Raw genomic sequence first — 54,612 nt, 5'->3', positions numbered from 1 at the left:
GGCCCTCTAGGATCTCTGCCTCTGCAATACGTGGGTCTCCATATTTGAGATCAAGATCAAAATCAAGAATCTGGTGGTCCTCAGCAAGCGCTTTTTCGATGCCATCATACATCAGCGTTCGAAATAACTCATCCGTCGAGTGGTCTGTTGAGTCGGGAAGTCGTTGACAGAGTCGAAACGCGAACGCTATCAGGTCTTCTGTAGCGTCGAAGATTGCTTTGTCCTGCTCACCATTGTCAACCACAAGCTGTGTCACATCCCGGTCTTCAAGCTCCGTCGTGAGATATTCTAAATCGTACAGCGCGTTTCGAGTACGGTCTCGGATCCGTTGTCGGGTGTTCCGTTCACTGCCGTCTGTCAGATTTTTTCGGCCGGTCAGGTAGTCGCGGTCGTCTCGTGTCAGAATGCCCCGGTCACGATCTGGTGAAGTCCTCATCCGAATTAGAGTACACAAACAGATCTATATAAAATATCCCGCTTTTCGTAATCGGAATCAGATTACGATGTTCTCGGTACAAACACCACACTACCCCGTTGTAGCTAGTACGCATGACACCGCTACAACCTGTAGAAATCGACCCGCGAGTGAGTTGCCCGATAGTCCTTGGGAACTATATGAGAGCCACCGGCTTCTTTTTTGAAATGCACGAGACACATCTCATAACTGCTCGCCACAATGTAGCCCCGACGAGTGGGTCGCAACTGCGCGTCATCGGACGTCGCGTGTTTGCGGTGCGGACAGCGGTTAGCACGTGCTACCAATGACGCGACAACATACACCAACCGACGGCGGTAGTGACCAGAGCGATGAATATAGCGGCCGCTTCGAAACAATTGAAGCCAAAGCCAAAGAGGCGCTCAGACACGATGACCCGATAATGGATTGTAATATCTCGGTTAGTGCTCACAACCGAGATTATGATTCAGATCGGAACGTAGCTCATCACCTCATCAGAGCTGGTGAGGAGTGGATTGCGGTTCGAACGTGGTCTGAACCTAGTGACGAAGCTCGGCTCACAGTCACAGATTACGGTGAAACCCTTGAGACAGAAGTCTTGGAACTGGCAGGGGACGATGTTGCTGAACGGATCGCTAATGGAGCACTTGACGTGATCGACAGCCATGAAACGGTCGGGCGACCTGTAAAACCCTTCACTACCCTGGTTCGGTACGCTCCGGATGTTGCGGACGACCTCATCACGGCGTGGGAAACCGCAGCTGACCGCGTCGTCAGGGAACGGCTTTACCAGGGGCTTGCCGAGTGGACCGGACGCACTGCGTGGACCGCATATGAAGAGGAAGGCTTCTATTTTCAGGCAGAACAGGCAGCGACGCAATTCGTCGACGAGCACGTCCGCAAAGACGTAAATGAAGACGTGCAGACGACAATTCGGAACATCTGTAGGGAGGCATTGTATGTCGTGATCGTCCAACACCGCGACCCTCAAACCCCGAATATGCAATACGCAGCGGAGGTGACACTCACAGATTGACATCCTAGACGATTCGATTTGACAGCACCCTATGTTCTGATCGGGCACTGTGTGTCAGTATTACGCTGATTGATCTAGTAAGGTGGACGGTGCCCCGTGACGGAAAAATAGCGAGCTATCGACTACCTGAGTCTGTAATAGTACACCAGAACACCGAGAGCGACGCCCCCTGTTATCAACCGACGGGACCAGTACACGGAGAGGATGTCCCACATATGGAGATAGGGAACGGCGAGAGCGAAGGTTCCGATCAGAAAGGCGGCACCGATATCCCAAGCAGCGAAGCCGTTACCGCTCTGCTCCGGGGGTCTAATCGTATTGTGTACGAGGACTCCCGAGACCAATAACACCAGTAAGGAACTACTGATCACCAGCGGGAGGCCTGCCAGATTCCACCCGTCTGCGTGCCCCAGAGCCCCCGTTTGAAGAACATATGCTTCTCCCTCGTCTTCGACCACGGTATATAACTCGCTTTCATCGACATTGTGCCCCACGGCACCGTACTGAAATTCGTCGGGGACATCGGACTCGTAGTACTCATCGCACATAAGTGTCCACTCATGGCAGAGAACTATCGTAAATGAGTCGCCCGCAGCAGACCGTGTCTTGTCGAACACCTCCTTGGCAACGGGAGACAGTTCATTATATTGGTAAACGCTCGTTTCGTCCGTAACCGCAGAGTGTTCAATCGATTCAATATCGTTAGCTCGTTCGACTATCTGATTATCGTAGTATCCGGCAAGTCCCGTATCGCTGTACGGCGATGAAATGGCTCCTGGGTACGAGAAGATGAGACCGATGAGGGCCAACGCCATGGCGACCCGAATCAGACCGCGGACGGTCAAGCGATTCGATTCCTCAATGGAGGGCGGAATATTCATCGCCGTATGTCCTCCTCTCAGTCGGTGAATATCTTCTGGCGCTCCGCGTTACCAATACAAGACGCCATCTGAAACTGGCGGCAACAACAGCGATCAGTTCGCACCCTTCACCCAACAGCTGTTTAAGATGATAATATGTCTGAAGAATAGGAGTTCAACAAAGGCGCTTCAGACTACTCGTAGTAACTGACGCGCTCAACAACTTCCGCGAAGGCAACATTCTCGCGTACATCGGTAATCTCGATAGTAACACGCTCGGTCTGTTTAGTGTCGGGAACAATAACGACGAACCCGCGCTCAACACGGGTGATACCATCGCCTTGGTCGCCAATGTCTTCGATTTCGACGGTACGTTGTTCGCCCTCCTCAACAGGAGGCGTCTGTGGCGCTTGCTCGGGCTCCGGAGTAGCATCAGTGTTGTTTGCCTCGTTGGTCGCAGGTGCCGGGAGAACAGCCACACGGTACGTCTCGTCTACCTGTAGCCCCCCAAGACGGAGCTCTTGCTCCGGTAGCTCAACCACATATGACCCATCATGCTCTTCGACCTTGCCCGAGAACAGACACTGAAGTTCCTCTGAAATCTCCATTTGAATACCTTACACTGTAGACGCGATGAAGAGCACTTTATTCTGCTGTCTGCGACTACTCCGGGGCTACAACGTCCTCACATGTCGGACACTCGGTCCACACGCCCTCGGTGCCGTCGTTTTTCTCGTACTCAACAAGAATCCACGCTTCCGAGATCTCCGCACCACATTCCGGGCACCGACCGACCGAGGATTCGTCAGCGTTCATGGAAAGGGGGGAAGGAGCGTGTGACAGTGTTCCTTCCAAATGAATTTCATTCGGGAGAGAACCTAAGCCTTTGGCGGCTTTGCGGGTCGAACGCACAGAATTTCCGGAGAACACAGATCACCAGTAGTATTAACTCACAGCCACCAAAACGTTGGAACCTATGAGTGTCCGCACAGTACTTACTCGGCTACTGCCTGGTGACGAAACAGAGGTAGTCGTGGAGTGCCGCCAGTGCGGTGAGAATCTTGCGTCGGGCGTAGATGAGTGTCCCAACTGTGGATCAGATGAGATAGAGCGCTTTCAGATTTCAGAGTAGACTGCCGCGTTCGGGATACCTCAGTATTCTTCAGACAGATCATTGTCCGAACTGCTCGTCGCTGAAGAGTGCGAATTGGCCGTTGATATTTCTACCAATTTAGGGAAATGTTCTGGTAACGGTACAAGATACAGGGCGCGGGTCGGTCAAGAAAAGGCAACCTCATTCGAGGAGTCGGGTCGGGAACTACAGTAGCCAGCTTGATCGGGCGATCGATGACTACGACTCGAACGACGCCCCGACTCCGTCAGCGATCGCTTGGAGATCGGCCTTCCGGAAGGTGGAGTCGTCGGCCGCCTCGGGCGACTCTGCGATGCCGACGTGCGCCCGGATGAGTCGGCGCATCTGCGGTGTTGAAGATTGCCCCGCCTCGCTGCCATCGACTCCGAGTGCCTCACAAATAGCTTGTAGCTCCTCCTTCGTGAACGACGCCTTGATTTCCCGTTCGAAGCGGCCCGTCGCCACTCGAATCGCGTTTTGAAGTTCTTGGACGGTCGGACTCATGACTCTCCACTCTCCGCTTCTCCCCCTCAAAGTTCCTACTCAGTGGCAGCGTCGGGATGTCGTCGTCGTGGAGTTCTCGCAACCCACGAGCTGATTCGATATAGAACGAATAGTCTCAACCTATATTAAGATACAGTCCGAACGGTGTAGTATGACCGGAGACGAATCGAATTCGAAGGGTCTGATGGAACGCCAAACGACGGGTGAAGATCGTGTGCGGATGACCGCCAGACAGTTGTCGGAGCCGCGGACGGCCAACTGGGTCGCTTCCGAAGCGGACTGGTCACACGAGCCAACCAAACGCGTGCTTGAACGCCTCGTCGACGATGGCATCCTCCATCGTGACGAAAGCGGTACCCACACGACGTACTACCCTGATTATCGCCGCCAAGCGATACAGGAGGCGATGCGGCTTCGAGACAGCGGGCACACTGTCGAAGAACTCACCGACCGTCTCGCCGAGATGAAGACGCAGATCCGTGACTGGGAGGACGAATTCGGCGTTGAGTCACCGAACCAGCTTCGCGGAACGCTCGCTGACGAGTCCCTTGACGCTGACGAGGAAGACCATCACCGTGAGGTCGCCCGTGAGTGGGAGCACCTTCAGCGACGTATCCGGATCGTCGGCTTCGCTATCCGCGAATGGGACTTCCTCGCTCCGACGACCGAGCCTGCCGAGGCCAACAGCTAACGGATGTCTGTCCCGCATCCCGGTGGTGATCCGAACGCGAACCTCTATGCTCAGCTAAAACGGGATGTCCTCGATCGTGTGCCACAGGTTTCGACGGTCGAGTTCGTTCCGGATGATATCGAGGCCACGCAGCTGCGAGCAATTTTCGATCCGGCTCGTCTTGATCCCCCGACAGGCCTTAAGTCGCCGGAACTGACTGTCAAGTGGTATCGACAGGACCCAGACGATTGGTTCCGTGTCAACTATACTGACTCGAACACGGGCTTTCACGCCGGCTGGCACCAAGACGAGGACCATCCCGATCTCGGGCAGGCGCATTTTCAGTACTCAACCACCACAACTGAGGACCGATGGGGGATCACATTCGAACACGAAACTCCCTCTCTGATTCTCTGGGAAATCGTCGAGGAACTTCTCAAGGATGTCCGTCCCACCTACCAATACGCGAACGATGAATCATAACTCCCGGTGAGACCTCGAAACCGTCCCGATCAATACTCGTGAGATCCTTGGAGCGCTACCTATACGACAAGGAAAAGATCGTAAAGGCGAGTAGATCAGTTCAAAGAGCGACGAGTCTGTCCTTGCTGGCGACAGCCACTTTGCCACTATTCCCGGTGTCAGCGTCGAAACCTACCGGTGACCATCGTCGCTTCTGATCAAAGTTCATGAGGCCGCTGTAGGCATACGTACGGGTGATGCGTATGCGTTCCGAGTTGAGACGTTCCGCCATACCGAGTCACGCGACCTAATCACGTATGCTGAGCGACCGGAGTTTTCGTGACATGTCTGTCCAAACGACGTGGGAGAGAGTAATTCGATCTGTCGAGGTTAGGATTCGTCGCTGATGTCTCCTGTAAATTCAGTTTCGCCATTGAGCCGCCCCGCAACCCCGTTCATGGCATAGATGAGTGTCGCTGCGACGTCGAACGCGTCGGTCCGTGACAGCCCGGACATTGGTTTTGTGACGAATTCCTCACCATCTGCGTTCACCCCGGTGATTGGAGTTACGGAATACTGCCCGTCGCCCATCGTCCCGTCAAGGCGGACGAAAATTGTCTGATCGTCATCGAGAATCCACTCGATGTAGTATTCATCGTGAATCTCCTCGCTCCACCCTGAAGGATAGTAATCGAGGTCCTCAGTTTCGCTTTCAGGCATAAGATGTACCTGAGTATCGTATGTGGTAGCGATTAAAAATGTGTGTTCCACTTTTCGCTTGAATTCTCTCTGAAGGCCATTCCACAGAAATCGACCGAGTGCGCAGATCTATTGGTGGCTCTCGTAATCCACCAGTTCAGAGATACCACGCCGTTCACAGCAGGGCAAGCCGTATCGGAATCAGTAGGCTAGTCTGGTGTGCTATGCGACACTATGAAGATATTCCTCTGCGAATATGAGCGTATGCCGAAGGTCAGCGTCGAGATCCCCCAGGAACTGCTTGATGACCTCGACGAACACGTCGGTGACGAGGGAAAATTCGTCAACCGAAGCGACGCAGTTCGGGCATCGATCCGCAAAACACTCGACATGCTCGATGAGATCGATAGACGACACGGACGGGTTGAGACGGACGAAGCTGAATCTCATTAGTTTCCCTGCGAGAACAACTCTGCGTGCGCCTAGGCAGTCCCGCGAGCAACGCTCCTCTGAGAAGTACAGACACGTCAGAGGCAGGGAGTGAGCATGCTACCAGTTGCTAGTTCGTAGTCGACGCTGGCCAGTCGGGTGTAATGCCGACCAGTTCGGCACTTATCTGCCAGAGTCGCCGTCGAACCGCTTGGTTCGTTGCCTCGGGGGCGGGGTCTTCGGGACCATCGCTGCCGACGTATTGGCCACTTACGGAGCCATACCGAGGGTCCACGAGAAGTGTTTGGAGGCGTTCGGCGGCCACCTGTTTTGAGGTGGCGATACCCGGAACCAGCCCGGCAATCCGAACCAGCAGTCGCGTTCGGAGCGACGCCTCGCGGAACAGGTTCGTCGACGGAATGAACCCCGGATGAACACAGTTGACTGTGACTGCGGCGTCGTCCGGGAGCCGAGCATCAAGTTCGATCGTGAACGCAATGTTCGCCAGCTTCGAGCGGGCGTACGCGTCGAGTGAGTCGTACTCGTCCGTCAGTTGGAGGTCGTCGAAATCGAGTGTCGCTCGCCGATGGATGTCTGAGGCGGTAATGACAACACGGGGATCGGGTGCGTCGCGGAGATGGTCGAGCAATTCGTATGTCAGGAGGTAGGGAGCCAAGTGGTTCACCGCGAGCGTGAGTTCGATTCCATCCGGACTCTCACGCCGCGACCCGGCCGAGAGTCCGGCGTTGTGAGCGAGGACGTCGATCCGGTCGTACTCGCGTTTCACGGTTGCTGCGAGGGACCGAACGGTGGATTGAGACGCGAGATCGGCCTGATGGAACGCGATTGTTCCGGCAAAGTCTGTGGACCGTTCTACGAGAGTTGCCCCCTTCGACTCGTCGCGGCCGACGACTACGACGGTCGCACCTCGGTTTGCGAGGTCAACCGCTGCCACCCGTCCGAATCCGCTCGTTCCGCCTGTGAGAAGGATCGTGCGGTCAGAGAGATCGTCGGTCATGTCCTGTTTCGACGCCGACGGTCCAAGAGCGCGAGGAGCACATACACAGCGCCGATCACGCGGACACCGTCGGTGAGGTGTTCGTTCCACTTCACTGACTCAGGGTCTTCGTACACGAGCGGCCCCGCAATGCGCTCGTACAGTCGCGGGATGAAAAGCAAGACGGCACCAAAGATTCCGGTGACATTCAGCAGCCACGCGTAAAGTCGGCCGCCGCGGAGCGCGGCGAGCGTAATGACGATTCCTTCCGCCCGAATCAGGGGACTAAACCACGAATGGACGGTGATTTCCTCAGGGTTCTCGACCGCAATCGCCTCGAATACGTCCACGATCCGATCCGGAACGAGCGTTGTGAGAACGCCGAGCACACCGAGAAACTGCCGTAGCATACGCCGCTCTTCGATCTGACGTAGCTTAAGAGTCGGTGCCAGCAGAATAGACTCTTTACTTTATCATTGCGGCCGCTAAATAACCGCCAGCACCGTCGCAAACATGCAAAGAGATATCAGCGTCTTTCGACCGGTCGAAGCCTACGCGGAGGCCGCCTCTTCTAGAACGCATGGCGTTGTCGCAATCATCTCCTTCTGTATATTCGTCGGAACCATCATTTTCGGATTTGTCCCGGTCACGAGGGAAATTGAGACATCCGGTTATTCGACCGCAGACCTACAAGAGTCAACGACTCGAACGGACGTGGACACCATCTTACAGGCATTCGACCCGGTCATGGATTCGGTTGTTCTCCTCTCTGTGCTCGATTATCTCTTTATCATCGCTGGGTTCTTTCTCTTTTCTCGCTCCATTCACTCGTGATGCAGCGACTGTCGTTCGACGACCGTCTCGTGCTAATTCCGAAGGTCGGGATGGTGCTGACTGTTTGTTCACGGCTCCTCGATTCATTGGAGAATTTCTGGGTTATCCTGATCTACTCAAACCCGATAGCTATCCCACCGTTCTCATCAGCTTGATGAACACCACCCAATCGGCGAAATGGCTGGTGGTCACGGTCGAATACCCCACCCTCGGACTCGCAATCGTGTTGGTTCTTCTGGTCAGATACACATCTCTGTTCGATAGGAAGACGCCTCAGATGTAATCGGATGCCTACAGTCCCCATAGACAAACACAGTCTATCCCCGTCTCACGGAACTGTTCGGTGACTCTGGTTTCGACGGGATTGGCCTTGTTGAAAGCCTCACCCGGTGATATCTTCTTGGAGCCGTGCTGAACACAGAGCGCGAATGTGGTACGAACCGAGGCCGATCTACGGGAGAGAGTGATCGGTCAGTACAGGTTGAGCCTTGATCAGTCAGTACTGGCCGTGTAGCATTCGATGTCGAAATTATCCAGAAAAAGTTCTCACAAGATACTTACAAATTGATTATAATTCCACATCATGACTTCGTATTCCCGACGTACGGTGCTGGCAACGCTTACTGGCGTAAGCCTCACCGGCTGTATGACTCGCAGTGACACAGAGTCATCAAATGAAGGCGAACGTAGTGACTCGGGGTCACCGAGTGAAGACGGAGAACCAACACTGAGAGAAATTGAAGCCAGATTGCCAGACGAGTGTTCAAAATCGCTCAATCTCGACGTACAGTGGCCGCAAGAGCTTGATGCGGACACGGCCGGTGGATTCGTTATGGAACTACGAAGAGGAGTATCTGGTTGAAGAATACACGATACACGATTCCACTCTCTTGATTTCTCCGTAGAGCTGGAACAAACTCCAAATAAGCTTGCCGATGGATTTCACGTGACGGTCACATCTGGGGAGGAGGAAGTGTTGATGACCACCTAAATATACAAGCATCCGAGGTTGACTCTGATGGCCTCCCAGACGCTGAACAGAATATGCGTATCGATGAGAGCGCAGTGCCCGATGATCCTGAGTACATATCGATCGATGAGGTTGAAGATCAAATACTACAAGCCGTATTACAATTAGCCGCAGATACGGGCTATGAAAATCACAGAACCGCCTTTACACCTCGATACGAAGAATTGTTTGATAATCTTCCGCCGAATGCTTCACTCACTGATCGGCGGATGGGGGCCTATTTCGATGTCAACGGGACATCTGTTCTGCTCATTATAGATAGACAAGGTGGTAACTCAATAGATGGGATTACTGTGGGACCTATTCAGTATTATGTCACGGAGTACGTTATTCGGCGAACCGATGAGGAAAACGAATCACCAGAGGATGGTACCGTGGTTGACTGTCGCACGGAAATATTCTGATAAGGTTTGAAAGGTAAGACGGTGCGTTTTCAAAGCGGACTTATACCCCAAAAACGTCCGCTTTAGCGGCTGTCTAGACGAGATCAACTTAGATTTTGTGGGGGGCGAGAAGCAACACCGAAGCTGTTGATGAAGCTCAGTATTCAGCTTCATTTGTCAGGACTATCGCTTTCAAATACTGTTTATTTCTTAAAATATTTGAATGATAGAATTCGATCGACCGTTCGTAGCTGGGTTCACAAAGCCGATTTACAGCCAATAACTGATCGAAGCCCGGATCACTCGCGGTTGACGAGACCGTGATTCAACTCGACGATGAACAATACTGGCTGTACGCTGCTGTCGATACTGTCTCGAACGATTTGCTACATACACGGCTTGAGACGGCAAGAACGAACGTGATTGCGGATCAATTATTCGCGGGACTGCATGATAAAATCAATGTTGATGACGCGATCTTTCTCGTTGATGGTGCGGTTCCACTTCAGCGAGCCTGTCGCAAACACGGCCTCGATTTCAGATACGAACGACATGGAAATCGGAACAGCGTCGAACGTGTTTTTCGTGAGGTAAAACGTAGAACTGCCAGTTTTACAAACTATTTTAGCAACGCTAAAGCAGAAACTGCTGACGAGTGGCTCAGATCGTTCGCCTTCGCATGGAATCAGCTTCTCTGAGCACTACCCAAGACACTTACCAATTGCCGAGATTTTTTGGTAGTGAGTTCTCATCCCCGCCGTGCGGTACTGGCGACTCTCGCCAGTGTCGGCCTTGCTGGCTGTACAAGTTCTGATGACTCGGACCCACCGAGTGAAGACGAATTACCAGATCAGTGCCCTACATCTGCTAATCTTGATGTAACGTGGCCACGAGATATTTACACACGTTCGATAAAGGGGTTCGTTACAGGATACGAATCCGTAGCAGAGTTTGTCAAGACCTACGAAGAAGCATATCTGGTTGAAAGAAACACTGACCACCGGTTCGAATCATATAGTTTCAGCGCAGAACTGGATCAAACCCCAGATAAGCTTGCCGATGGATTTCACGTGACGGTTAGATCTGCTGGAGCAGGACATCTTGATGGCTACCTAACTATACAAGCATCCGAAGTTGACTCTGATGGCATCCCAGACGCTGAACAGAATATGCGTATCGATGAGAGTGTAGTGCCTGATGATCCTGAGTACATATCGATCGATGAGGTTGAAGATCAAATACTACAATCCGTATTACAATTAGCCGCAGATTCGGGCTATAAAGGATACAGAGCTGCTCATACAACTCAGTATGAAGAATTAATTGAAGAGCTCCCGCCAAATGCTTCACTCAATGATCGGCAGATAGGGGTGTATATAAATGTCGATGGGACACCAGTTCTGCTTACTATAGATGAAAACGGTGCAGCTGCAAAAGATTTTGGACAAATTTTCGCCCAATATTATGTCACAGAGTACGTTATTAGGCGAACCGGTGAAAAAGACAAATCACCCCAGGATGGAAGAGTGGTTGAATGTCGTCCCCCTAGATGAACTTAGAGACGACACCATACCTGATGAGAAAATAACGAACAGTCGTTACTAAGAGACCCACATCTTCGTGGTTATTATCAACATGATAATTTTGTTCTGAAATAGTCAATACGCAAGCGCATTCTATCGGCTGATTCAAGATTCAGATGGAGAAAGTAACGTTGCTCCTGTGCTGACTGCACGCTCTATATCTCGCACGCCGATCCCATCAGTTCTTAAGAATTTCAACAGAGCTGGGAGAGTCATACCCGTGCGCGCTGTATCATCGTACGCCTCGATGTTCAGTTCAGAGCAGGGTTTCGCGTCACCCACCGTCACTCTCCCTCGACGACTTCTACCGCCACTTCATTTCGTCGCATGAACGGTGGTGTCCACGGGTCGTTATACCGGAGGAGATAGGGATTTCCGTCTGGTTCGATGTCTTCATCTTCGAGCGTAGCAAGCAGCTTCTCCGTCCGCCGTTCGACCCGCCACTCCGGCGCATACCACGAAAACTGGTCCACAGCGACCGTCTTCTGTGGTTCAGTGACGAGTGTAACAGCTGGGTCGGTTGGTTCCGGTGCCGTTTCAGGCGTGAACTGTGATGGCAGATAGAACGCCATCCGGATCGTCTCAGCGTCGGTCTCGGTTGCCTCTGATCGAACAGGAGCCGTCATCGCAATTGAGTCCCCAGATTGGGTTTCGACAGGGGCCGTCATCGAGATCGACTCATCACCGTGGTTGGCTCCGGAGATGTACTCGAAGAGGCGTTGAAACGCAATCCGTTGCGTCGGCGCTGCCGTTTCAACAAGAACTGTCTGCGGATAACGCCGAATGTCTGCGCCGTTAATGCTTCGTAGCTGTTCGTACGGGACTGACTCTGCCTTCTTAGTCGAGTAGAGTCCCCATCCAACCCAGCCGGCAAGTACCACACCACCACCAACGAGTATCGTTTTCGTAATTGATCTCACACAGCACTATTGTCGTCTATCGTGATTAACGAACTGCCCAACAAGGTTGAGCTCTTTCGCTGTCCGACAAATAAACAGCTCTATGCGTGATGACGGAGGATTGCTGTGATCTCTTCGGGAGTCTGTGTGGGGTCAGTCCACTCATCAGTATCTGCGGATTCGATGTAGAGTTGGAGCATATGAGACCCTTCAAGGAGAAAGACGGATGCTCTCGTGTCCGGATCCGACTGATGTTCGAACGCCACCAGGAACCAGTCTTGCGTCCCGTCTTGTGCTATTTCGACGTCTGTCTCACCGACGTCCCATCCTGTCGGAATATCGACCTCAGAAAGAAGGGTATCACGCGTCTGCGCAGCCGCATCAGCGTCGGGATCCGTGAGACTCGATAGATGCTTCCGAAGTGCTGTCATACGATACCGCTGAGTAGACTATTATGACGTGTATAGCTTGTGCATCAGGTCGGGATTCTGAGAGTTTGAGTCGTACGACTTCACCACATTGCTGGTGACGTGTTCGGTAGGAAGGTGACCTTATTCAGAACGCGCCAGACGGTCATCACTCAAGGACGTAGGCTTTCGGTCTAGGACTTCTTGTCCTCGTATGACGATTGCTACTGGCGATTCTGTGACGCTTGAGTACACGGGCCGACTCGACGACGAAACAGTGTTCGACACCTCCCGGAAGTCTGTCGCCGAGGAGACGGGCCTTGCCGAGGCCCAGCCCGAGCGAGAGTACACGCCGTTGACGGTCGAAATCGGTGACGAGCAGGTCATCGACGGGATGGAAGAGGGACTGATCGGCCTCGAAGCTGGGGAGACGGAAACGCTGACGATCCCGCCGGAGAAGGCGTACGGTGAGCCCACTGACGAGAATATTCAGGAGTGTCAACGACCCCACCCTACTTCGCTCAGTCTACCGACTTCGCTCGTTGAGGGTGGGGCTTGTCCGTGAGCTCGGCCTCAAACCCGTCCGGGTGGGCGGTGAATCCGCCACTTGGCGTCACCGTTCCAGACTTTAGGGCGAGTTGACTGTCGCCCGTCCGCCGAGACGACTGTTGGCCTCGACGGACATACCGCATCCCGATGTTCTTCGCCGCGTTGTAATCCGCGTTCGCTTCCGACCCACATTTCACGCACCGGAAGTCCGTGCGAGTTCGGCGATTCTCGTCTGCCGTGAATCCACACTCGGCGCACCGTTGCGACGTGTACGCCGAACCCACTTGCTTCACAGAGATGCCGACTGCTTCGGCTTTGTACTCCACCTGTTCGTACAGCGTTCGGAACGCCCACTTGTGCCCCCACGACGCACCCGTGCGGTCGCGGATGTCAGTCAAGTCCTCGAAGGCGATCACGTCGCACTGGTATCGAAGTGCTTCATCCACAACCGCGTTCGACGCTTGGTGAACCACGTCACGAACGTATCGTAGTTCGCGTCCACTTAATTGCTCGAGCGTTCTGTGGGCGCTTCGCGTGCCTGTCTGTTGGAGTCCTGCACGGACTTTCTCGAACTCGCGGAGGTTATGTGAGAGTTCGCGCCCATTGATGAATCGTGCTGTGCTGGTGACGGCGAGGTTTTCAATACCGATCGACCCCGAGAACCGTTCCGTCCTCGGCGGTGTCTCGCTCCGTTTCAGTCTTCGGTCGGCGGAAGCCGATGTGTAAAAAGTAGTCGCCGTCACGAGCGGTGAGTGTGCTTTCCGTGACGCTCCAGTGGTCGGAGTCGGTACTGCCGTTGGTAGCCATCCTCGGCTTCAGGGAGAGCAAGGTCACATCGGACGCGACTCTCCGTCGTGGAGAGTGACACTGTATCGTCATCGAACAGCGTCATCGTTCGAGTGTCGTACGTTACCGTGGGTGCGGTAAACGTGGGTTTACTGACCTGCTTGCCGTTCGGCGGCGTTCGAGACAGCCGGTGATGGCTTGTGCGGATTGGGGGTTGCGAGGATCGCGTGCTGACTCCCGAGTCGGTTTCCTCGCGCACGTTGTCGTAGGCGAGGGGTTGTACGTCGCTCTTGGCGTTACACTTCCCCCACGCCATGTCTGTGGCGAGTTGGCACCCACGCTTCCACTCGGAGATGGTTTCCTCAAGCAACTCGCGTTGCTCATCATCTACCGAGAGGCGAGTGATTGCCGTCCGACGCACGTAGTCGTTCTGCCACGTATTCAATGTTGACAAGTGGCTATTTATATGCTAGTGTTTGTGACAGATACGAACGCGCTCCTCCCCTCCCTACTCGCTCCCTTCGGTCGCTCCTTGAGGATCGGGACTCCGCGCTACCGCTTCAGTTGATCCGTCTGCTCTGAGTGCTCGAACCGATCCTCCGCTGTCCCCGGAGCGTTCCCGGCTCCTGAGGTTGGTGAGGACTTGGTGATACTTTCGAGAGGGCGGACAGGTTCTCCGTCGTACGACCGCTATTGAGGAACCCCTCGCTATCGGTATTTTCAACGAGAAGATTGGCGTGAGCGACATCGTTACGAAGCTCGTTGATCTCGTGAGTCGAGAGTCGGCTTGCGCTGTCGTTGAGAAACCGCAGGTTTGCCAACAGCTTCGACGTTCGAGATGATAGTGTTAGCGTAGAACTGTGCGTAGTGGATCTCGTCTAACTCAACGTTAGCAGTTTGTGCGTCTGTGTATCGGTCCTCGATGTCGTCGAGTTCATCAACAGTGACTGGCGTCTGTTTCCAATTGGGTGCGTGCTCGAGAATGAGTTCGCGGAGGTGCTCTTCGAGGTAGGTGATGCGGTCGAATAGGTAGATGCGTACTGGGGCCGTGTTGAGATCGGCACGGGTGAGGATCCCAGTAATGCGGCTGGCCGCCGAGGAAGTAAACCGGCTCTTTAATGAGCGCAGCCAGGACGTCCTCAAACGCGGTGTCTCCGCTCATCATATAGTCAATTGTGAGCGGGGTGAGATGCTCCTCGAGTGTATCGCCGTCATCGTCAGCAGTGACGTCGTCTTCGTGGATGAACCCGACCGCGTCGCCCTGCTTTTGGATCGGCGCGGCGTCGTACCCGTTTGTTTCGAGCCACTCAGCAGCAGTACTTGGTGGTGTGTCGTATGAGGTGTTCGACAGAGCCTGTTGCGAGTTCAGCCGCTGTACAGTCGTAGAGGTCTCGGGACACATGGTCCGATGTATCGGGCGGGCTATTCAAATTGGGAGCATGGCCCGTAGTGGGACAGATCACCATCTCATTCACCACAACGTAATGTCTATAGAACATATATTGTAAATAGTTATGCTCAAAGGGCATTTTGAGTCAGCAGGGGCGAGTATCGAATTTGGGGCTGCTGACTACCTCTTTCCCGTGGATGATTGAATGTGACTGTCCACCAGTATCGGGATGCCCAACTCGCGCTCGACGCTGTCGACGGGGCAAGCGTGATTCTTGTCGCCCCGACGAACCTCGCATCGAGTTACCACCTTACCCAGCACGCGCTCACGGCGATTCCCATCGAGAGCCTGCCCTCTGCGATTCAGACGCGGCTCGCCGAGACGATCGACGCCTCGCTTGAGACGTTCGAGTTCATCCAAATCGGAAGTGGAACAGTAGCAGTTCGAACCACTCACTGGCCGAGTTCACCGACGCCTGAACGTCGATTTGTCCGCGTATCGGAGCGATCCAATCCACCCACAACACAACAACCATGACTGACACACTCGCCGCGGAGTATCCGGAGGCCGCCCCGTTCATCGAAGAAGCTGTCGACGAGCACGGCGAAGACTGGGTGTTGGAGAACTACTACAAGAAAATCTACCCGCTCAAGCAGGTGATGGCGGTCCCCGAGAAGGAGGAACTCCCGTTCTACGACGAAGCCGAACACGAGACGATGACGGAAGCGGAACGGACAGAGATGTACCAAGCATGGGGAGAGTATCGGGAGAACCTGCGGACTGGGACGAAGCCGGAGAGTAACAGCAAGGACTGCTGGCTCGGGGAGCGTGACCCCATTTCCAATGATTCACTAAGGACCTACAGACCTCTCAATCTATTTTTATAATTTTGCGATTAGATAGACGACACAGTAACAGAAGCGTAGCAATATCTCGGGGCAGACCTTTAAATTCGATCACAAATTTAGAGTCAGTATGTGGAGCAATACGGAAAGAGAAGAGAACGGAGGAAACCAGAACGAGCAGCCGCAACTAACTGATTTTGTAGAGCGAACTTGTTCTGTCTGTGGCCGCAAGTATGGTGAGAACGAAACTCCTTGTCATTCCCCAGAAGCGGTCTCATTTGAGCGCGACTTACTGCGCAGAGATGGCTGCTCCCGAGACATCGATCTCCTGAGACACATATCACACCTCACGTCATCGGCAACGATGGCCTCTCATTCGAGCCCCTGTATTCGGCACTCAGATCGTTAATTGAGACTGAATCGACAGGCTTCGACGAATATCTTTCCAATACACCATACGACATTCGACCTAAAGAGTGGCTGGCGGAAGCGTTCCGCCAAGACCTACTGCTGAAACATGACGAATTGGTTCTCGGTCCCCTCGCAGGGATCAAAGCCAGCGAACAACGAATCAAAAAAAAGAAAGGAGGTCACACCAGCGAGGGTGTTTGCCCACGTAGTGTTTCTCGATCAGTACGGGTTAATCCCGGGATACGGTGGACTTCGTCGCGGTTTCACAAAGGACCTGCGTGAGGTCTGTGCAAATCATTACGGCGTACAACCGGACACTCTAGACTCGAAGTGGATAGTCAAGCGGCGTGTCGACCGCTCGAAAGTCTACAGTACGACGGCAGAGTTCAGGCAGATATGGGATGTCGAATTGGTCGATACGTATCCGGAGAACGCATCTCACCCGTACTCTGATTTCAAGCCATTCGATGGAAGGGCCATACTAGACGCCCATAGAGATCATAACCTCGTGGCCTGTCGGATGAAGACGCAATTACTCCGCTTGCCGAACGTTGACTGGGCGATCTCGCCACACCTCATCTACTCGCGCTCGGACTACGATTCCTCTAAAGAGACCTCGTCGAGTCTCCCCGTACTCGGATTTGATGTCGCAGGATTCGAATACACTACCGATGGTCAGCGACTCCGATACCTAGGAGTCGTCACAGAGTGGGAAGAGTCGCCATTCGAGACGTATCTACAGGCCGCTCAGATCGGGAAAACCGCAGCCACAGGTCTCCTCGTTCTGCCGAACCGAGAGTCAATCTATGACTTTCTCCACTTCCTGAAGTGTAGCAAACTGACGGATTGCCCTGGGGTCTTCCCAGAGTCGAGAGAGAAATACCGGTCGCTTCCGAACGTACAGAAATTACACGAACAACTCATTCGACAGATTCCCCTCCTCGATGGGATGGCACTTCTCCCTCGACGGAGATTCCTCGATGAAGGAGTCGATACGCTAAACGACCTAGTCTCAGTCCCAACCTATGCTTGAGATACCAGACCGGCACCTCGACGTACAACGCGCAACTCTCCTCCCGTTAGACTGTACGCGAAGGCAGCTGCGGCAACTCTTCGCGTTATTTGATGATACTGGCGAGGGATTTGGAAAGCGCCTCGATGAGTATGGTGTGGAGGCGTTGAAAGCAAAGAATGGAATTAAGACACACCCAATATCGACTCATTTCACGAAATCGCCACGTTCGCCGCGATAACCGCTCTTCGTGTCGAATTTGCGGATCCACTCCGCGGGACACATGAGTATGAGCAGTATCCTGAGCATAGTTCTGAACGCAGGATGATGACACGACCATTCCGGAATTCTCCTGGGCTGTCTTTCACGGTGGAACACGTTCGAGAACAATACGTGTATGATGTACTGTATGCGTTTCAAAATCTGATTCCGGGCCCATTACAACGTGAGATCGTAGCGATACTGCTGGTACCGGATTCAGAACAGGCCTCGTCGAGCCCAGTCCTCGCTGCCCGAACATACCAATCGAATCATATATCTGTGGGATCACAACAATCCCAGTACGAGGATCGCGTGATTCAATGTGATGATGGTTACAAAATCCCGTTGAGCCACGTGAGTGCGAGGAGTTTCATTGGACCACTTGATCATCCACTATTCTTCCCAAAGTCTAATTTTGACGACCTCCCACCTCACCAGACAGCGTGACTATCTCTTCGTTCCTGACGATGTGGTCTTAATGCGTCTTGCTAATTATGCGTATTACGGGTGGCACCGACTAGCCAACCTTGCTTATACAATCTTTTCTAAAAACGACATTCAGCAATATGTCGATATCACACCCCAAGTCCGATCATGGATTCGACGCGAGTTGAAATACAGAAAAACGCAAGCTTATGGCACCCATTACGGCTCGGATTCGGACAATCCATTAGTTGATCCGGATACCAAGGATCCGTTTCCTCGGCCAGACAAGCGCCTCGTCACAGTTGCCGACACCATTCGTGCGAGTTCAACACTCAATTTCAACGAATCAATATCTCACAACCCTGTTTGATGAGATCTGTCAGTTCTTTCCTTCGCCTGATCGACCTGGTAACAACATCGAAAATAAACAAACACTCGAAAACGCATTAGACGCTGCGATTGACGATGGTTTCACGGCTTCTAACTCGGGAGACGCGTATGAAGTACCTGCCCCGAAATTTACTCCATTTTATCCGCGAATAAAGACACTTCCTTGGGAGCGATACAGACACGAACTCGTTATATTGAGAGAGATGGACGTTGGCCTTCCCTCGTCAGACGCAATTCGAGTGGGCCTTTCCGATTTGGATCGACCGTTCCAATCCGAAGAATATGCTAGTGCCATCCAAGACGCACATCGAGCCGCTGCGTGCGAAATGGGCTCCGAATTTAGGGAGGTGAAAGATGTTCAACCACTCACCGATTCATTCGAGATTGAGGACATATCGGCTGCCGAGGCACTCTTTCTCACACGTATCGGGTTAGCAATGGAGCGACGGATCGGTTTGTATTCACTAACGCAGAGCATGGCGTCATTCCGAGACCACCTGACGGGTCGAAACTTGATGTTGATGTGGATCGGCTCAAAAGCCTCGGCTTGCTCTCTCAGCCGAATACTCCTCAAACATATTACTCGGTGCCGTGGAAAGTCCGTAAGCAGCTCGGAATTCCGAACGTCAGCAACGACGGCTGGGGCGAACGATCGCCTTCAGAAAATACGCTACATAGAGTCGGGATTGACCTCGTTGCGCTCTTTGTTGCTTCTCGGTCTGATGTTGACCGCGTTGTTCGATACTGTGATGTCTGGCGGCTACAGCCGACTACCTGTTGGGACAACGTATCACATCTATCGAAGAAACGTCTAGACGTCGTGGGATTTTCTCAGGGCGAACCAGTCGTCGTTGCCGAAGTCGAAACGGAATCCGGTGATTCAGATGGGGCCCAGGGAACAGTCGAGAAACTCGCCGCGTTTCCCGATCGCATTGATCGGTACTTCGTCACACCGAACGGGAAACACCTCCCGGCGATTCTATCACGACTTTCTGCGTCGAACAGTTTGACATTGATGTCAGTAGGCGAAAGAAGGACGGATATCGACCGTCTGAAGTTCGGACTCAACTTGCTGAAAGCGGTGCTCTTGGTGATGCTTTCGATTTTCTTCTCACGTACCGCAACTTACGGAGAAAGCTTCCGAATCCGCCCAGCAAAAGCATGGACATCAGCCTCATAGTTGGTGCGATTTGAACGAATACCTCAAATAATATATTGTTTTAGATGAGATTGCGGGCAGTATTAAACCAACTTAGAATCAGTCTTAGCTGATTTACTGCTCTTTCAGGCAGTTCTATTGATTATTGGTCGATAGGCTTTTTTAGACTCTCTAAGTAGCGCTTAGCACATTTTTCCAAATTACGGCCGAATTTGGTGCGGTTGATAGCTGAGACGCACCCCAAAATCGCATGAGATGTGATTAAATCTGCTAAGAATATACCTCCATCCTCATCTGAACCAGAATTATCCGAATATTCCCCGCTATAATGTCCCGGGGATAGGTAGTCTTGTGACCGGTTTCGGAAGCGGCTGAAGGTGGTATGGGGTTGGCGCAGAGTTATTTGATTTTTTATGTTATGTGTGAAGCGCTTGATTCCCATACCGACGGTGGAAACTGAGTCCGAAACGAGCGGTACACGTCGGAACGTTGGGGGCGCTCAGTTTGGAGTGATCCCTTGTTTTTGTTTTGTTCGAATCGATGAGATTCTACGACCCTCCGTCAGATGGTCTGCCAATATTAGTATTCAACAATATCAGTTACTGTTTGTGTTTAGTTCACAAAGATGTACTGCGGAAACCCACGACTTCTGTCCCAAGTCACTCACAGAAAGAATATTTAGCAAGGTAACAGACACTCGCCCATGCATCTTCTCTGCGTCGATGACGAGGCAGATTTCTTAGATCTCACAGCCACGTATTTACAACGGAACCTCCCTACAGCGACAATTCATACTGCGACTCGTGTCGCCGACGCGCGCGAAATCATCGAAACCGAGCCGATTGTGTGTGTGGTGAGTGATTATGAAATGCCGGAGCAGAATGGGCTTGAGTTCCTCCACACGGTTCGTGAAACCCACTCGGACCTACCGTTTATTCTCTTTACTGGGAAGGGCTCAGAAGAAATCGCCAGCGAAGCCATCTCTGCCGGTGTGACTGATTATCTACAGAAACGAGGCCCAGAACAGTACGATCGACTCGCCACACGCATCCGCCACGCAGTTGCTGAGTACCAAACGAAACGTGACCTGCGAGAACGCGTGAAGGAACTCACTGCGATTCAAACAATCAGCGATGTCCTTGTCGACAGTGACGGTCAGTCAGAAGGACAGCTCCAACAAGTTGTCACACATCTTCCACAGTCGCTACAGTTTCCTGAGGAAGCCGTAGCGTCGCTCACCATCGATGAAACTGAGTTCACCTCTCCGGAGTACGAACCACCGGTCGAACAGTTCACAGTCCACGATGTGACCACCGCCGGCAACGAAGTTACGCTGACAATTGGTTACACGACTAACGCTTTGACTGAGGCGGACAGCGATGTGTTTCTCCCGGAAGAAAAGGAATTGCTTACCACCATTCTACAGCTCGTCACAGCGTACCTTGATCGGCGACACGTACTCTCGGATCTACAAGAGCAGACCGTCGTCTCAACCTCATCCTCAAAAATACGACCGCGGTGATGTATCTGAAAGATACAGAGGGGCGGTACGTGTTTGTGAATGCTGAATATGAGCGCTTGTTCGACGTCGATACGGAGGACCTCGTCGGTCAGTATGATGAGGACATCCACCCACCCGAAGTAGCAGAGACTGTCCAAGCGAACGATCTCCGTGTGCTTGAGACAGGCGAACCACTTGAAGTTGAAGAGCAGATTACGGTGGATGGTAACGACCGGACGTATCTCTCATTGAAAGTCCCGGTGTTGGATACTGCTGGCGAAGCCGAGGGTGTGTTCGGCGTGTCCACGGAGATTACTGAACGCAAAAACGAGAACAACAACTCGAAGGGCTCAATCGGGCCATTCCGCGGCTATTGGCAGCAGAGACGGTCGAAGAAGTCGCTGAACGTGGCGTTATTGCCGCACGCGAGATTTTAGACCTCCAAGCAAACGCAATTATCTGTACGATGCGGAAAGCGAAACATTGGCTCCGGTTGCGTACACTGATGGTGTTCTAGAGCTCATCGGCGAGCCGCCGACATTCAGCAAGGGGAGAGCATCGCCTGGCGGGTCTTCGAAGACGGAACTGCGACAGCGGTTTGATGATGTACAGAGTGATTCAGATATCTATAACCCAGAATCACCGATCCGCAGCGAGTTACATCTCCCACTGGGTGAGTACGGGATTTGATGGCCGGATCACCGACCCCCTCAAATTTCGATACCCAAGATGTGACTGTCGGAGAGATACTGGCCAGTCACATTACCACTGCGCTCTCTCAGGTCACCACCGAACAGACGTTACGTGAGCGAGAATCTGAATTAGAAGCGCAAACGAGCGACTCGAACAGTTCGCCAGTATGGTCTCACACGATCTCCGAAACCCGTTGTCTGTTGCGACCGGAAACCTCGAGTTATACCGAGAGACCGAGGATAAATCACACCTTGAGACGGTCGAAACGTCTCTCACTCGAATCCAAGACCTTGTAACCGACCTTACTACACTCGCACGTCATGACACTCCTGCGGAAACACACGAGCCGGTGTCGGTACATGAGATAGCCCGCGATGCGTGGGAGTTGACCGAGACGCGGTCAGCAACGCTGTCGACGGAACCGTGTACAGTGACCGGCGACCCCAGTCAGTTCATGGCACTCTTCGAGAATTTGTTCCGGAATGCGGTCGGACACGGTGGTGAAGCCGTCACCGTTCGCGTCGGTCCACTCGAACACGGCTTCTATGTCGAAGATACCGGTGAGGGAATTCCACCTGAAGAACGTGATTCCGTGTTTGATCATGGCTACACAACCGGTACAGCGGAAGCGGGGTCGGACTCACGATTGTCTCACGTATCGCCCAAGCTCACAACTGGGATATCACCCTCACGGACAGTTCGGAAGGCGGTGCGCGATTTGAATTCCGATCAACAGATTCGAGCTAGTTCTGTTTCGTACAGCCGCACTTAGGTTCTGAACCAGCTGAATTCCACGAGATAGTTTTCCGGAGTGAACAGTTCGACAGACCTAATATCAGAATCTCGTTTCGGAGATCAGTAGTATTTCAAATCATGAATACGAAAGCTGGTAATATGTATGATCTCACTGGCTTTCAGCGCGACTTACTGTACGTAATCGCCGGCCTTGATGATCCGCACGGGCTCGCAATCAAGGACGAACTTGAGAACTACTACGAAAAGGAGATCCACCATGGTCGTCTCTATCCAAATCTCGACACGCTGGTTGAGAAGGGACTTGTCGAGAAAAGTCAACGCGATAGACGGACCAACGAGTACACTACCACACGACGGGGGGCTAGAGAGATTCAGGCGCGAGCTGAATGGGAAAGTGAGTACATCGACCACAGCGCCTGATCAAGTCGCCACAGTCGAGGACCTGAATCCGAACTGCCTCTTCTGAAACAGGAAGCTTTCTCTGAAGGCACAATAGCCTACTGAAAGACGATCTACTCCATCTCTTTTGATTGTAGCGGACTCACGAATCACTCAACACAGGGTACTCACTCATCGATCGGTACCGTAGATTATGCTTCGAGTTTGTCTGTTACCGTTTCGAAGAGACGGTCTGTCCACGCTGGGAAGACGAGAGCAGCGAGGGTTCCAACGATGACACCAGCAACAATTCCCTGTGTGATATCTTGGAGAACTGTCGTTCCGAGTGCCGCACCGAACGTCACTCCAACTAGTATTGCGAAAACGACCCGTCCTCCCCTAGTGTCGTCGGAATCCTCAGACATCTGTCTCGGAGAATCTCCGAGAGGCAAAAATAACCCGGGGCAGCGTCGCATGGTCTAAATTGTATAATAGATCTTGGAAATACGAGCACAAGAAGCTGTTCCCGGAGAACATCGGCCCGTCGACCGGCGAGATGGGGACGTCGATGTTCTGGGCGGGGAAAAACAGGCTGTTCCGGGAGACGCTCGGGAAGATCGAGGGGTGGCTCGCGGACGAGGGGTACGTCGGTAGCATCGACATCAACTGCATCGTCAACGAGTCGGGCATCTACCCGCTGGAGTTCACGCCGCGGTTCGGCTATCCGACCATCGCCCTCCAAGAGGAGTCGATCGAGTCGTCGACGGCCGAGTTCTTCTTCGACCTCGCGCACGGGAACAATCCAGATCTTGCGGTCCACGGCGGCTACCAGATCGCCGTCAGAGTCGTCCTCCCGCCGTTCCCGTTCGACGACGAGGAGACGTACGACGAGAACTCGCGGAACGCGGCGGTGGTCTTCGAGACGGAGAGTCGCGAGGGGATCCACCTAGAGGACACGAAGCGGGTGGACGGCCAGTGGCGCGTCGCCGGCGAGAGCGGGATGCCGATCGTCGTTACCGGGAAAGGCGAGACGATGGGCGCGGCGCGCGAGCAGGCGTACGACCGGATCGACGACGTCGTGATGCCGAACATGTACTACCGCGACGACATCGGCGAGCGCTGGGTCGACGGCGACGGCGACCGGCTTCAGGCGTGGGGGTACCTCGGACCGTGTCGAGCTCGGGAGTGGGTGAATTACCGTGACGGGGCAGCAGTTTATAAGCTGAGATTAGATATTGTCATCGGATTTTTATATGGGATCGAAGAGTCTGCGGTGGACGCTTCCAAAGCCCCCAGCCGCTCGCTTATAAATAGACGCTGGCAGATCGGCGGTGAACACTTCCAAAGCCCCAGTCGCGAGGACTCGCGCGGCTTGCTGCGCGCCTCGCTCAGTCGCTCGCGTTGCTCGCTCCTTCGCTGCGGTGCTTGCTACGCCGTGCTTCGTCCTCGCGACTGCTTTGAGTCCCACCCCGCACAGCAACCGCACCTCACACCTCCCCAGCCTCGTCGGCCTCCCTACGGTCGGCCGACTCCCTCGCGCGTGCGACTCGCGCCCTTCGGGCGCTCGTCGGCACGCAGGGAGGCGCGACGCGCCTCTTGCAGCCGGCGGCAGAGCCGCCGGCGACGCCACCGCAATAGTTTCTCAATTCACGGACGCTCCCCTCCACGACTTTTTAACCGTCCGGGTCCACCACTCGCGGTATGCCGAAGTACTCGACGGGCGGCGGCGGCGGCGGCGACGACGGCGACGCGTGCGAGCTCTGTGGCCGCGAGACCACGGACCTGCGAAAGGCGACGGTCGCCGGCGCGAAGCTGCTCGTGTGTTCCGACTGCCGTCCCCACGACGACGCCGGGAACGCCCCGAGCGACCGGGGCGGACCGAGCGGCGGAGTTCGGGCGGCAGCCCGGGCGGCGCCGGCGCCGACTCGGGGGCGACCGAGAGCCGGAACAAGGAGATCGCCCGCAAGCAGGCGAAGATGTACGACTCCGCGACCGGCGACTCGAAGCGCTGGGAGGAGGAGGGGACGAGCTACGAGGCGGACCGCCTCCCGTACCTCGTCTCGGGCTACGGCGACCTCGTGACCGAGGCGCGTCAGGACGCCGGGCTGACGGTCGAAGAGGTCGCCGCGGAGCTGGACGCCGACGAGGACGACCTCCTCGCGGTCGAGGACGGGCGGGCCGCGACCGCCGGCGTCGGCGGCTCCGTGGTGCGCGCGCTCGAAGAGCGGTTCGGGATCGACCTCGTCGACGAGTAATTCCGCCGGTGTCACGAACGCCCTCCACTTCTCGTCGCCGCGCGCTGGCGCTGGCGGCGGGCGGAACGCTCGGAACGCTCGCCGGCTGCCTCGGGTCGTTTGGTCCGTTCGGTGACGACGGAAACGACGGCTCCGACGACGAGTTCGTCGACACGACCGATACCCCGGAGCCGGAGTACGGCCACTGGTTCGACGCCGACAGCGGCTACGCCGGGACGGTCGACCGGCGCGGGGACGACCGAGTCACGATCGCGGTCGGCGCCGGCAACGGGCTCCGGCTCGACCCGGCGGCGGTGTGGGTCGACTACGACACGACGGTCCGCTGGGAGTGGACCGGCGAGGCCGGCGTCCACGACGTGGTGACGTACGACGGTCCCGCGGCGATCGAGTCGAAACTCGTCGACGGGGCGGACCACGAGTACGCGGTCACCGTGAGCGAGGCCGACGAGGGGGTCACCCGGTACTCCTGTCGCCCGCATCAGGGCGTCGGCGAACGCGGGGCGATCGTCGTCGGCCCGGACGTCGAGTCGTACGTCACGGAGTACGACACGACGCCCGTCGATTACGGCGACTGGTTCGCGGAGACCCCGAACGCCTCGACGACGGCGAACCCGCTCCGGAGGGACGCGGTCACCGTCCGGGTCGGCGGTCCCGGAGGGTACGACCCGGAGGCCGAGGAGTGGGACACCGCCCCCGTCTACGAGACGCCGGCACTTCGCGTGACCCCCGGGACGACGGTCAGGTGGCGCTGGGTCCCCGGCGCGGGCGAACACAGCGTCACCGCCGAGGACGGCTCGTTCGAGAGCGACCTCGTCGCCGTCGAGGCCGCCGAGTCCCCCGAAGATCAGGAGGACGAACACGTCTTCGAGCACTCCTTCTCGGAGCCGGGGATTCACCGGTACGCCTGCGAGCGCCACCGCGAGAACGGGATGCGCGGTGCGGTCGTCGTCGAGCCGTCTCGGCACTGACCGAGACCGCGTATTCGTCCGTCCGGCGGCCGAGCCGAAACGACCAATTCCCCGGCGGGCGATCCACCGGTAATGAAGGCCATCAAGGACAGCGTCCACGGCCACGTCCGGCTCGGCGACGTCGCCGCCGAGCTGGTCGACACGCCGGCGTTCCAGCGGCTGCGACACATCAAACAGCTGTCCACGGTCCGGCTCGTCTACCCCTCCGCGAACCACACCCGGTTCGAGCACAGCCTCGGCGTCTACCACCTCGCGCGCAGCGCGATAGACGGGCTCGGCGTCGACGACGACACCGCCGCGCACGTCCGCGCCGCGGCGATGCTCCACGACGTGGGCCACGGCCCGTACGGCCACCAGACCGAGGGAATCATCCGGCGCGCGACCGGCCGCGACCACGACGACGTGCGGTGGCTCCTCACCGACGGGGACCGCGAAGTCTGTCAGGTCCTCGAACGGAACGGCTTAGACCCCGAGCGCGTCGCCGCCCTGATCGACGGCGAGGGGGCCTTGGGGCCGCTCGTCTCGGGCGAACTCGACGTGGACCGCATGGACTACCTCGTGCGCGACGCCCACCACACCGGCGTCCCGTACGGCACGGTCGACACCGGCCGGCTCGTCACCGAACTCCGGCTGGTCGGCGGCGACGGGTCCGGGAAGTCCGCCGACCTCGTCTTGGACGAGGGGAACGTCGCCACCGCCGAGAGCCTGCTCGTCGCGCGCTCGCTGATGAACGCCGTCGTCTACCGCCACCACGTCTCCCGGGTCGCCGGCGCGATGCTGGAGCGCGCCTGCGAGCGGTACCTCGACCGCACGGAGACGGACGTCGAGGCGTTCCGCCGGATGGCGGACCACGACCTCCTCGTCGAGCTCCGCGACCGCGTCCCGGCGCTGGGCGAGCGCATCGAGCGCCGCGACCTCTACAAGCGGGCGGTCTGGGCCGAACTCGACGAGGTGCCCGCGGGGACGGTCGACGCGGGCCGCGCCGAGGAGCGGGCCGCCGAGCGCGAGATTGCCGAGGCCGTCGGGGTCGACCGCGACGCGGTGGTCGTCGACATCCCCTCGCGCCCGGCGCTCAAGGAGTCCGGCTCCGCCGTCGTCGTCGACGGCGTCCCCCAGCGACTGGAGGACGCCTCGGAGCTGGTGACCGGGCTCCGCGCCGCCGAGCGCCGCCGCTGGACGCTCGGGGTCTACTGTCCGGCCGAGCACGTCGACGCCGTCTCGACGGCGGCGCGAGAGGTTCTGGGGCTGCGCGCGACCGACCGAGCCGCCGTCTGAGCCGCGGTCGGGTTCCCGACCGCCGCGCGTCGACGCCGCCTCACTCCCCGTCCGGTCCGGGGACCGTCAACACGGGGCGGTCCGCGTTCAACACGAGCGCCTGCGTGGTGCTGCCGAAGACGGCTTTCCCCGCCGGACTCCGCTTGCGGCCGGACACGCAGATCGCGTCGGCGTCGACGTCCTCCGCGGCCGCGAGCAGCTCGTCGCCGGGGTCGCCGCTCGCCTCGTAGTGGACGCAGTCGACGCCGGCGTCTTCGAGGACCTCGCGGGCGCGCCGCACCGTTCCCAGCTGGTGGACCGACGCGCCCTGCGGGTTGTCCCGGAAGACGTGACAGAGGTGCGCGGTCACGTCGCCGTCGGCGCCCGGGAGGTCGACGACCGCTTCGGCCTGTGCGACCGCCCGCGGTTCGTCGTCGAGTCCGATACCGAGGAGCACGTCGTACATACGCGGCGGTTCGCGCGGCCGGGGTATAAATCGTGCTGCGGGTTCGCGGTCGGCGGCAGCGGCTCCGGGAGCGGTTCCCCGACCCCGCGGCGGCCGACACTCACAGCCTTTTATCCCGTGCCGCCGAAGGCGAACGCATGATCACGGTCAAGGACACCGTCCACGACCACATCGAGATCGACGGGGTCGCCGCCGACCTCGTCGACACCCCCGCCGTCCAGCGGCTCCGTCACGTGAAACAGCTCGGGACGGTCCAGCTGGTCTACCCCTCCGCGAACCACACCCGGTTCGAGCACAGCCTCGGCGTCTACCACCTCGCGAGCCGCGCGCTCGACCACCTCGGAATCGAGGGGAAGCGAGCCGACCGCATCGAGGCGGCGGCGATGCTCCACGACGTCGGGCACGGCCCGTTCAGCCACAACCTCGAATCGCTCACCCACCGCCGGACCGGGAAGTACCACGACGACGTGGGCGGGCTGCTCGCGACGGGCGCGGTCGGTGAGGTGCTGCGGAACCACGACCTTGACCCGGACCGGATCGCCGCCATCGTCGCCGGCGAGGGGGCGTACGCCGGACTCGTCTCGGGCGAACTCGACGTGGACCGCATGGACTACCTCGTGCGCGACGCCTACCACACCGGCGTCCCGTACGGCACCATCGACACCGAGCGGTTCGTCCGGGAGCTGACGTTCGTCGAGCGCGACGGGCTCGCGGACGGCGACGAGGCGGCTCGCGACGGAACGGCCCGCGACGGCCCGGAGCTCGTCTTAGACGAGGGGAACGTCCAGACCGCGGAGAGCCTGCTCTTAGCCCGGGCGCTGATGAACCCGGTCGTCTACACCCACCACGTCGCGCGCATTTCGAAGGCGATGCTGCGCCGGGCCGCGAGCGAGCTGCTCGACGCCACCGCGACGACCGCGGCGGAGCTCCGGCGGATGGACGACCACGACTTCCTCGCCGCGATCCGCGACTGCCGCGAGACGGCGGAGCTCTCCCGCCGGTACGACGAGCGCGACCTCTACAAGCTGGCGGTGTGGGCCGAGTACGACGACGTCCCCGACCGCGTCCACGAGGCGGACCACGCCGCGGAGACCGCGCTCGAACGCGAGATAGCCGCGGAGGCGGGCGTCGCCCGCGACCACATAATCTTAGACGCGCCCCCGGAGCCGTCGATGCGCGAGTCGACCGCGCGCGTCACCGTCAACGGCGAGATCCGGCGGTTGGAGCGGCAGTCGCCGCTGGTCTCAGCGCTCCGGACCGCCCAGCGGAACCAGTGGCGGCTCGGCGTGTACGCCCCCGAACCGGCGGCCGACCGCGTCGGCCGCGCGGCAGCCGACGTGCTCGGGCTCGACCCAGACGGCCTCGTGACCGAGGTGCGCGGCGCGATGCCGACGACGCTCGACGAGTTCTGACCGACCCGCGCCGACGCCTGAGACGGCGCCTCACGCCGCCGTAACCGATAAGTCGGCGGTCGCCAACGTCGCCCCGTGAACGACGCGCACCGCGAGAACCGCCGCCTCTGGAACCGGTGGAGCGACGCGTTTCAGGCCCGCTGGAACGCGGACACCGCGACGGACGCGCCGCCCGTCCCGTCGCCGTTCGACCTCGACGCCGACGGTCCCGACCCGGAGCGGCTGGTCCCCGCGATGGGGGACGCGGCGGTCGTCGAGCTCGGTTGCGGCGGCGGGCAGGGAGCCGTCGGCACCGCGCTGGCGGGCGCCGACCGCGTCGTCGTCGTCGACCTCTCCCGGGAACAGCTCCGACACGCTCGACGTCTCAGAGACCACTACGGCGCCGACGCGACGTTCCTCCACGGCGACGTGGCGGCGCTCCCGCTCGCCGCCGACGCGTTCGACGTCGCCTTCTCCGAGTGGGCGTACCAGCACGTCGCCGACCTCGACGCCGCCCTCCGCGAGGCGCGCCGCGCGCTCCGCGACGGGGCGACGTTCCTGCTGTCGGTGCCGCACCCGTTCGGCGAGCTTATCGACGGCGAGACCGGCGAACTCGACGGCCGGTACCACGACGACCCGCGGCGACGGATCGCGATCGACGACGCCTACGACGCCGAGATGGTCGTCTTCGACCGCTCGGTCGGTGAACTCCACCGCGCGCTGTCGGACGCCGGCTTCGCCGTCGACGCGGTCGTCGAGCCGGACCCGATAGAGCACTCGCCGAACGTCGACTGCGGGCCGGCCGCGGCGGTCCCGCGAGACCTCCGGCTGTGGGCTACGGCGGCGTGAGCGCCGCTGAAACGCGCTCTCGGTGCGGAGCGGTGGATCGGCGTCGCCCCGTTCCCGTGACGTTTTAACCTCGGCCGGCGAGCCTCCGGTATGCAACTCGAAGGGACCATCCTGGTCGGTCCCGACTTCGAGCCGGTCGAGGGACGGGTCGTCGTCGCGGACGGCGAGATCGCCCGGGTAGAAGAGCGCGAGACGGACAGCGACGACGTGATCCTCCCCGCGTTCGTCAACGCTCACACCCACATCGGCGACTCCATCGCCAAGGAGGCGGGCGAGGGGCTCTCGCTCGACGAGCTTGTCGCCCCCCCGGACGGGCTGAAACACCGTCTCCTGCGGTCGGCCTCCCACGAGGAGAAGGTGGCCGCGATGGCGCGCACCCTGCGGTACATGGAGTCGACGGGGACCGGAACCTTCCTCGAGTTCCGCGAGGGCGGCGTCGACGGCGTCGCCGCGCTCCGCGACGCGCTCGCTGGCGAGGGTGTCGAGTTTGACGGGCGCGCGGTCGAGTCGGTCGTCTTCGGCCGCGACGACCCCGACGTGCTCTCGGTCGCGGACGGGTACGGCGCCTCCGGCGCCCGCGACGCCGACTTCGACGCGGTCCGGACGGAGACGCGCGAGGCCGGCAAGCTGTTCGGGATCCACGCGGGCGAGCGCGACGCGGACGACATCAACCCCGCGATGGACCTCGACCCTGACTTCCTCGTCCACATGGTCCACGCCGAAGAGATCCACCTCGACCGCGTCGCGGACCGAGAGACGCCGATCGTCGTCTGCCCGCGGTCGAACCTCGTGACGAATGTCGGCGTCCCGCCGATCCGCGAGCTGACGGAGCGGACGACCGTCGCGCTCGGCACCGACAACGTGATGACCGACTCGCCGTCGATGTTCCGAGAGATGGAGTTCGCGGCGAAGCTCTCCGATCTCCCCGCCCGGGAGATCCTCCGGATGGCGACGCTAAACGGCGCGGAGATCGCCGGGCTGAACCGCGGCGTGGTCCGGAAGGGCGCCGACGCCGACCTGCTCGTGCTCGACGGGGACTCCGACAACCTCGCCGGCGCGCGCGACCTCGTCCGCGCGGTCGTCAGGCGCGCCGGTCACGCAGACGTCTCGCGGGTCGTGATCGGCGGCGAGACCGTCGTCCCCCGCGGCGAGTGAGTCGCCTGCCGTCCCTTCCGCCGCGCCCTGTCACGGTCTCTTCCGCCGGCGACCCCCGCCAGCGACTCCCGTCGCCCCTTCCGCCGGCGACGGAGTGAAGCCCCTTCCGGCCGTGTGATCCGGTAATGACGACGCTCTCGCTGCTTGCCGGCCTCGCGCTCGGGCCGGTCGTCGGACTCGTCGCGACGCTCGCGATGGACGTAGCCATGGCGCGGCTCCCGGAGGGGGAGACGGCGCCGAGGGTCGCCGCGGGCGTGCTCACGGACGCCCCCGTCGACGACGCGCCCGAGCGGCTGGCGACGTGGGTCCACTACGTCGCCGGGGGCGGCTCCGGGCTGTTGTTCGTCGGTCTCGTCGCCGCGACCGGGCGGCTCCTCGGGACCGGCACGCTCCTCACCGTCGCCGTCGCGGGCGTCGCGCTGTTCGCGCTGATGGTCGGCTTCTTCGCGCTCGTCCCGCTGCCGCGCGCGTCCGGCCTCCCCGGCCAGCGGCTCGGCCCGATCCGGCGCGACTGGGCCGTCTCCGCGGCGACGTACGTCGCGGTCGCCGCCGTCGTCGTCGCGGTCGCGGCGGGGAGCTAACTCCCACCCGCGGTCGCCGCGCCGGCGCCTTCGCGCCGGGAGAGAAACGGTTTAGTCGCTGGCTCCGGCCCGTTCAGATATGCACGCCATCACTCGATCCGGGTGGATCGAGGTCATCTCCGGGTCGATGTTCTCCGGCAAGACGGAGGAGCTGCTCCGGCGCCTCCGCCGGTCCGAAATCGCCGGCCAGTCGGTCGCCGTCTACACGCCCGCGATCGACGACCGCTACGGCGAGGCGACGATCGGCAGCCACACCGGCCGGCAGTGGGAGGCGACCGTCGTCGACAACGAGGGCGAGGGCCCGCTCGACATCCTCGACGACGACCCCGCCGAGGTCGTCGCGGTCGACGAGGCGAACTTCTTCTCGAACGCGCTCATCGAGGTCTGTAACGCCCTCGCGGACCGCGGCAGCCGGGTGATCGTCTCGGGCACGGACCAGACGTTCCGCGGCGAGCCGTTCGAGCCGCTCCCGCAGCTGATGGCGACCGCCGAGTACGTCGACAAGCTCCAAGCCATCTGCTCGGTCTGTGGCGAACCCGCCTCCCGGAACCAGCGGCTCATCGAGGGGGAGCCGGCCCACGTCGACGACCCGACGATCCTCGTCGGCGCCGAGGAGTCCTACGAGGCACGGTGTCGCGACTGCCACGTCCTGTTGACCGGCGACCGGCCCGAGGAGCGACCGTTCGAAAGCGCCGAGGCGGACTCCGCGAACGACTGACACGGCCCCGCGGACCGTCCCTCGTGGGCCGCCCTCACTCGGCCCGGCTCGTCACCCGGTACGCCCACAGGTGACCGTTCCCGTCCGGCAGGTCGATCGGCCGGTAGGTCCGGACCAGCGCGGTCCCGTCCGCGAGCGCGAGCCGCTCGTCCTCCACCGGACGTCGCTCCGCGACTATCGTCTCGATCCGTTCGACGAACCCCTCCGGATCGACGAACTCCTCGCTCAGTTCGACCGCGAGTTCCTCGCAGTCGCGGCCGACGGCGCTCTCCGGGTCCCCCTCGACGCCGAACAACTCGTACAGCCGCTCGTTCGCCTGAATAACGCAGCGGTCCGCGTCCTCGACGAGTATCCCCACCGGGAGGGCGTCGAGCGCGGACGACAGCACGGCGTTCGTCCGCTCGATCGCGCGTTTCCGGGCCTCCGCTTCGGTGACGTCCTCGAACTGCGAGAAGACGCCGATCACCGCCCCCTCGGCGTCGGTCACCACCTGGTTGTGCCACGCGCAGCGGATCCGCTCGCCGTCGCTCCGGACGTTCTCGTTGACGCTCTGGTAGCCGCCCTTGTCGGAGAGCAGGTCGCGTTCGAGCGCCGCCACGTGTCGATACTCCGACTCGGGGACGAACGGGACCCACGACCCGCCGAGCAGTTCCGACTCGTCGTAGCCGAGGATATCCTCGGCAGCGGGGTTCACCCGGACGATCCGGTACGCGTCGTCGATCCGTCCGAGGTACGTCGCGGTCAGGTCGAGGAAGGCGTCGTCGTCGACGTGAAGGACGCGGATCGTCGGTGCGTCGTCCGACCTGAGGTCCGCGGGAAGCCCCTCCATGCGGCAGGATACCTAGACGCGACAAATACACGTTCGGGTCCCCCCGGTCGGTTCGGCGGGTGGTTCGCCGGACTACTCTGCGTCGCCGGCCGGGTCGTCGTCGGCGGTCATCCAGTCGTCGTCGGCCGGGTCGTCGTCGGCGGTCGCGAGCCGGAACAGCCCGACCAGCGCGCCCGCCGCGACCAGCGTCCCCTCGAGTTTTGCGGCCGCGTACACCCAGTCCCGCGGCTCCGCCTCGCCGGCGTTCCGGTAGAGCGCGCGCGTCCAGAGCGCGACGGCGCGCCGCGGCGCGACGGCTTCGAGCAGTCCGCCGATTCCGGCCACTAACAGCAGTAGCGGTTTCATACCCGTCTTTCGGCGGGGGCCCTCAAAAGCGGACCGGGGACCGACGTCGCCGGTCGGGAGGACCCCGGCTCACGACCCGTCCACCGGCTCGGCGGCGTCGAGGTAGCGCCGGCAGGTCGCGGCCGCCCACTCGCGGACCGGCGGCGCGTCCGTCCACAGCAGCGCCGCGACCCCGTCGCCGTCGACCGACCCGACGGCGGCGCGGTCGTCCGCAAGGACCACCGCTACCGGCGACTCGCCGGCGTGGCGGTACGCGTCGACGCCGCGGTCCGCGAGCGCGCGCCGGACGACCGCCCCGGTCGCTCCGGAGAGCCGGTCGCTCGCGGCGTCGGTGAACACGACCCGGACCTCCCCCGGGACGGCCGCGTCCCCCGCGGGGCCGCCCCCGTCCGCCCCGGTCGCGGACGGCGACAGGGCCGCGTTCAGTCGGCGCGCGAGGTCGGCGTCAAACCGCGGGACGACGGCGACGACGCTGTCGGCCCGACCGACGATTTCAGCGAGCCGTTCCGCGGGGGCCGAGGCGTCGCTCCCGGCCACATCGTCGCCCTCGGACCCGCTCCCGGCTTCGACGACCTCGATCCGGCCGTCGAGGTCCGCGAGGTCGGCGCCGACCGCGGTCGCGACGAGCGACCGGAGGGCCGCGGCAGGCGACGACGGAGCGTCGTCGGTCACGCGTCCCGCCCGTCCGCGGCGGTCGATTCGACGTCGGCCGAGCCGGAGCCGCCGTCTTCCCACCGCTCCGCCGGCTCCGGACGCGGCGGGTACGACTGGCGGCCGCCGGTCGACTTCCGCGCGAGCAGCCGGGCCGTGGCGCGCTCGCGGCCGTCGGGCCGCTCCGTCGTCGTCTCGTCGTAGTAGCGCACGCTCAGCCCGAGTCCGGCGCGGAGCAGTTCGTTCGCCGCGAATCGATAGCGGTCGCCGCTCGGTCCCGAGCCCGCGGGCGGCGCCGACCGGAGGTGTCCCTCCACGAAGAGGTACCCGCCGGGCGCGAGCGCCGCGATCAGGTCCGCGAACCGGTCGAGCGCGTGGAAGTAGCTCATCGCGATCAGGTCGTACGTCTCCGCCGGGAAGCCGTACGTCGAGACGTCGCCCCGAACCGTCTCGATCCGGTCTCCGATCCCGCGTTCCGCGGCGCGCTCGCGCACGATACGGAGTCCTTCCGCCGAGGCGTCGAGCGCGTCGACGTCGCGGCCGCGGTCCGCGAGGAACACCGCGTTGCGGCCGGTCCCGGCGGCGACGTCGAGCGCGCGGCCGTCGGGCAGCGACGGCTCGTAGGCGCGGAACACGGGGGACGGCTCCGGCGCGCGCGGGTACTCGCCCGACGCGAACCGCTCGTCCCAGTCGGTGTCGGTCACGGTCGGCCTTCGGCGCGGCGCGGCGTAAACCTCAGGGGCGCCTCGCACGGAACGGGAGGCATGGACGAGACGACCGCTCCCGCCGAGCGCCTGAACGCGCTCCTCGGGGACCGCGACGAGACGCTCGCGACCGCGGAGTCGCTCACCGGCGGGCTGGTCGGGTCGCGGGTGACTGACGTGCCGGGCGCGAGCGCCTACTTCGACCGGGGGTTCGTGACGTACACGTACGACGCCAAGCGCGAGCTGCTCGGCGTCTCCCGCGAGTCGCTCGACGCCCACGGCGCCGTGAGCGAGCCGGTGGTCCGCGAGATGGCGGCCGGCGCGCGCGACCGGGCGGACGCGGACTGGGCGGTCGCGACGACCGGGATCGCGGGGCCGACCGGCGGCACCGACGAGAAGCCGGTCGGACTCGTCTGGTTCGGGGTCGCGCACGCCGCGCCGTGGGGCACCGAGGAGTCGTTCGTTCGGACCGAGCGCGCGGTCCTCGACGGCGACCGCGACGCGGTGAAGCGAGGGGCCGCCGAGCGCGCGCTCGACGCGCTCGTCCGGGCTATCGAGGACGTCGAAGACTGAGCGAGCGGGAATCGGGCCGCGAGACCCGATCTACCACGTGCGTTTATCAGGTGACGACGCGTATCGCCGGTATGATAGAGCGCGTACTCGTCGCGATGGACGGCTCAGACCTCTCCGAGCGCGCGCTCCGGTACGCGCTCGACGGGCATCCGGACGCCGAGATCACCGTCCTGAACGTCGTCGGCGGGGCGTCACCGATGATGGGGCAGGCGGTGGGGATCGCGCTGTCGGACGACGGCGAGGAGGGGATCCGCGAGGCCGCCGAGCCGGTGTTCGAGCGGGCGCGCGAGATCGCCGCCGAGTACGACGCGGAGGTCGAGACGATCGTGGAGGCGGGGCGGCCAGCGCGCCAGATCATCGACCACGCCGAGGAGTTCGACGTGGTCGTGTTGGGCACCCACAGCGGGTCGCTCGCGGACCGGCTGCTCGTCGGTAACGTCGCCAAGACGGTGTTTCAGCGGTCGCCGGTGCCGGTGACGGTCGTTCGGTGAGGCTCGCTCCCGGCCGACCGCTCGCGGGTCGACGCCGTCAGTCGATGTATGCGTTCCCGACGACCGCGACGAGCAGCGCGGCGATCACGATCCACGTGAGCGGCTCGACCGCGAGGAGCCGGAGCGGCCGCGCGGCCGACTCGTCGAAGCCGAAGAGCGCGCCCCCGGCGAGCGCGACCGCCAGCACGAGCGCGCCGACGATTCCTGCCGCGCCGAGCAGCGCGCGGTCCGACGAGTCCATGCCCGACGTGGGGGTCGAGACTACTTAAGAAATTTCCGCGGAGCCGCGCCGGCGGAGCGGTGCGAAGCCAGGGCAGGGATTTGAACCCCGGAAGTCTCGATTACAAGTCGAGTGCATGAACCGCCCATGCTCCCCTGGCGCGTGCGGCCGTACTCGGTCCTCCTATGAGTGCGTGTCGCTTTCCGCGAACCCGGCCGGGGTCAGCCGCTTTCGGCCGCGGATTCGGCGTCACCGTTCCGGCCGTCGTCGGTCTCGCCGTCGATCGACTTCGTCAGTTCGACGCGGTGGCTCTCGTAGCCGTGCGCCGCGTAGAACGCCCGGGCGCGGTCGTTGTCGGCCAGCGCCTCCAGCGCCACGCGGTCCGCGCCCGCCTCGTCGAGCGCGCGCTCGGCCGCGTCGAGCAGCGCCGCGCCGATCCCCTCCCCGCGACGCTCCGGCGTCACGAAGAGGTTGCTGACGGTCCCGCGGACGGCGTCGCGCTCGTAGTCGCCGCGTTCGAGCGAGAAGCCGACGAAGCCGACGACGTCGGTCTCGTCGCCTGACCCCGCCGCGGCCGCCGCGTCGCGCGCGACAAGGATATCTCCCGTGACGACCGACTGCGCGGCCCACTCGCGGACGGTCGCGCGGTTCGCCTCGGCGCGGAGCGTGGAGCCGTGCTCGCGCTGGCCCGCCGCGAGCGCCACCCACATCTCGGTGACGGCGTCGACGTCGTCGGCGGTCGCCGGCTCGATCCGGGTGTCCGTCTCGGCCATGCGGCCGCCTTCGACTCGCGGCGTGTTGAGGCTGCCGGCCGGCGAGTCCGGGACCCGGCGGCGGCTCAGATCTCGCGGCAGTTCGGGCAGACCGCCTGCCCGTTGGCGGTGACGAGGTCGGGGACGAGCGCGCCGCAGTTCTCGCAGACGCCCTGCGTCGAGGCCCCGCTCGGCGCCTCCGCGACCGGGTCGACGCCGCCGTCGGTCCCCGCCGGCTCGTCGCGCGGCTCGCCCGCGACGCGCTCCGTCGTCGCCGGGTCCATCGTCGCCCCGGCGCCCCGTTCGGCGTCGGAGTCCGCGGCGGCGGCCGCCGAGACCACCGCCTCGTCCGGCCGCCCCTCGCCGGTCGCGCTCCCGTCACCGAACCCGTCGGTCCCGGTCCGCGGGGCGCCGGCGGCGAGCACGTCGCCGTCCGTGACGACCCCGACCGCCTCGCCGTCGTCGACGGCGACGACCCGGTCCGCCCCCTCCGCGACGAGGCGCTCCTCGACGGCCGTCAGGGAGTCGTTCGGGGACGCCGTCGGCAGCGGCGGTCCCATCGCGTCGCCGACGGTGCGGTCGTCGACGTTCGTCTCTGATCTCGAGCCGTCGTCGGATCCGGTGGCGTCCAGCAGCGCGTCGAGCGCGTCGCGGGACCCCAAGCGCCCGACAGGCTCGCCGCCGCGCACGACGACGAGGCAGTTCGTCTCCTCCTCGACCAGCAGCGCGGCCGCGTCCGAGAGCGAGTCCGACTCGCTGACGCCGAGGAACTCGCGGTGCATCACGTCACGAACCGTGGTGTCTGTTCGCATACCTCCCGAATTCGCTCCGACCGGCTAAAAGGTGCCCCCGGTAGCGTTTTACCGGCGCCCGCCGTATTCTCGCGATCGGTTCTCACGTGAGGTGGTACCGAACCGCTCGCGGTCGACGAGGCGTCCCCCGCGCAGCCTCCGTGCGCCTTCCGCGCGCCTCGACCGCGACGATGAAAAGGGAGCGTTCAAACCGTCCGGCGTTCGAACGCCGGTATGGCTATTCCCTCGTTCGTGATCGGGATCGCGGGGGGGACGGGCGCCGGGAAGACGACCGTCTCCCGGCTCGTCACCCGCGACCTCGGTGACAGCGTCACGCGGATCCCCCTGGACAACTACTACGAGGACCTCTCGCACCTCGACTTCGAGGAGCGGCAGGAGGTCAACTACGACCACCCCTCGGCGTTCGAGTGGGAGCTGCTCCGCGAGCACCTCGAAGCGCTGCTGGAAGGCCAGTCCGTCGAGATGCCCCAGTACGACTTCGAGATCCACAACCGGGAAGCCGAGCGCGTCACCGTCGAGCCGACCGACGTCATCGTGCTGGAGGGCATCCTCGCGCTGTACGACGAGGACATAAACGACATGATGGACCTCCGGCTGTTCGTCGAGACGGACGCCGACGTGCGCATTCTGCGCCGTATCCGTCGGGACGTGATCGAGCGCGGCCGCGACCTCGAAGGCGTCATCGACCAGTACCTCTCGACGGTGAAACCGATGCACGAGCAGTTCATCGAGCCCTCGAAGAAACACGCCGACGTGATCATCCCGGAAGGCGCCAACAGCGTCGCGGTGAACCTCCTCGAAGAGAAGCTTCGCGCCGAGGTCGAGGGCGAAGCGGTCCGGAGCTGGGAGCGCGGCAGCCTCGAACAGGAACTGGGCGAGAAGCGCTCGCTCGACGTCGACGGCGACGATTGAATCGGCCTTCTCACGGCGGTAGAAACGCGGGTACGACTAATTATCCCCATCGCGTACGTCCTGCCATGATCCGAGCGATCATCGGCGTCCTCGGCGCGCTCACGGTGCTGGTCCCGGACCGGATCGTCGCCGCCTTCGAGCGCATCGCCGTCGAGAACCCGGACGAGGTCGAACCGAGACGCGGAACGCGGCCGGCGCTTCGGGCCGAAGGCGCGGTCGTCGTCGCGCTCGCCCTGATCGGCGGCCGGGCCTACGCTCGGGCGATGTACGTTACCGGCGCCTTCGGGACTGTCCTGCTCGTCGCTCCGCGGGCGTACCGCGCCATCGCGCCGCGGCTCCTCTACGGGGACCCGGACGCCGTCGAGTGGAGGCCGGAATTCGATACGTTCCTCCGGCTCGTCGGCGCAGCGTACGTGCTGTTGGGAGTCCGGGAGATTCGGCGGGACCGCGAATCAGAGTGACCCCGTCGACCGCCGGCTATCGCCGCCGGCTCGCCACGCGCTCCTCGGCCGTCTCGGCGCTGACGAGTTCGTAGAGAGTCGCCCGTCCGCCGTCCTCCTTCGGCCGGAGGACGCGCCCGAGCCGCTGGGTGAACTCGCGCTCGCTGCCCGACCCGGAGAGGAGGACCGCGACGTTGGCGTCAGGCACGTCGACCCCCTCGTCTAAGACGTTCGCGGCGACCACCCGCCCGTAGGTGCCGTCGCGGAAGCGTTCGAGGATCTCGCGCCGCTCCTTCGCGCCCGTCTCGGCGGTGATCGCTGGCAGGAGGAAGCGCTCGGAGAGGCGGTAGACGAGGTCGGTGTGGGCCGTGAACACGATCACGCGGTCGTCGCGGTGCCGGTCGAGGATCTCCGCGAGCCGGTCGACCTTCCGCTCTGCGTTCATCATTATCTCGCGGGCGTCCTGCTTCGCGAGGAGGGCCTCGCGGGCGGCCGGGTCGTTGCCCGAGCGCTTGACGAGTTCCTGGTAGTCGCTCCCGCTCGTGAACGTGATCCCCGCGTCGCGGACGTACTCGACGAACGTGCCCTGCTTCTCGTCGTAGCGCTCACGCTCCGCGTCGGTCAGCTCCACCTCGATCCGCCGGATGTCGTAGGGCGCGAGGTGGTCGCCCGCGAGGTCGTCCACGTCGAGCGCGTACACGCGGTCGCCCACCAGCTCCGCGACCGCCTCGTGGGCGCCGTCCGGGCGCTCGAAGGTGGCGGTGAGTCCGAGCCGCGCGGGCGCGGCGAGGAGGCGCGCGGCGTCGCGGTACCCCTCGCCGCCGAGGTGGTGGACCTCGTCGAAGACGACGAACCCGAACGCGTCGCCCACGCCGTCCGCCTTCAGGTACGCCGAGTCGTACGTCGACACCGTGATCGCCTCCCGGCGCTGCTCGCCCCCGCCGAACCGGCCGATCGGGACGTCGAACTCGCGTTCCAGCTCCCGCTGCCATTGGTCGAGCAGGTCGACCGTGGGGACGACGACGAGCGTCGGGACGCCCAACTCGACCATCGCGCGGATCGCGATCACGGTCTTGCCGGCGCCCGTCGGCAGTTCGATCACGCCGCGGTCGCCGGCGTCGCGCCACGCGTCGAGCGCCTCGCGCTGGTACTCGCGGAGGTCGTAGTCGGTGGCGAGCGCGTCCGGCAGCCCGGCCGCCTCGGCGGCGCGGTCGCTCGCCGCGAGCACCCGGTCGTCGACGGAGACGCCGGCCACCCGAAGCGCGCGCCGGAGTTCGGCGTAGCGGTGCGCGGGCGCGCGACCGGTCCCGGTCCGGGGATCGGTCTCGACCCCGGGCAGCGGCGGGAGCGCGTCGGCCGCGAGGTCGGCGTCCGCGTCGACCCGGACCGTCCCGTCCTCGTAGGTCACCCGGACGTCCATCGGCCGGAGTTGCCGACCGACTTACAAAGTCCCACCGCCTCGGTCCGCCATGCGCGCGGCCGAACTCGACCCGGACCTCGCCGCGGCGATAGCCGAGATCGAGTCGCTGGGACCCCCGGCGTGGAGCGATCTCTCCGTCGACGCCGCCCGCCGCCTCGAAGACGATCTGTTCTCCGGGCCGCCCGAACCCCCGGTTGCCGAGACCCGCGACCTCGCGTTCGACGGCCCCCACGGCGAGGTGCCGGTGCGGGTGTATCGGCCCGAAAACGCCGTCGAAGCCTCGGTAGATTCCCGCGCCCTCGTCCACCTCCACGGCGGCGGATGGACGCTCGGCACGCTCGACTCGGTCGACGGGATCTGCCGCGAGCTCGCGGTCCGCGCCGACGCCGTCGTCGTCTCCGTCGACTACCGGCTCGCCCCCGAACACCCGTTCCCGGTCGCGGTCGACGAGGCGGCCGCGGCGGTCGAGTGGGTGACGGAAACTGCGGGCGCGCTCGGCGTCGACCCCGACCGGATCGGCGTCTCCGGCACCAGCGCCGGCGGCGCGCTCGCGGTCGCGACCGCGCTCCGCGCCCGGGAGTTCGACGACCTCCTCGCGCCCGCCGGGCAGTTCCTGCTCTATCCGATCGCCGGTCACGACTTCGAGACGGACTCCTACCGGGAGAACGCGGACGGGCCGCTGCTCACCCGCGCCGACATGCGGTGGTTCTACGAGCGGTATCTGAGAAGTCGGGTCGACGCCGCGAACCCCTACGCGGTCCCGCTCCGGGCGCGGGACTTAGGCGATTTGTCGCCCGCGACGGTCGTCACCGCCGGGTTCGACCCCCTGCGCGACGACGGCGTCGCGCTCGCGGAGCGGTTCGAGCGCGAGGGAACTCCGGTCGAACACCGTCACTACCCGGCGATGGCGCACGGGTTCTGTAGCCTCGCGGACCGCGTCTCGACCGCGGAGGCGGCGCTGGAGGCGGTCGCGGCCGACGCGCGGGACCGATTATAAATACAGAGGAAGACGCGCCGCTCAGGCGTCGACGGTCGTCTTCACGATGCTCACGGGCGCGGTCGACTGGCGGGAGACGCGCTCGGTGACGGAGCCGAGCATCCGCCGGTAGTCGCCGGAGCGCGTCTTCGACCCCATCACCGTGAGGTCGACGCCCTCCTCGTCGGCGTACCGGAGGATCTCCTCGTGGGGGATCCCGTACCGCAGGGCGGTGACGGTCTCCACGTCGGCCTCGCGGGCGCGCTCGGCCACGGCGTCGAGCGCCTCGCGGCCGTTCTCTTCGAGCGTCTCCTCCGCGCCCTCGGCGCCGTCGACGAACTCGTCGCCCGAGTAGGCGTTCACCACGTCGCCGTCGACGACGTAGAGGACGTGGAGGGTCGCGTCGTAGCGGTCGGCGGCGTCGATCGCGTGGTCGGTCGCGCGGTCGACGCCGACGCTTCCGTCGGTGGGCAAGAGGACGTGGTCGTACATACGCGGCGATTCGCCGGCCCACCGAATAAATCGGTCGCCGTTTCCCGAACGGTTAACACGCTGTGTGCCCCCCGAGTTCCCATGACAGAGGCCGCGGACCGGATCTTCGTGAACGGGGAGGGACACGCGCTCGCGGACCCGGACGCGGGCGGCGACGCGGTCTGCGAGGCGGTCGCCGTGCGCGACGGCGAGGTCGTCCGGACCGGGCGGACCCGCGACGTGGAACTGCTCGCGGGCGTCGACACCGACGTGGTCGACCTCGACGGGCGCGTCCTCCTCCCCGGGTTCGTCGACGCGCACACCCACCTGACCACCGTCGGGCGCTACCTCGTCCACGCGGACCTCTCCGCGGCCGACTCCCCGGACGAGGCCGTCGACCTGCTCGACGAGCGCGCGGCGGAAGTGAAATCTGAGGAGAGCGGAGATGAAAGCGCCGAGACCGGCGACTGGGTGCTCGGCTACGGCTACGACGAGTCGACGTGGGACGAGTCGCGCTACCTGACGCGAGAGGACCTCGACCGCGTCTCGACCGAGCGCCCGGTCGCGGCGTTCCGCGAGGACATGCACGTCGCGGCGGTGAACGGCGTCGCGCTCGACCGCTTCGCGGACGCGCTGGCCGACGCCCCCGACGAGACGGTGCCGACCGGCGGCGACGGCGAGCCGACCGGGGTCCTCCTCGAAGCCGCGATCGACCCGATATACCGGGCGGTCGAGCCGGGACCGGCCGAGACGCGCGCGGTCGTCGAGGCCGCGTTAGAGCACTGCGCCGAACGCGGGATCACCGGCTTCCACGACATGGTTCGGGACTCGCACGCCCCGCGCGTCTACCGCGACCTCGACGCGGCCGGCGAACTGACCGCCCGCGTCCGGATCAACTACTGGAGCGACCACCTCGACGCGGCGCGCGAGGTCGGCCTCGCGACGAACGCCGGGAGCGACATGGTGGAAACCGGCGCGATCAAGTCGTACACCGACGGGAGCTTCGGCGGTCGAACCGCGCGCCTCTCGGAGCCGTACGCCGACGCCCCCGACGAGGCCGGCCAGTGGGTCGTCGACCCCGAGGAACTGAACGAGACCGTGGCGGACGCGACCGACGCGGGCTTCCAGTTCACCGCGCACGCCATCGGTGACGAGGCGGTCGACGCCGTGCTGGACGCCTACGAGGAGGCGTCGCGGACCGACGCGGGAGAGGCGCGCCACCGGATCGAACACGTCGAGTTGGCCGACGACGAGGCGATCGAGCGCCTCGCGGAGACGGGCGTCGTCGCCAGCGTCCAGCCGAACTTCCTGAAGTGGGCCCGGGAGGACGGGCTCTACGAGGAGCGGCTGGGCCCCGAGCGCACCGCTGAGACGAACCGCTACCGCGAGATGCTCGACGCGGGCGTCAAACTCGCGTTCGGCTCCGACGGCATGCCGATGGACCCGCTGTTCGGCGTCCACCACGCGGTCAACGCCCCCGCGGAGTCACAGCGACTCACCGTCACCGAGGCGCTGCGCGCGTACGCGAGCGGCGCCGCCTACGCCGGCTTCGACGAGGATCGACTCGGCACCATCGAGGCGGGAAAGCGGGCCGACCTCGTCGCGCTCGACGCCTCGCCGTGGGAGAACGCCGACGCGATCGACGAGATCGACGTCGCGCTCACGGTCGTCGACGGCGAGGTCGTGTTCGACGGGCGGTAGGTGACCCCGGACGGATGGGGGGGCAACTGCGGACCCGCCTCGCGGCGAACCGCCCGCGAAACCCGCAATCGCTGCCAGAAAACAATGATTATTAATCGTGTAGGACTAACGCTCGCCCATGGCAGAGATAGCTATCGAGTACGCATCGGGAAACCGGCTGCGGTCAGAGGCGGAGACCGCCAGACGGCTCATCGACGCGTACCTCGGTGACCGCCCCGACGTCGACCGCGTCACGCTGTCGCCCTCCGGCGAGTCCGTCTTCTGTGTCAGCGTCGAAGGCGACCGCATCTGGTGTACCGACCCCCGCGAGTGGATCGACGCGATGGAGGCGGTAACCGCCGCGCGGCGCCGGCTCTCCGAACTGTCGTAAGCGGTCGGCCGTCGGTTGGTCCGGCGGGTTCGACATCGCCCCCCTACGCCGAGCCGTCGGTCCGGCCGCCGTCGGTCCGGCCGCCGTCGGTCCGGCCGCCGTCGGTCGCGCTCGCGTGCGAGTGCGCGAACTCCCGCAGTAGCTTCCCGGCCAGCGCCGCCGCCTGCCCGTCGTCGCGGTCGTTCACCTCGACGACGTCGAACCCGTCGGCGCGGGGGGCGACCGCGCGGACGAGGTCGCGGACCTCCCGCGGCTCAAGTCCGAACGGCTCCATCGTGCCGGTTCCAGGGGCGTAGGCGGGGTCGAGCGCGTCGACGTCGACCGAGCAGTAGACGGAGTCCCCGTCGTCGAACGGGCCGGCTTCTCCGGAGCCGTCGCCGTCGAGCGCACCTATCCACTCGCGGGCGTCCTCGGGCGCGACGACCTCCACGTCGGCGTCGGCCGCGCGGTTCCACTCCGCCTCGGAGCCGGTCCGGGCGCCGACGACCACGGCGCGGTCGACGCCGAGGTCGTCGAGACACCGGCGCGTGACGCAGGCGTGGTTCCACGGGTTCCCGTCGTACGCGTCGCGCAGGTCGAGGTGGGCGTCGCAGACGACGAGCACGTCGGGGTCGACGGCGTCGACGCCCGCGTACGTGACCGTGTGTTCGCCGCCGACGAGCAGGGGGACGGCGCCGTCGTAGACGACGCTCCGGAGTTCGGCGGCGAGGTGGTCGAGGTACGCCCGCACGTCGTCCCACGGGCGCACGTCGCCCGCGTCGTGGACGCCCAGCGCGGCGAAGCGACTGTCGGTGCGGCGGTCGTAGTCGTCGTAGCTCTCTGAAAAGCGCCGGACCCGGTCCGGTCCGAACCGGGTGCCCGGCTGGAAAGTGGTCGTGGCGTCGAGCGGAGCGCCGACGACCACGTAGGAAGCAGCTTCGCGGTCGGTCGTCGCTCCGGGGAACATACCGACTACCCGATGATCTTCCGTTGGCCCTCGTAGTCGAGGTACTCGATGTTGTCGTCCGAGGCGAAGTCCTCGCCCTCGGGGATCCGCATCGTGAAGGTGTCGTAGGTGTCCAGATCCATCACCTGGACCTCGTCGCCGCTGACGTTGACGACCTGTCCCTGCTTCCGCTGGATGATCGGGACCCACACCTTCGCGTCGACCGGTTGCGAGAGCGAGCGCTTCTTGTCGTCGAAGACGCCCTTGCCCTCGACGCGAGCCTTGGCGCTGCCGTGTTTGCCGGGTTTGGCGGTGCTGTAGTGATTGATCTTACAGGGCGCGTCGTCCATCATCACGTAGCTGCCCTCCTGGAGTTCGCGAACCTGCTTCTGCTCTCGCGGCATAAGCGGTATTTCCCGCGGCGCGTGTATAAACGGTTTGGAACGCCGTCGGACGGGCGCTCACGGGTCGGCGGTCGCGGCGGCCGTGAACTCGTCGGACGGCGTCTGCGGCGGTTAGGGGTCCAGTTCGTCGACGTACTCCTCCCGCTCTTCGTCCTCGTCGACGTTCCCGTCCGGCGGGACGAGCTGGCCCGTGTACAGGTAGCTGACGACGAACATGACGATGAAGCCGACGCCGACCGCGGCCGTCGTCCGCACGACGAACGGGAAGTCGATGGCGTAGAAGAAGCGGTCCGCGACGGCGATAGAGAGCGCCGCGGCCACCAGGATCTTCTGCTCGTCGGTCGGGTTGCGGACGAACTCGACCACGTCCTCTTTGAGGTCGCCGAAGAACCCCATCAGGCGTCACCTCCGGTCGTCGCGGCCGAGTCGGACGCCGCGGCGTGCTCCTCGATCACGCGGCTCACCCGGTCGAGACCGTCTTCCAGTTCCTCGGTCGGGAGACCGAATCCGATCCGGAAGCGGCCCGGGAAGCCGAACAGACCGCCGGGCGCGAGGACGACGCTCGCCTCCTCGACGACCGTCCGGCAGAACTCCTCCGCGTCCGCGAAGCCGTCGGGGACCGTCACGAACGCGTTGACGCCGACGGGGTCGAGCCAGTCGAGGTCGTGTGCGTCGACCCAGTCCGCGACGCGGTCGCGGTGGGCGGCCGCCAGTTCGCGGTTCTCCGACAGGATCCGGTCCTCGCGCCGGCCGAGCGCCTGCTTCGCGACGTGCTGGCCGAACAGGCTCGGGGAGATGGTGGTGTAGTCCTTCCAGCGCCACGCGCGCTCGACGACCGGCTCCGGCCCAGCGATCCAGCCGAACCGGAGGCCGGCCAGCCCGTACGCCTTCGTGAGGCTCGTCGTCGAGATGCCGTGCGCCCCGTAGCTCGCGACCGGCGGCTGCGGCTCCGCGGCCAGCAGGCGGTACACCTCGTCGCAGAGCAGGTAGGCGTCGCGGTCGACGGCGACGTCGTACACCGCCCGCATCGCCGCCTCGTCGTGGTACTGCCCGGTGGGGTTGTTCGGGTTGTTGACGACGATGACGGCGGTGTCGTCGCGGGCGGCGTCCGCGACGGCGTCGGGGTCCAGTTCCCACTCGGGCGGCTCCAGTTCGACGCGGGTCACGTCCCCGAACGCGTCCGGCACGGCGTGGAGCGCCTGGTAGGTGGGGGTGACGACGACCGCGTGGGTGCCGGAGCCGACGCCGGCCGTCTCACCGTTTCCGCCGACGGGCCCCTCGTCGCCAAGTAGCGAGAGGAACGTCAGGAAGTTCGCCTCCTGCGTGCCGCAGGTGAAGAGCACCTCGTCGGCGGACCGGTCGTAGCGGTCACCGACGGACGCCCGGAACTCGGGGTCGCCGTCGGTCGGGATGACGTAGCCGAGCTTCCCCGGGTCGAGGTCGAACCGGCCCGCGTCGAGCGACCGGATCCCGCTTTCGGCCAGCATGATGTCGGCCTCGTGCTCGTGCTCCGCGAACCAGCGTTCGAGGCCGAACGGGTCGATGCGCATACCCGCGTTCGGGCGGCCGCGAGGTTAGGTGCTGTGGTTGCCGGTGGTTGTCGAGGGCGAGTGTGTTCCGTGTTAGGACTCCGACGATTCGACGAGGGACGCTTCCGAAGTCCCAGCCGCTTATTTATAATCGGTTGTCGGCGGTTCGGCGGTGAACGCTTCCAAAGCCCCAGTCGCTCGGTTATACGTGGTCGACTGTGGATCCTCGGCGGACACCTCCAAAGCCCCAGTCGCGAGGTCGCCGTACGCTCGCTGTGGTCCTCGGTCGCTCGCTCCCTGCGGTCCTTGCGTCGCCTACGGCGACCTCGCGACCGCCCCTTTGAGTTCCACCCCGCCCCGCACAGCACCTCATCCATCCCCAGCCTCGCGGTTCGCTCGGGGCTCTCTCCGGTCGCCCCTCACTCACCGCGTCCCTCGCGCGTGCGACTTCGCGCCCTTCGGGCGCTCGTCGGCACGCGCCACCGCATTGTTCTTTATAAGTATCGTCGCCACCTGCCGCAGATATTTAAACAACAGATAGCGGTCGCCGCCACCACCGCAACGACTTTTGCCGGGGATTACGACGCCGACGGCATGGTTCTCAACCGGCAACGGCTGCTCGGCGTGCTGCTCGTCGCTCTGGCGACGCTCGCGGCGGCCGTGCTGGCGGAGGTGCTGCGGACGGTCGTGTTCGCGGTCACCGTCGCGTACGTGCTCTACCCCCTCCGGCAGCGGCTCGTCGGCCGCGGCCTCTCGCGCCGGATCGCCTGCGGCGTCGCCACCGCCGTCGCGTTCGTCGGCGCCACCCTCGTCGTGGCGCCGCTCCTCTACGCGCTGTACCGACGGCGGTCGGAGCTGATCGCGATCCTCGAGCAGATCCCGGACCTCGTCCCGATCAGCGTCGGCGGGTTCGAGACGGTCGTCGAGATCGCGCCGTTCGCCGCGGCCGCCGAGACGTGGGTCAGGGGAGTCGCGCTCGCCGTCGCGGGCGCGGCCCCGGTGCTCGTCTTGGAGCTCGTCGTGTTCACGTTCCTCGTGTACGGGATCCTCTACCGGCCGACGGCCGTCGAAACGGCGGTCTTCGGCATCGTCCCCGAGGAGTACCACGACATCCCGTCTCGGCTCCACGAGCGGACGCGGCGGACGCTGTACTCGATCTACGTGCTCCAGGCCGCGACCGCGGCCGGGACCTTCCTCCTCGCGTTCGCGGTGTTCCGGCTCCTCGGATACGGCTCGCCGGTCCTTTTGGCCGTCATCGCGGGGGTCCTCCAGTTCATTCCCGTCGTCGGTCCGAGCGTCCTCGTCGTCGCGCTCGGGGCCGGCGACCTCCTCGTCGGAGAGACCGGGCGGGCGGTCGCGGTGCTGGTGATCGGGCTCGTCGTCGTCGCGTTCGTTCCGGACGCGGTGATCCGAACGCAACTTGCCGACCGGACCGGGAAGATCTCTCCCGGCCTCTACTTCGTCGGGTTCGTCGGCGGCATCCTCTCGCTGGGCGCGGTCGGCGTCATCGTCGGCCCGCTCGTCGTGTCGCTGCTGCTCGAAGTGATCGACATGCTCTCGGAGCACGGCGCGTCGTCGGAGGGGGTCGACGGGACCGCGGACGCGACCGAGTAGCCCGTCCACCCGACCCCGCCGCCGGTACGGCTTTCCCTCGCCCGCCCCTCTGTTCGACATCTGATGTCCTCGACGGATCCCCCTACCGTGGTCGACGACGCCCCGACGCTCGCGGCGCGACGGCTCGACGGTCTCAGCGACCGCGTCGCGCGCTCTCGGCCCGCTGCCGACGCCGACGACCGGGCCGACGACCCGGAGGGCGACCCCGACGCGCTCGACGTGTTCGCCCCGGCGACCGCCGAGCGGATCGGGAGCGTCCCGGCCTGCGACGCCGCCGACGTCGAGGCCGCGGTCGAGCGCGCCCGCGAGGCGCAGTCGGCGTGGGCCGAGACGCCGGCGGCGGAGCGCGCCCGGGTCGTCGACCGGTTCGGCGACCTCGTCGCGAAGCGCCGCGAGGAGCTGTTGGACGTCCTCCAGCTGGAGACCGGGAAGTCCCGGCGCACCGCGGTCGAGGAGCTGTTCGACGTGCCGACCGGCTGCGCGTACGTCGCGAGCGAGGCGCCGGACGCGCTCTCCGAGGAGCGACGTCGGGGCGTGGCGCCCGGGGTCACGACCGCGACGGTCACCCGCGAGCCGGTCGGCGTCGTCGGCGTGATCTCGCCGTGGAACTACCCGCTCACGCTGTCGATGGCGGACGCGATCCCCGCGCTGGCCGCGGGCAACGCCGTCGTGCTGAAACCGGACGAGAAGACCCCCTATGGGGCGCTGCTCCTCTCCGAGCTGCTGGAGCTCGCCGGCCTCCCCGACGACCTCTTTCAGGTCGTCACGGGAGAGGGGCCGACGGTCGGCCCGCCGCTGATCGACGCGGTCGACTACGTCGCGTTCACGGGCAGTACGGCGACCGGCCGGACCATCGCGGAGCGCGCGGGCCGGAACCTGATCGGCTGCTCGCTCGAACTCGGCGGCAACAACCCCCTCGTCGTGTGCGGGGACGCCGACGTCGACGAGGTCGCCCGCGGCGCGGTCCAGGCCTGCTTCTCGAACGCGGGCCAGCTCTGCCTCTCCGCCGAGCGGATCTACGTCGTCGAGTCCGCGTACGACGCCTTCCTCGACGCGTTCGTCCGCGAAACTGAGGCGGTGACGCTCGGGACCGGCTACGACTACGACGCCGACCTCGGCTCGCTCGTCGACGCCGACCAGTTGGCCCGCGTCGAGTCCCACGTCGCGGACGCCCGCGACCGCGGTGCGACCGTCGAGACCGGCGGGCGCGCCCGGCCCGACGTGGCGCCGTACTGCTACGAGCCGACGGTACTGACCGGCGTCGACCCGGACGCGACGGTCGCCTGCGAGGAGACGTTCGGACCGGTGGCCGTCGTGACGCCGGTCCCGGACGCGGACGCGGCGGTCGCGGCGGCGAACGACTCCCCGTACGGACTCAACGCGAGCGTCTGGACCGGGGACCGCGAGCGGGGCGCCGAACTCGCCCGCGAGATAGACTGCGGCACGGTGAACGTCAACGACGCGTTCCTCGCGACGTGGGGCGCAAACGACGCGCCGATGGGCGGGTTCGGCGACTCGGGACTCGGTCGCCGCCACGGGCGAGAGGGGATTCAGCGGTACACGGAGACGCGGACCGTCGGCGTCTCGCGGGTCGGTCCGCTGACGTTCCCGGACCGGATCCCGACCGACTGGTTCGTCCGCGGCGCGTTCGCCGCGACGCGGATCGGTCGGGGGGTTCGGCGCGGCGTCGACGCGGTCCGGCGGCGCCTGTCGCGTCGGTAAAAGAACGGACAGAAGCGATCGGCGCGGAGAGACGCGCCGAAACGCGGCTCACTCCTCGTCGTCGATCAGGTCGCCGAACACCGAGGCCGCGGTGTCGGGGACGTCGAAGTCGTGGTAGTGCTCGCCCTTCTCGTTCGAGAGGATGTTGAGCGCGGCGGCGGCGCCGTCGCCGGCGGAGATGACCGCCTGCCACTCCTCGGCGCGGGCCATCGAGCCGGTCGCGTAGACGCCCTCGACGCTGGTCTCCATCGAGACGCCGACGCTGACGGTGTCGTCGTCGTCGAACTCGCAGTCGAGCGCCTCAGCGAGGTCGCGGTTCGCGCCCGTCGCGAGGACGACGTAGTCGGCGTCGTACTCGCCGTCCTCGGTCGTTACGGTGAAGCCGTCGTCGGTCGACTCGACGCCCGTGACCTGCTCGCCCTGGTGGCGGTCGACGCCGAAGTCGTCGACCTGCTGGCGGGCGGTCGCCATGAACTCGCTGCCGCCGACGGAGCCTACCCCGAGGTAGTTGAACAGGTGCGCCTTGTGCATCCACGTCCCGTCCGTGTCGAAGAGGGTCGCGTCGAGTCCGTTCTTGCTCGCGAACAGTCCGGCGCTCAGGCCGGCGGGTCCACCGCCGACGATTACGACATCTGTCATAGTCGCCGTAACGAGGGCCGGGTCATAAGTATTGGCGGAAGCGGGGATCGACGGAAGCGGCGAACGGGCGGTACCGCCGACGGACGGCCGCGAGGCCGCGACGGGCGCCCGCGAGGTCGCCGCCGGAAACCGTCGGCACGCCCGAGCAGAAGCTATTTGCGCCGACCCGCGAAGGATCCGTCCATGATCGACGGTCGGTCGCGGGACGAGTCGACGCGGGGGCGACCGCGGGACGCCGGACCGCGCTCCCGCGGTCGACCGGTCCGAACCAACGTCTCGGTCGCGCTCGCAGTCGGCGCGGTTTTGGTCGCGCTCGCGGTCGGGACCGGCGCGGTCGCGGCCGCGGCGTCTCCGACGGCGACGTCACCGGCGATCGCCCCCGGGACGGTCGACGCCGGTCAGGCTCCGGCGGGCGTCGCCCAGACCGACTCCCCGCTCGCCGGGGCGAACGGGACGGTCGAACTCGTCGTGCGGTTCGAGCCGGTCGACGACCCCGCGGCGCTCGGCGCGGCGGACGGGATTCCACCGGCCGGCGCGGACGCGAGCGCGGCGGTCGCAGACCTGCGCGACCACGCCGACGCCGAGCGCGCGGCCTTCGAGTCGTTCGCCGCCTCGCGGCCCGGGGTCGCCGTCGAGCGCGAGTTCTGGCTGGCGAACGCGCTGCTGGTCTCCGTCGACGCCGGGCGCGTGGCGGCCGCCGACCTGCGCGCGGTCGAGAACGTCACCCGGATCCACGAGAACGTCGTCGTCGAGCCGATCGGATCGAGCGTTATGCCCCAGATCGGCGCCGACCCGAGCGGCCGGGCCGTGGCCGGGGTGCAGCAGGTCGGCGCGCCGACCGCCTGGGAGCGGTTCGACACGCGGGGCGCGGGCGCCACCGTCGCGGTCGTCGACACCGGCGTCGACCCAGACCACCGGGACATCGACCTCGCCGGATGGGCGTCGTTCGACGCGAACGGGACGCTCGTGAGCGACGACGTCGCGGACGCGAGCGACCCCGACGGCCACGGGACCCACGTCGCGGGGACGGTCGCGGGCGGGAACGCCTCGGGGACGTACATCGGCGTCGCGCCCGAGGCGACGCTGTACGGCATCGACGCGTTCGAGGAGAACGGGACGGCGACGTTCGCGGCCGTCGTCGCATCGATGGAACACGCGACGGTGACGGCCGACGCCGACGTGCTCCAACTGAGCCTCGGCGCGAACGGCACGTTCCGCGGGTTCGTCGGGCCGGTCAGGAACGCCCGCGCGACGGGAACGGTCGTCGTCGCCGCGGTCGGCAACGAGGGCGCGAACGCCTCCTCCTCGCCCGCGAACGCGTACGACGCGGTCGCCGTCGGCGCGGTCGACGGCGACCGGCGGGTCCCGCCGTTCTCGGGCGGGCAGCGGATCGACTCCGCCGCCGCGTTCGGTGAATATCCGAGCGACTGGCCCGCGTCGTACGTCGTCCCCGACGTGACCGCGCCGGGCGTCCGGGTCGCGAGCGCCGCCGCGGGCACCGGGGGCAGCTACGTCTTCCGACAGGGGACGAGCATGGCGGCGCCGCACGCCAGCGGGGTCGCGGCGCTCGCGGTCGCCGCGACCGACGGGCGAGCGGCCGCGCCGGCGGTCGAGTCGGCGCTCGTCGACACCGCGGTCCGCCCCGAGAACGCGACGGCGCCCGACTACCGGTACGGACACGGAACCGTCGACGCGCCCCCCGCCGTGGGAGCCGCCGTCGAGTCGGTCCCGCCCGAGGCGGCGCCGACCGACGCGAGCGGGAGCGGATCGAACGGCAGCGGCGGCGACGCCGGGAACGCGTCGCGGGCGGAGGGCGGCGCCACCGACGGACGGTCGCCGGGGTTCGGCGCCGTCGCCGCGGTCGCCGCAGTCGCGCTCGCGAGTCTGAGCGTCGGCGTTCGCGTCGGTTCCGGTCCGGGGCCCCGGGGCCGTCGGCGCCGCTGAGGAGCGCCCGACTCACTCCGCGAAGTCGGTGAGCGAGCCGGACCCGCCGGCTCCGGGGTCGCCGTCGTCGCCGTCGCTATCCCCGCTCCCCGCCCCGCCGTCCTCCTCACCGCGGTCGCCGCCGTCGCCCTCGCTCGGCTCCGAGTCGCCCCACGGGTCGTCGGGGTCGACCGGTTCGACGGCGCGGTCGAGTTCGTCGGCGTCGTAGTCGGTCTCCCCGTCGAGCAGCATCGCGAGCCGCTGCCAGCGCGCGCTCTGCTCGTCTTCGCCCTCCGGGCCGACGCGGGCGCCGTGCGTCTTGAAGAACCGAGTACCCCGCCCGCGCTTCGACCCCTCGCCGGTGTGGCCGTCGAAGACGGCGTCGAACTCGCCCTCCGGTTTGAGGTCCCCGACGGGGAAGTCGTGGGCGGGCTCCTCGCCGCGCTCGCGGGCCTCGGCTCGGATCTCCGCGACGGCGCCGAAGTACGCGTCGGCGTTCGACGCCTCTCGGGTCGAGCGGGCGCGGGCGGCCGCGAGCGCGGCGTGGATCGCACAGAGGCGGCCCTTCCACGCGTCCGGCTCCCAGCGCTCGGTGGCGAGTTCCTCGTAGCGCTCGACCGTGAGCGCCACGTCGCTGCCCGCCCGGAGGTCCTCGACGACGTAGAGGTTGAGTCGGTCCCAGAGGTTCCAGGCGTAGCCGGAGCGGGCCAGCTCCCACGCCGCCCACGCGGCGACCTCCTCGTCGGAGCGTCGCACCGCCTTCTGGAGGAGGCTGGAGACGACGTAGCGGCTGTAGCCGCCGTCCGTCTCGTTGGGCTCCTTCTCCTCGCCGAAGTCGTTCTCGCCCGTCGCGTCCGGCGTCGTCTCGGTTTCGAGGCTCCCGTCCGACCCGAACGTCGCCTGTCTGTCGTCGCCGTCGGCCATGTTCCCGCTCCCGCCGCGAGCGACTTAACTGCCGCGCGGCGAGGGCGGTGCGGTCGGAACGCGGGCAGGGGCTTCGAGTCCGTCGATCGGGGCCGCGGTACGGCGGATCACACCTGCTCTGAAAGGGAACCCTTAAGTCGAATCCGGCGGCTATGTTTCGGTAACCGCCCTTAGCTCAGCCTGGTAGAGCAGTCGACTGTAGATCGACTTGTCCCCCGTTCAATTCGGGGAGGGCGGACTAAACCTCAGCACCCGTGAGCGACAGCGAGCGGTTGCTGACCGAGAGGGACGACCGACCCGAATTGAGCAGACGAGTCACGGCCCGGAACGGCGAGCGAAGCGAGCCGCACGCCCGGACTGTCTCGGTGAGTTCAATTCGGGGAGGGCGGACTTCCTTTCCGGTTGATTCACAGTCGACAGTCGGTCGGCCTATCGACACCTGAGTCAAACACGGCGGACTGCTCAGTTCGAAGACCACTGAACTCCGTCTCGACAGCTTACGGAGCGCGACGGAACCCTCCGGGTCACTCCTCGGACTGTTCGGCATCAGTCGGCTGGACGTGACGAACGCGGGCGGCGAGACGTTCCCTCTCGGCAGCAAAAACACCGCGGGAGTTCGAAACGCCATCGACCAGGCTCAGCGGAACTCATAGTCGACCCTGTTCGCTCGCTTCTTTCGCGTACCATCC

Annotated in this window: 57 protein-coding genes, 2 tRNA genes and 9 pseudogenes (1 of these 68 only partly in view); 38 read left to right on the top strand and 30 right to left on the bottom strand. The window is 63.7% G+C overall.

Annotation, left to right across the window (positions count from 1 at the left end; translation table 11 throughout):
* Nucleotides 1-436: the 5' portion of a hypothetical protein gene (locus KI388_RS07240; protein ID WP_215088653.1), read on the bottom strand. It extends 158 nt beyond the left edge of the window; only the first 436 of its 594 coding nucleotides appear in the window; the start codon lies at nt 434-436; its stop codon lies beyond the left edge, outside the window.
* A 325-nt stretch (nt 437-761) separates the two neighbouring features.
* On the opposite strand from KI388_RS07240, the gene KI388_RS07235 reads away from it, so the two are divergent.
* Nucleotides 762-1,493, top strand: a complete 732-nt coding sequence (locus KI388_RS07235; protein ID WP_215088652.1) for a hypothetical protein — start codon at nt 762-764, stop codon at nt 1,491-1,493.
* Between the two features lie 122 nt (nt 1,494-1,615).
* Here the strand turns inward: KI388_RS07235 and KI388_RS07230 are convergent, their stop codons facing one another.
* The 4 genes from KI388_RS07230 to KI388_RS07215 all read right to left on the bottom strand — a co-directional run bounded on the left by KI388_RS07230 (nt 1,616) and on the right by KI388_RS07215 (nt 3,989).
* Nucleotides 1,616-2,374 (bottom strand): hypothetical protein, encoded by a 759-nt coding sequence (locus KI388_RS07230; RefSeq protein ID WP_215088651.1) that lies wholly within the window; start codon nt 2,372-2,374, stop codon nt 1,616-1,618.
* A gap of 173 nt (nt 2,375-2,547) precedes the next feature.
* Nucleotides 2,548-2,961, bottom strand: a complete 414-nt coding sequence (locus KI388_RS07225) for a TRAM domain-containing protein (RefSeq protein WP_215088650.1) — start codon at nt 2,959-2,961, stop codon at nt 2,548-2,550.
* 55 nt (nt 2,962-3,016) lie between these two features.
* Entirely contained in the window at nt 3,017-3,169 is a 153-nt protein-coding gene (locus KI388_RS07220) for a phage terminase large subunit family protein (protein ID WP_215088649.1), read from the bottom strand.
* A 535-nt stretch (nt 3,170-3,704) separates the two neighbouring features.
* Nucleotides 3,705-3,989, bottom strand: coding sequence for a hypothetical protein (locus KI388_RS07215; RefSeq protein ID WP_251133232.1), 285 nt, complete (start codon nt 3,987-3,989; stop codon nt 3,705-3,707).
* Between the two features lie 151 nt (nt 3,990-4,140).
* Between KI388_RS07215 and KI388_RS07210 the strand changes: the two genes are divergently transcribed.
* Both KI388_RS07210 and KI388_RS07205 read left to right on the top strand, forming a co-directional pair.
* The gene (locus KI388_RS07210; RefSeq protein ID WP_215088648.1) at nt 4,141-4,680 is read left to right on the top strand and encodes a hypothetical protein; all 540 of its coding nucleotides are present in this window, start codon (nt 4,141-4,143) and stop codon (nt 4,678-4,680) included.
* A gap of 3 nt (nt 4,681-4,683) precedes the next feature.
* A complete protein-coding gene (locus tag KI388_RS07205; RefSeq protein ID WP_215088647.1) occupies nt 4,684-5,142 on the top strand; it encodes a hypothetical protein in 459 nt (152 codons plus the stop codon).
* A 369-nt stretch (nt 5,143-5,511) separates the two neighbouring features.
* On the opposite strand, the gene KI388_RS07200 is transcribed toward KI388_RS07205, so the two are convergent.
* Nucleotides 5,512-5,841 (bottom strand): hypothetical protein, encoded by a 330-nt coding sequence (locus KI388_RS07200; RefSeq protein ID WP_215088646.1) that lies wholly within the window; start codon nt 5,839-5,841, stop codon nt 5,512-5,514.
* A 243-nt stretch (nt 5,842-6,084) separates the two neighbouring features.
* On the opposite strand from KI388_RS07200, the gene KI388_RS07195 reads away from it, so the two are divergent.
* Nucleotides 6,085-6,273, top strand: a complete 189-nt coding sequence (locus KI388_RS07195) for a ribbon-helix-helix domain-containing protein (RefSeq protein WP_215088645.1) — start codon at nt 6,085-6,087, stop codon at nt 6,271-6,273.
* A 106-nt stretch (nt 6,274-6,379) separates the two neighbouring features.
* Here KI388_RS07195 and KI388_RS07190 read toward each other — a convergent pair whose 3' ends face one another.
* Nucleotides 6,380-7,267, bottom strand: a complete 888-nt coding sequence (locus tag KI388_RS07190) for an SDR family NAD(P)-dependent oxidoreductase (RefSeq protein WP_215088644.1) — start codon at nt 7,265-7,267, stop codon at nt 6,380-6,382.
* Nucleotides 7,264-7,656, bottom strand: a complete 393-nt coding sequence (locus KI388_RS07185; protein ID WP_215088643.1) for a hypothetical protein — start codon at nt 7,654-7,656, stop codon at nt 7,264-7,266. The genes KI388_RS07190 and KI388_RS07185 overlap by 4 nt, the downstream gene beginning before the upstream one ends.
* Before the next feature lie 103 nt (nt 7,657-7,759).
* On the opposite strand from KI388_RS07185, the gene KI388_RS15290 reads away from it, so the two are divergent.
* The 4 genes and pseudogenes from KI388_RS15290 to KI388_RS07165 all read left to right on the top strand — a co-directional run bounded on the left by KI388_RS15290 (nt 7,760) and on the right by KI388_RS07165 (nt 11,046).
* On the top strand, nt 7,760-8,080 hold the full coding sequence (locus tag KI388_RS15290; RefSeq protein ID WP_251133231.1) for a hypothetical protein: 321 nt from the start codon (nt 7,760-7,762) through the stop codon (nt 8,078-8,080).
* 1,044 nt (nt 8,081-9,124) lie between these two features.
* On the top strand, nt 9,125-9,514 hold the full coding sequence (locus KI388_RS07175) for a hypothetical protein (RefSeq protein ID WP_215088642.1): 390 nt from the start codon (nt 9,125-9,127) through the stop codon (nt 9,512-9,514).
* An 82-nt stretch (nt 9,515-9,596) separates the two neighbouring features.
* Nucleotides 9,597-10,191, top strand: a pseudogene (locus KI388_RS07170) (IS6 family transposase).
* Nucleotides 10,192-10,233: 42 nt separating this feature from the next.
* Complete coding sequence (locus KI388_RS07165) at nt 10,234-11,046, top strand: hypothetical protein (protein ID WP_215088641.1); 813 nt, start codon at nt 10,234-10,236, stop codon at nt 11,044-11,046.
* Nucleotides 11,047-11,360: 314 nt separating this feature from the next.
* Here KI388_RS07165 and KI388_RS07160 read toward each other — a convergent pair whose 3' ends face one another.
* Together KI388_RS07160 and KI388_RS07155 are read right to left on the bottom strand one after the other, a co-directional pair.
* The gene (locus KI388_RS07160) at nt 11,361-11,996 is read right to left on the bottom strand and encodes a heme-binding protein (RefSeq protein ID WP_251133230.1); all 636 of its coding nucleotides are present in this window, start codon (nt 11,994-11,996) and stop codon (nt 11,361-11,363) included.
* Nucleotides 11,997-12,076: 80 nt separating this feature from the next.
* Nucleotides 12,077-12,406: a hypothetical protein gene (locus KI388_RS07155; RefSeq protein ID WP_215088640.1), complete on the bottom strand. Its 330-nt coding sequence runs from the start codon at nt 12,404-12,406 to the stop codon at nt 12,077-12,079.
* A 214-nt stretch (nt 12,407-12,620) separates the two neighbouring features.
* Here KI388_RS07155 and KI388_RS07150 point away from each other — a divergent pair.
* Nucleotides 12,621-12,878 (top strand): annotated as a pseudogene (locus tag KI388_RS07150) (FKBP-type peptidyl-prolyl cis-trans isomerase); the annotation flags it as partial.
* A gap of 25 nt (nt 12,879-12,903) precedes the next feature.
* Here KI388_RS07150 and KI388_RS07145 read toward each other — a convergent pair.
* Together KI388_RS07145 and KI388_RS15630 are read right to left on the bottom strand one after the other, a co-directional pair.
* A pseudogene (locus KI388_RS07145) lies at nt 12,904-14,138 on the bottom strand (transposase).
* Nucleotides 14,139-14,277: 139 nt separating this feature from the next.
* Nucleotides 14,278-15,117 (bottom strand): annotated as a pseudogene (locus KI388_RS15630) (CBS domain-containing protein).
* Nucleotides 15,118-15,231: 114 nt separating this feature from the next.
* Between KI388_RS15630 and KI388_RS07140 the strand changes: the two are divergent.
* The 9 genes and pseudogenes from KI388_RS07140 (at nt 15,232) to KI388_RS07110 (ending at nt 22,981) form a co-directional block, all read left to right on the top strand.
* Nucleotides 15,232-15,586, top strand: a pseudogene (locus KI388_RS07140) (hypothetical protein).
* Nucleotides 15,587-15,640: 54 nt separating this feature from the next.
* Nucleotides 15,641-15,901, top strand: a pseudogene (locus KI388_RS07135) (hypothetical protein); the annotation flags it as partial.
* Between the two features lie 568 nt (nt 15,902-16,469).
* Nucleotides 16,470-17,396: a hypothetical protein gene (locus KI388_RS07130; RefSeq protein ID WP_215088639.1), complete on the top strand. Its 927-nt coding sequence runs from the start codon at nt 16,470-16,472 to the stop codon at nt 17,394-17,396.
* A gap of 613 nt (nt 17,397-18,009) precedes the next feature.
* Nucleotides 18,010-18,432, top strand: a complete 423-nt coding sequence (locus KI388_RS07125) for a hypothetical protein (protein ID WP_215088638.1) — start codon at nt 18,010-18,012, stop codon at nt 18,430-18,432.
* 543 nt (nt 18,433-18,975) lie between these two features.
* A complete protein-coding gene (locus KI388_RS07120) occupies nt 18,976-19,632 on the top strand; it encodes a hypothetical protein (RefSeq protein WP_215088637.1) in 657 nt (218 codons plus the stop codon).
* Nucleotides 19,633-20,314: 682 nt separating this feature from the next.
* Nucleotides 20,315-21,133 carry a response regulator gene (locus KI388_RS15285; RefSeq protein ID WP_251133229.1) on the top strand — a complete coding sequence of 273 codons (819 nt, stop codon included), beginning with the start codon at nt 20,315-20,317 and terminating at the stop codon, nt 21,131-21,133.
* Nucleotides 21,133-21,549, top strand: a complete 417-nt coding sequence (locus KI388_RS15280) for a PAS domain-containing protein (RefSeq protein WP_251133228.1) — start codon at nt 21,133-21,135, stop codon at nt 21,547-21,549. The genes KI388_RS15285 and KI388_RS15280 overlap by 1 nt, the downstream gene beginning before the upstream one ends.
* Nucleotides 21,550-21,971: 422 nt before the next feature.
* Nucleotides 21,972-22,552: pseudogene (locus KI388_RS15275) on the top strand (HAMP domain-containing sensor histidine kinase).
* 147 nt (nt 22,553-22,699) lie between these two features.
* Nucleotides 22,700-22,981, top strand: a complete 282-nt coding sequence (locus tag KI388_RS07110; RefSeq protein ID WP_142986996.1) for a helix-turn-helix transcriptional regulator — start codon at nt 22,700-22,702, stop codon at nt 22,979-22,981.
* A 170-nt stretch (nt 22,982-23,151) separates the two neighbouring features.
* On the opposite strand, the gene KI388_RS07105 is transcribed toward KI388_RS07110, so the two are convergent.
* Nucleotides 23,152-23,364, bottom strand: coding sequence for a hypothetical protein (locus tag KI388_RS07105; RefSeq protein WP_142986901.1), 213 nt, complete (start codon nt 23,362-23,364; stop codon nt 23,152-23,154).
* Nucleotides 23,365-23,435: 71 nt separating this feature from the next.
* On the opposite strand from KI388_RS07105, the pseudogene KI388_RS07100 reads away from it, so the two are divergent.
* The 4 genes and pseudogenes from KI388_RS07100 to KI388_RS07085 form a co-directional block, all read left to right on the top strand.
* A pseudogene (locus tag KI388_RS07100) lies at nt 23,436-24,110 on the top strand (phosphoribosylamine--glycine ligase); the annotation flags it as partial.
* Between the two features lie 530 nt (nt 24,111-24,640).
* Nucleotides 24,641-25,194, top strand: a pseudogene (locus KI388_RS07095) (transcriptional regulator).
* Nucleotides 25,195-25,202: 8 nt separating this feature from the next.
* Nucleotides 25,203-26,162, top strand: a complete 960-nt coding sequence (locus tag KI388_RS07090; protein WP_215088636.1) for a plastocyanin/azurin family copper-binding protein — start codon at nt 25,203-25,205, stop codon at nt 26,160-26,162.
* 72 nt (nt 26,163-26,234) lie between these two features.
* Nucleotides 26,235-27,437: an HD domain-containing protein gene (locus KI388_RS07085; protein WP_215088635.1), complete on the top strand. Its 1,203-nt coding sequence runs from the start codon at nt 26,235-26,237 to the stop codon at nt 27,435-27,437.
* A gap of 40 nt (nt 27,438-27,477) precedes the next feature.
* On the opposite strand, the gene KI388_RS07080 is transcribed toward KI388_RS07085, so the two are convergent.
* Complete coding sequence (locus KI388_RS07080; RefSeq protein ID WP_215088634.1) at nt 27,478-27,882, bottom strand: universal stress protein; 405 nt, start codon at nt 27,880-27,882, stop codon at nt 27,478-27,480.
* Between the two features lie 137 nt (nt 27,883-28,019).
* Here KI388_RS07080 and KI388_RS07075 point away from each other — a divergent pair, with 137 nt between their 5' ends.
* The 5 genes from KI388_RS07075 (at nt 28,020) to KI388_RS07055 (ending at nt 32,576) form a co-directional block, all read left to right on the top strand.
* The gene (locus KI388_RS07075) at nt 28,020-29,294 is read left to right on the top strand and encodes an HD domain-containing protein (protein WP_215088633.1); all 1,275 of its coding nucleotides are present in this window, start codon (nt 28,020-28,022) and stop codon (nt 29,292-29,294) included.
* 75 nt (nt 29,295-29,369) lie between these two features.
* Nucleotides 29,370-30,122, top strand: a complete 753-nt coding sequence (locus KI388_RS07070) for a class I SAM-dependent methyltransferase (protein ID WP_215088632.1) — start codon at nt 29,370-29,372, stop codon at nt 30,120-30,122.
* 90 nt (nt 30,123-30,212) lie between these two features.
* Nucleotides 30,213-31,277: an amidohydrolase family protein gene (locus tag KI388_RS07065; RefSeq protein ID WP_215088631.1), complete on the top strand. Its 1,065-nt coding sequence runs from the start codon at nt 30,213-30,215 to the stop codon at nt 31,275-31,277.
* A gap of 125 nt (nt 31,278-31,402) precedes the next feature.
* Nucleotides 31,403-31,858 carry a hypothetical protein gene (locus KI388_RS07060; RefSeq protein ID WP_215088630.1) on the top strand — a complete coding sequence of 152 codons (456 nt, stop codon included), beginning with the start codon at nt 31,403-31,405 and terminating at the stop codon, nt 31,856-31,858.
* Nucleotides 31,859-31,937: 79 nt separating this feature from the next.
* The gene (locus tag KI388_RS07055; RefSeq protein WP_215088629.1) at nt 31,938-32,576 is read left to right on the top strand and encodes a thymidine kinase; all 639 of its coding nucleotides are present in this window, start codon (nt 31,938-31,940) and stop codon (nt 32,574-32,576) included.
* A gap of 34 nt (nt 32,577-32,610) precedes the next feature.
* Here the strand turns inward: KI388_RS07055 and KI388_RS07050 are convergent, their stop codons facing one another.
* From KI388_RS07050 to KI388_RS07035, 4 genes are all read right to left on the bottom strand, one after another.
* Complete coding sequence (locus KI388_RS07050; RefSeq protein ID WP_215088628.1) at nt 32,611-33,405, bottom strand: PAS domain-containing protein; 795 nt, start codon at nt 33,403-33,405, stop codon at nt 32,611-32,613.
* A gap of 72 nt (nt 33,406-33,477) precedes the next feature.
* Nucleotides 33,478-33,750 carry a hypothetical protein gene (locus tag KI388_RS07045; RefSeq protein WP_215088627.1) on the bottom strand — a complete coding sequence of 91 codons (273 nt, stop codon included), beginning with the start codon at nt 33,748-33,750 and terminating at the stop codon, nt 33,478-33,480.
* Between the two features lie 69 nt (nt 33,751-33,819).
* Nucleotides 33,820-34,422: a hypothetical protein gene (locus KI388_RS07040; RefSeq protein ID WP_215088626.1), complete on the bottom strand. Its 603-nt coding sequence runs from the start codon at nt 34,420-34,422 to the stop codon at nt 33,820-33,822.
* The gene (locus KI388_RS07035) at nt 34,419-35,105 is read right to left on the bottom strand and encodes a class I SAM-dependent methyltransferase (protein WP_215088625.1); all 687 of its coding nucleotides are present in this window, start codon (nt 35,103-35,105) and stop codon (nt 34,419-34,421) included. The genes KI388_RS07040 and KI388_RS07035 overlap by 4 nt, the downstream gene beginning before the upstream one ends.
* 60 nt (nt 35,106-35,165) lie before the next feature.
* On the opposite strand from KI388_RS07035, the gene KI388_RS07030 reads away from it, so the two are divergent.
* Together KI388_RS07030 and KI388_RS07025 are read left to right on the top strand one after the other, a co-directional pair.
* Nucleotides 35,166-35,678: a CinA family protein gene (locus KI388_RS07030; RefSeq protein ID WP_215088624.1), complete on the top strand. Its 513-nt coding sequence runs from the start codon at nt 35,166-35,168 to the stop codon at nt 35,676-35,678.
* A 71-nt stretch (nt 35,679-35,749) separates the two neighbouring features.
* Nucleotides 35,750-36,169 (top strand): universal stress protein, encoded by a 420-nt coding sequence (locus KI388_RS07025; RefSeq protein ID WP_215088623.1) that lies wholly within the window; start codon nt 35,750-35,752, stop codon nt 36,167-36,169.
* A 37-nt stretch (nt 36,170-36,206) separates the two neighbouring features.
* On the opposite strand, the gene KI388_RS07020 is transcribed toward KI388_RS07025, so the two are convergent.
* The 4 genes from KI388_RS07020 to KI388_RS07005 form a co-directional block, all read right to left on the bottom strand.
* Nucleotides 36,207-36,410: a hypothetical protein gene (locus KI388_RS07020; RefSeq protein WP_215088622.1), complete on the bottom strand. Its 204-nt coding sequence runs from the start codon at nt 36,408-36,410 to the stop codon at nt 36,207-36,209.
* Nucleotides 36,411-36,475: 65 nt separating this feature from the next.
* Nucleotides 36,476-36,549: transfer RNA gene (locus tag KI388_RS07015), tRNA-Thr, on the bottom strand.
* 61 nt (nt 36,550-36,610) lie between these two features.
* Entirely contained in the window at nt 36,611-37,162 is a 552-nt protein-coding gene (locus KI388_RS07010) for a GNAT family N-acetyltransferase (protein ID WP_215088621.1), read from the bottom strand.
* A gap of 65 nt (nt 37,163-37,227) precedes the next feature.
* Entirely contained in the window at nt 37,228-37,953 is a 726-nt protein-coding gene (locus KI388_RS07005; RefSeq protein WP_215088620.1) for a CBS domain-containing protein, read from the bottom strand.
* Between the two features lie 213 nt (nt 37,954-38,166).
* Between KI388_RS07005 and udk the strand changes: the two genes are divergently transcribed.
* Both udk and KI388_RS06995 read left to right on the top strand, forming a co-directional pair.
* A complete protein-coding gene (gene udk, locus KI388_RS07000; RefSeq protein WP_215088619.1) occupies nt 38,167-38,865 on the top strand; it encodes a uridine kinase in 699 nt (232 codons plus the stop codon).
* A 65-nt stretch (nt 38,866-38,930) separates the two neighbouring features.
* Entirely contained in the window at nt 38,931-39,326 is a 396-nt protein-coding gene (locus KI388_RS06995; protein ID WP_215088618.1) for a hypothetical protein, read from the top strand.
* 16 nt (nt 39,327-39,342) lie between these two features.
* Here KI388_RS06995 and KI388_RS06990 read toward each other — a convergent pair whose 3' ends face one another.
* On the bottom strand, nt 39,343-40,725 hold the full coding sequence (locus KI388_RS06990; protein ID WP_215088617.1) for a DEAD/DEAH box helicase family protein: 1,383 nt from the start codon (nt 40,723-40,725) through the stop codon (nt 39,343-39,345).
* Between the two features lie 49 nt (nt 40,726-40,774).
* Between KI388_RS06990 and KI388_RS06985 the strand changes: the two genes are divergently transcribed.
* Nucleotides 40,775-41,722, top strand: a complete 948-nt coding sequence (locus KI388_RS06985) for an alpha/beta hydrolase (protein WP_215088616.1) — start codon at nt 40,775-40,777, stop codon at nt 41,720-41,722.
* 21 nt (nt 41,723-41,743) lie between these two features.
* Here KI388_RS06985 and KI388_RS06980 read toward each other — a convergent pair whose 3' ends face one another.
* Nucleotides 41,744-42,193: a universal stress protein gene (locus KI388_RS06980; RefSeq protein WP_215088615.1), complete on the bottom strand. Its 450-nt coding sequence runs from the start codon at nt 42,191-42,193 to the stop codon at nt 41,744-41,746.
* 81 nt (nt 42,194-42,274) lie between these two features.
* On the opposite strand from KI388_RS06980, the gene KI388_RS06975 reads away from it, so the two are divergent.
* Nucleotides 42,275-43,873, top strand: coding sequence for an amidohydrolase (locus KI388_RS06975; RefSeq protein ID WP_215088614.1), 1,599 nt, complete (start codon nt 42,275-42,277; stop codon nt 43,871-43,873).
* A gap of 118 nt (nt 43,874-43,991) precedes the next feature.
* On the top strand, nt 43,992-44,243 hold the full coding sequence (locus KI388_RS06970) for a hypothetical protein (RefSeq protein WP_215088613.1): 252 nt from the start codon (nt 43,992-43,994) through the stop codon (nt 44,241-44,243).
* A gap of 43 nt (nt 44,244-44,286) precedes the next feature.
* Here KI388_RS06970 and speB read toward each other — a convergent pair whose 3' ends face one another.
* From speB to KI388_RS06950, 4 genes are all read right to left on the bottom strand, one after another.
* On the bottom strand, nt 44,287-45,189 hold the full coding sequence (speB, locus tag KI388_RS06965) for an agmatinase (protein WP_215088612.1): 903 nt from the start codon (nt 45,187-45,189) through the stop codon (nt 44,287-44,289).
* Between the two features lie 5 nt (nt 45,190-45,194).
* Nucleotides 45,195-45,572, bottom strand: coding sequence for a translation initiation factor IF-5A (locus tag KI388_RS06960; RefSeq protein ID WP_006112069.1), 378 nt, complete (start codon nt 45,570-45,572; stop codon nt 45,195-45,197).
* A gap of 111 nt (nt 45,573-45,683) precedes the next feature.
* A complete protein-coding gene (locus KI388_RS06955) occupies nt 45,684-45,968 on the bottom strand; it encodes a hypothetical protein (RefSeq protein WP_215088611.1) in 285 nt (94 codons plus the stop codon).
* Nucleotides 45,968-47,122, bottom strand: a complete 1,155-nt coding sequence (locus KI388_RS06950; protein ID WP_215088610.1) for an aminotransferase class I/II-fold pyridoxal phosphate-dependent enzyme — start codon at nt 47,120-47,122, stop codon at nt 45,968-45,970. The genes KI388_RS06955 and KI388_RS06950 overlap by 1 nt, the downstream gene beginning before the upstream one ends.
* A 573-nt stretch (nt 47,123-47,695) precedes the next feature.
* On the opposite strand from KI388_RS06950, the gene KI388_RS06945 reads away from it, so the two are divergent.
* Nucleotides 47,696-48,715, top strand: a complete 1,020-nt coding sequence (locus KI388_RS06945) for an AI-2E family transporter (RefSeq protein ID WP_215088609.1) — start codon at nt 47,696-47,698, stop codon at nt 48,713-48,715.
* 63 nt (nt 48,716-48,778) lie between these two features.
* Nucleotides 48,779-50,437, top strand: a complete 1,659-nt coding sequence (locus tag KI388_RS06940; protein WP_215088608.1) for a succinic semialdehyde dehydrogenase — start codon at nt 48,779-48,781, stop codon at nt 50,435-50,437.
* 48 nt (nt 50,438-50,485) lie between these two features.
* Here KI388_RS06940 and KI388_RS06935 read toward each other — a convergent pair whose 3' ends face one another.
* Nucleotides 50,486-51,076 (bottom strand): NAD(P)/FAD-dependent oxidoreductase, encoded by a 591-nt coding sequence (locus KI388_RS06935; RefSeq protein ID WP_215088607.1) that lies wholly within the window; start codon nt 51,074-51,076, stop codon nt 50,486-50,488.
* 183 nt (nt 51,077-51,259) lie between these two features.
* Between KI388_RS06935 and KI388_RS06930 the strand changes: the two genes are divergently transcribed.
* Nucleotides 51,260-53,020: a S8 family serine peptidase gene (locus KI388_RS06930; protein WP_215088606.1), complete on the top strand. Its 1,761-nt coding sequence runs from the start codon at nt 51,260-51,262 to the stop codon at nt 53,018-53,020.
* 12 nt (nt 53,021-53,032) lie between these two features.
* Here the strand turns inward: KI388_RS06930 and KI388_RS06925 are convergent, their stop codons facing one another.
* Entirely contained in the window at nt 53,033-53,923 is an 891-nt protein-coding gene (locus tag KI388_RS06925; RefSeq protein WP_215088605.1) for a hypothetical protein, read from the bottom strand.
* 164 nt (nt 53,924-54,087) lie between these two features.
* On the opposite strand from KI388_RS06925, the gene KI388_RS06920 reads away from it, so the two are divergent.
* A tRNA-Tyr gene (locus KI388_RS06920) sits at nt 54,088-54,161 on the top strand.
* Nucleotides 54,162-54,612: the final 451 nt, after the last annotated feature.

The organism is Halorubrum sp. 2020YC2 (genome assembly GCF_018623055.1).
GTDB lineage: Archaea > Halobacteriota > Halobacteria > Halobacteriales > Haloferacaceae > Halorubrum.
The sequence above is the reverse complement of the archived record's forward strand: the minus strand, read 5'-3'. Positions and strand labels throughout refer to the sequence as shown.

Coding starts and splice junctions, on each gene's coding strand:
- KI388_RS07235 (WP_215088652.1), top strand. CDS start 762: ATGACGCGACAACATACACCAACCGACGGCGGTAGTGACCAGAGCGAT.
- KI388_RS07230 (WP_215088651.1), bottom strand. CDS start 2,374: ATGAATATTCCGCCCTCCATTGAGGAATCGAATCGCTTGACCGTCCGC.
- KI388_RS07225 (WP_215088650.1), bottom strand. CDS start 2,961: ATGGAGATTTCAGAGGAACTTCAGTGTCTGTTCTCGGGCAAGGTCGAA.
- KI388_RS07220 (WP_215088649.1), bottom strand. CDS start 3,169: ATGAACGCTGACGAATCCTCGGTCGGTCGGTGCCCGGAATGTGGTGCG.
- KI388_RS07215 (WP_251133232.1), bottom strand. CDS start 3,989: ATGAGTCCGACCGTCCAAGAACTTCAAAACGCGATTCGAGTGGCGACG.
- KI388_RS07210 (WP_215088648.1), top strand. CDS start 4,141: ATGACCGGAGACGAATCGAATTCGAAGGGTCTGATGGAACGCCAAACG.
- KI388_RS07205 (WP_215088647.1), top strand. CDS start 4,684: ATGTCTGTCCCGCATCCCGGTGGTGATCCGAACGCGAACCTCTATGCT.
- KI388_RS07200 (WP_215088646.1), bottom strand. CDS start 5,841: ATGCCTGAAAGCGAAACTGAGGACCTCGATTACTATCCTTCAGGGTGG.
- KI388_RS07195 (WP_215088645.1), top strand. CDS start 6,085: ATGCCGAAGGTCAGCGTCGAGATCCCCCAGGAACTGCTTGATGACCTC.
- KI388_RS07190 (WP_215088644.1), bottom strand. CDS start 7,267: ATGACCGACGATCTCTCTGACCGCACGATCCTTCTCACAGGCGGAACG.
- KI388_RS07185 (WP_215088643.1), bottom strand. CDS start 7,656: ATGCTACGGCAGTTTCTCGGTGTGCTCGGCGTTCTCACAACGCTCGTT.
- KI388_RS15290 (WP_251133231.1), top strand. CDS start 7,760: ATGCAAAGAGATATCAGCGTCTTTCGACCGGTCGAAGCCTACGCGGAG.
- KI388_RS07175 (WP_215088642.1), top strand. CDS start 9,125: ATGCGTATCGATGAGAGCGCAGTGCCCGATGATCCTGAGTACATATCG.
- KI388_RS07155 (WP_215088640.1), bottom strand. CDS start 12,406: ATGACAGCACTTCGGAAGCATCTATCGAGTCTCACGGATCCCGACGCT.
- KI388_RS07130 (WP_215088639.1), top strand. CDS start 16,470: ATGACGAATTGGTTCTCGGTCCCCTCGCAGGGATCAAAGCCAGCGAAC.
- KI388_RS15285 (WP_251133229.1), top strand. CDS start 20,315: ATGCATCTTCTCTGCGTCGATGACGAGGCAGATTTCTTAGATCTCACA.
- KI388_RS15280 (WP_251133228.1), top strand. CDS start 21,133: ATGTATCTGAAAGATACAGAGGGGCGGTACGTGTTTGTGAATGCTGAA.
- KI388_RS07110 (WP_142986996.1), top strand. CDS start 22,700: ATGTATGATCTCACTGGCTTTCAGCGCGACTTACTGTACGTAATCGCC.
- KI388_RS07105 (WP_142986901.1), bottom strand. CDS start 23,364: ATGTCTGAGGATTCCGACGACACTAGGGGAGGACGGGTCGTTTTCGCA.
- KI388_RS07085 (WP_215088635.1), top strand. CDS start 26,235: ATGAAGGCCATCAAGGACAGCGTCCACGGCCACGTCCGGCTCGGCGAC.
- KI388_RS07080 (WP_215088634.1), bottom strand. CDS start 27,882: ATGTACGACGTGCTCCTCGGTATCGGACTCGACGACGAACCGCGGGCG.
- KI388_RS07075 (WP_215088633.1), top strand. CDS start 28,020: ATGATCACGGTCAAGGACACCGTCCACGACCACATCGAGATCGACGGG.
- KI388_RS07065 (WP_215088631.1), top strand. CDS start 30,213: ATGCAACTCGAAGGGACCATCCTGGTCGGTCCCGACTTCGAGCCGGTC.
- KI388_RS07060 (WP_215088630.1), top strand. CDS start 31,403: ATGACGACGCTCTCGCTGCTTGCCGGCCTCGCGCTCGGGCCGGTCGTC.
- KI388_RS07055 (WP_215088629.1), top strand. CDS start 31,938: ATGCACGCCATCACTCGATCCGGGTGGATCGAGGTCATCTCCGGGTCG.
- KI388_RS07050 (WP_215088628.1), bottom strand. CDS start 33,405: ATGGAGGGGCTTCCCGCGGACCTCAGGTCGGACGACGCACCGACGATC.
- KI388_RS07045 (WP_215088627.1), bottom strand. CDS start 33,750: ATGAAACCGCTACTGCTGTTAGTGGCCGGAATCGGCGGACTGCTCGAA.
- KI388_RS07030 (WP_215088624.1), top strand. CDS start 35,166: ATGGACGAGACGACCGCTCCCGCCGAGCGCCTGAACGCGCTCCTCGGG.
- KI388_RS07025 (WP_215088623.1), top strand. CDS start 35,750: ATGATAGAGCGCGTACTCGTCGCGATGGACGGCTCAGACCTCTCCGAG.
- KI388_RS07020 (WP_215088622.1), bottom strand. CDS start 36,410: ATGGACTCGTCGGACCGCGCGCTGCTCGGCGCGGCAGGAATCGTCGGC.
- KI388_RS07010 (WP_215088621.1), bottom strand. CDS start 37,162: ATGGCCGAGACGGACACCCGGATCGAGCCGGCGACCGCCGACGACGTC.
- KI388_RS07005 (WP_215088620.1), bottom strand. CDS start 37,953: ATGCGAACAGACACCACGGTTCGTGACGTGATGCACCGCGAGTTCCTC.
- udk (WP_215088619.1), top strand. CDS start 38,167: ATGGCTATTCCCTCGTTCGTGATCGGGATCGCGGGGGGGACGGGCGCC.
- KI388_RS06995 (WP_215088618.1), top strand. CDS start 38,931: ATGATCCGAGCGATCATCGGCGTCCTCGGCGCGCTCACGGTGCTGGTC.
- KI388_RS06990 (WP_215088617.1), bottom strand. CDS start 40,725: ATGGACGTCCGGGTGACCTACGAGGACGGGACGGTCCGGGTCGACGCG.
- KI388_RS06985 (WP_215088616.1), top strand. CDS start 40,775: ATGCGCGCGGCCGAACTCGACCCGGACCTCGCCGCGGCGATAGCCGAG.
- KI388_RS06980 (WP_215088615.1), bottom strand. CDS start 42,193: ATGTACGACCACGTCCTCTTGCCCACCGACGGAAGCGTCGGCGTCGAC.
- KI388_RS06975 (WP_215088614.1), top strand. CDS start 42,275: ATGACAGAGGCCGCGGACCGGATCTTCGTGAACGGGGAGGGACACGCG.
- KI388_RS06970 (WP_215088613.1), top strand. CDS start 43,992: ATGGCAGAGATAGCTATCGAGTACGCATCGGGAAACCGGCTGCGGTCA.
- speB (WP_215088612.1), bottom strand. CDS start 45,189: ATGTTCCCCGGAGCGACGACCGACCGCGAAGCTGCTTCCTACGTGGTC.
- KI388_RS06960 (WP_006112069.1), bottom strand. CDS start 45,572: ATGCCGCGAGAGCAGAAGCAGGTTCGCGAACTCCAGGAGGGCAGCTAC.
- KI388_RS06955 (WP_215088611.1), bottom strand. CDS start 45,968: ATGGGGTTCTTCGGCGACCTCAAAGAGGACGTGGTCGAGTTCGTCCGC.
- KI388_RS06950 (WP_215088610.1), bottom strand. CDS start 47,122: ATGCGCATCGACCCGTTCGGCCTCGAACGCTGGTTCGCGGAGCACGAG.
- KI388_RS06945 (WP_215088609.1), top strand. CDS start 47,696: ATGGTTCTCAACCGGCAACGGCTGCTCGGCGTGCTGCTCGTCGCTCTG.
- KI388_RS06940 (WP_215088608.1), top strand. CDS start 48,779: ATGTCCTCGACGGATCCCCCTACCGTGGTCGACGACGCCCCGACGCTC.
- KI388_RS06935 (WP_215088607.1), bottom strand. CDS start 51,076: ATGACAGATGTCGTAATCGTCGGCGGTGGACCCGCCGGCCTGAGCGCC.
- KI388_RS06930 (WP_215088606.1), top strand. CDS start 51,260: ATGATCGACGGTCGGTCGCGGGACGAGTCGACGCGGGGGCGACCGCGG.
- KI388_RS06925 (WP_215088605.1), bottom strand. CDS start 53,923: ATGGCCGACGGCGACGACAGACAGGCGACGTTCGGGTCGGACGGGAGC.